49 protein-coding genes and 2 pseudogenes (1 of these 51 running past the window's edge) are annotated in these 44,810 nt (G+C 60.1%); 31 read left to right on the plus strand and 20 right to left on the minus strand.

Annotated elements, in window-relative coordinates; genetic code table 11:
• The 6 genes from HPT29_RS26965 to HPT29_RS26990 form a co-directional block, all read left to right on the plus strand.
• Positions 1-855, plus strand: partial view of an AI-2E family transporter gene (locus tag HPT29_RS26965; RefSeq protein WP_173945825.1) — the 3' portion only. The gene continues 318 nt to the left of window position 1, outside the view; only the last 855 of its 1,173 coding nucleotides appear in the window; its start codon lies beyond the left edge, outside the window; it ends in the stop codon at positions 853-855.
• 288 nt (positions 856-1,143) lie between these two features.
• Positions 1,144-1,293: a hypothetical protein gene (locus HPT29_RS26970; RefSeq protein WP_173945826.1), complete on the plus strand. Its 150-nt coding sequence runs from the start codon at positions 1,144-1,146 to the stop codon at positions 1,291-1,293.
• Between the two features lie 178 nt (positions 1,294-1,471).
• Positions 1,472-1,699, plus strand: coding sequence for a DUF6894 family protein (locus HPT29_RS26975; RefSeq protein WP_173945827.1), 228 nt, complete (start codon positions 1,472-1,474; stop codon positions 1,697-1,699).
• A gap of 608 nt (positions 1,700-2,307) precedes the next feature.
• Positions 2,308-2,526, plus strand: a complete 219-nt coding sequence (locus HPT29_RS26980) for a hypothetical protein (protein WP_173945828.1) — start codon at positions 2,308-2,310, stop codon at positions 2,524-2,526.
• Between the two features lie 62 nt (positions 2,527-2,588).
• Positions 2,589-2,792, plus strand: a complete 204-nt coding sequence (locus tag HPT29_RS26985; RefSeq protein WP_173945829.1) for a DUF2188 domain-containing protein — start codon at positions 2,589-2,591, stop codon at positions 2,790-2,792.
• 46 nt (positions 2,793-2,838) lie between these two features.
• The gene (locus tag HPT29_RS26990) at positions 2,839-3,273 is read left to right on the plus strand and encodes a hypothetical protein (RefSeq protein WP_173945830.1); all 435 of its coding nucleotides are present in this window, start codon (positions 2,839-2,841) and stop codon (positions 3,271-3,273) included.
• 194 nt (positions 3,274-3,467) lie between these two features.
• Here the strand turns inward: HPT29_RS26990 and HPT29_RS26995 are convergent, their stop codons facing one another.
• Both HPT29_RS26995 and HPT29_RS27000 read right to left on the minus strand, forming a co-directional pair.
• Positions 3,468-3,707, minus strand: a complete 240-nt coding sequence (locus HPT29_RS26995; protein WP_173945831.1) for a DUF6489 family protein — start codon at positions 3,705-3,707, stop codon at positions 3,468-3,470.
• A gap of 245 nt (positions 3,708-3,952) precedes the next feature.
• Positions 3,953-5,131, minus strand: coding sequence for a DUF2382 domain-containing protein (locus tag HPT29_RS27000; protein ID WP_173945832.1), 1,179 nt, complete (start codon positions 5,129-5,131; stop codon positions 3,953-3,955).
• 367 nt (positions 5,132-5,498) lie between these two features.
• Here HPT29_RS27000 and HPT29_RS27005 point away from each other — a divergent pair, with 367 nt between their 5' ends.
• From HPT29_RS27005 to HPT29_RS27020, 4 genes and pseudogenes are all read left to right on the plus strand, one after another.
• A complete protein-coding gene (locus HPT29_RS27005) occupies positions 5,499-7,418 on the plus strand; it encodes an AI-2E family transporter (RefSeq protein WP_349774731.1) in 1,920 nt (639 codons plus the stop codon).
• A gap of 378 nt (positions 7,419-7,796) precedes the next feature.
• Positions 7,797-8,342 (plus strand): sigma factor, encoded by a 546-nt coding sequence (locus HPT29_RS27010; RefSeq protein ID WP_173945833.1) that lies wholly within the window; start codon positions 7,797-7,799, stop codon positions 8,340-8,342.
• Positions 8,343-8,544: 202 nt separating this feature from the next.
• Positions 8,545-9,197: pseudogene (locus HPT29_RS27015) on the plus strand (IS110 family RNA-guided transposase); the annotation flags it as partial.
• 68 nt (positions 9,198-9,265) lie between these two features.
• The gene (locus tag HPT29_RS27020; RefSeq protein WP_173945849.1) at positions 9,266-9,889 is read left to right on the plus strand and encodes a tyrosine-type recombinase/integrase; all 624 of its coding nucleotides are present in this window, start codon (positions 9,266-9,268) and stop codon (positions 9,887-9,889) included.
• A 291-nt stretch (positions 9,890-10,180) separates the two neighbouring features.
• Here HPT29_RS27020 and HPT29_RS27025 read toward each other — a convergent pair whose 3' ends face one another.
• Positions 10,181-11,242 carry a sensor histidine kinase gene (locus HPT29_RS27025; protein ID WP_173945834.1) on the minus strand — a complete coding sequence of 354 codons (1,062 nt, stop codon included), beginning with the start codon at positions 11,240-11,242 and terminating at the stop codon, positions 10,181-10,183.
• A 621-nt stretch (positions 11,243-11,863) separates the two neighbouring features.
• On the opposite strand from HPT29_RS27025, the gene HPT29_RS27030 reads away from it, so the two are divergent.
• The gene (locus HPT29_RS27030; RefSeq protein WP_259060927.1) at positions 11,864-12,112 is read left to right on the plus strand and encodes a hypothetical protein; all 249 of its coding nucleotides are present in this window, start codon (positions 11,864-11,866) and stop codon (positions 12,110-12,112) included.
• Positions 12,113-12,168: 56 nt separating this feature from the next.
• On the opposite strand, the gene HPT29_RS27035 is transcribed toward HPT29_RS27030, so the two are convergent.
• Positions 12,169-12,423, minus strand: coding sequence for a DUF2934 domain-containing protein (locus tag HPT29_RS27035; protein WP_349774732.1), 255 nt, complete (start codon positions 12,421-12,423; stop codon positions 12,169-12,171).
• Between the two features lie 283 nt (positions 12,424-12,706).
• On the opposite strand from HPT29_RS27035, the gene HPT29_RS27040 reads away from it, so the two are divergent.
• Entirely contained in the window at positions 12,707-13,441 is a 735-nt protein-coding gene (locus HPT29_RS27040) for a PRC-barrel domain-containing protein (RefSeq protein WP_173945837.1), read from the plus strand.
• A 57-nt stretch (positions 13,442-13,498) separates the two neighbouring features.
• Here HPT29_RS27040 and HPT29_RS27045 read toward each other — a convergent pair whose 3' ends face one another.
• The 7 genes from HPT29_RS27045 to HPT29_RS27075 all read right to left on the minus strand — a co-directional run bounded on the left by HPT29_RS27045 (position 13,499) and on the right by HPT29_RS27075 (position 18,390).
• Positions 13,499-13,906 carry a response regulator gene (locus HPT29_RS27045; protein ID WP_259060929.1) on the minus strand — a complete coding sequence of 136 codons (408 nt, stop codon included), beginning with the start codon at positions 13,904-13,906 and terminating at the stop codon, positions 13,499-13,501.
• 106 nt (positions 13,907-14,012) lie between these two features.
• The gene (locus HPT29_RS27050; protein WP_173945838.1) at positions 14,013-15,158 is read right to left on the minus strand and encodes a sensor histidine kinase; all 1,146 of its coding nucleotides are present in this window, start codon (positions 15,156-15,158) and stop codon (positions 14,013-14,015) included.
• Between the two features lie 67 nt (positions 15,159-15,225).
• Positions 15,226-15,600: a DUF6481 family protein gene (locus tag HPT29_RS27055; RefSeq protein WP_173945839.1), complete on the minus strand. Its 375-nt coding sequence runs from the start codon at positions 15,598-15,600 to the stop codon at positions 15,226-15,228.
• Positions 15,601-15,786 (minus strand): hypothetical protein, encoded by a 186-nt coding sequence (locus HPT29_RS27060; protein WP_173945840.1) that lies wholly within the window; start codon positions 15,784-15,786, stop codon positions 15,601-15,603.
• A 116-nt stretch (positions 15,787-15,902) separates the two neighbouring features.
• The gene (locus HPT29_RS27065) at positions 15,903-16,112 is read right to left on the minus strand and encodes a cold-shock protein (protein ID WP_173945841.1); all 210 of its coding nucleotides are present in this window, start codon (positions 16,110-16,112) and stop codon (positions 15,903-15,905) included.
• 481 nt (positions 16,113-16,593) lie between these two features.
• Entirely contained in the window at positions 16,594-17,862 is a 1,269-nt protein-coding gene (locus tag HPT29_RS27070) for an extracellular catalytic domain type 1 short-chain-length polyhydroxyalkanoate depolymerase (RefSeq protein WP_173945842.1), read from the minus strand.
• Positions 17,863-17,970: 108 nt separating this feature from the next.
• On the minus strand, positions 17,971-18,390 hold the full coding sequence (locus HPT29_RS27075) for a CopG family transcriptional regulator (RefSeq protein ID WP_173945843.1): 420 nt from the start codon (positions 18,388-18,390) through the stop codon (positions 17,971-17,973).
• Between the two features lie 176 nt (positions 18,391-18,566).
• Here HPT29_RS27075 and HPT29_RS27080 point away from each other — a divergent pair, with 176 nt between their 5' ends.
• Positions 18,567-19,166, plus strand: coding sequence for an ATP-dependent Clp protease proteolytic subunit (locus HPT29_RS27080; protein WP_173945844.1), 600 nt, complete (start codon positions 18,567-18,569; stop codon positions 19,164-19,166).
• A 139-nt stretch (positions 19,167-19,305) separates the two neighbouring features.
• Here the strand turns inward: HPT29_RS27080 and HPT29_RS27085 are convergent, their stop codons facing one another.
• Positions 19,306-21,084 carry an SLC13 family permease gene (locus HPT29_RS27085; RefSeq protein ID WP_259060934.1) on the minus strand — a complete coding sequence of 593 codons (1,779 nt, stop codon included), beginning with the start codon at positions 21,082-21,084 and terminating at the stop codon, positions 19,306-19,308.
• A 199-nt stretch (positions 21,085-21,283) separates the two neighbouring features.
• Between HPT29_RS27085 and HPT29_RS27090 the strand changes: the two genes are divergently transcribed.
• Positions 21,284-22,393 (plus strand): calcium:cation antiporter, encoded by a 1,110-nt coding sequence (locus tag HPT29_RS27090; protein WP_259060936.1) that lies wholly within the window; start codon positions 21,284-21,286, stop codon positions 22,391-22,393.
• A gap of 242 nt (positions 22,394-22,635) precedes the next feature.
• On the opposite strand, the gene HPT29_RS27095 is transcribed toward HPT29_RS27090, so the two are convergent.
• Positions 22,636-23,163: a DUF6894 family protein gene (locus HPT29_RS27095; RefSeq protein ID WP_173944976.1), complete on the minus strand. Its 528-nt coding sequence runs from the start codon at positions 23,161-23,163 to the stop codon at positions 22,636-22,638.
• A 431-nt stretch (positions 23,164-23,594) separates the two neighbouring features.
• On the opposite strand from HPT29_RS27095, the gene HPT29_RS27100 reads away from it, so the two are divergent.
• A complete protein-coding gene (locus HPT29_RS27100; RefSeq protein WP_173945189.1) occupies positions 23,595-24,083 on the plus strand; it encodes a PRC-barrel domain-containing protein in 489 nt (162 codons plus the stop codon).
• A gap of 126 nt (positions 24,084-24,209) precedes the next feature.
• Here the strand turns inward: HPT29_RS27100 and HPT29_RS27105 are convergent, their stop codons facing one another.
• Positions 24,210-24,458 carry a hypothetical protein gene (locus HPT29_RS27105; RefSeq protein ID WP_173945188.1) on the minus strand — a complete coding sequence of 83 codons (249 nt, stop codon included), beginning with the start codon at positions 24,456-24,458 and terminating at the stop codon, positions 24,210-24,212.
• 408 nt (positions 24,459-24,866) lie between these two features.
• Here HPT29_RS27105 and HPT29_RS27110 point away from each other — a divergent pair, with 408 nt between their 5' ends.
• Both HPT29_RS27110 and HPT29_RS27115 read left to right on the plus strand, forming a co-directional pair.
• Positions 24,867-25,550: a chemotaxis protein CheB gene (locus HPT29_RS27110; protein WP_259060940.1), complete on the plus strand. Its 684-nt coding sequence runs from the start codon at positions 24,867-24,869 to the stop codon at positions 25,548-25,550.
• Positions 25,483-25,656 carry a cold-shock protein gene (locus HPT29_RS27115; protein WP_173945187.1) on the plus strand — a complete coding sequence of 58 codons (174 nt, stop codon included), beginning with the start codon at positions 25,483-25,485 and terminating at the stop codon, positions 25,654-25,656. The genes HPT29_RS27110 and HPT29_RS27115 overlap by 68 nt, the downstream gene beginning before the upstream one ends.
• A gap of 172 nt (positions 25,657-25,828) precedes the next feature.
• Here HPT29_RS27115 and HPT29_RS27120 read toward each other — a convergent pair whose 3' ends face one another.
• On the minus strand, positions 25,829-26,125 hold the full coding sequence (locus tag HPT29_RS27120; RefSeq protein ID WP_173945186.1) for a hypothetical protein: 297 nt from the start codon (positions 26,123-26,125) through the stop codon (positions 25,829-25,831).
• Between the two features lie 218 nt (positions 26,126-26,343).
• Here HPT29_RS27120 and groES point away from each other — a divergent pair, with 218 nt between their 5' ends.
• From groES to HPT29_RS27135, 3 genes are all read left to right on the plus strand, one after another.
• On the plus strand, positions 26,344-26,658 hold the full coding sequence (gene groES, locus HPT29_RS27125) for a co-chaperone GroES (protein ID WP_173945185.1): 315 nt from the start codon (positions 26,344-26,346) through the stop codon (positions 26,656-26,658).
• A 43-nt stretch (positions 26,659-26,701) separates the two neighbouring features.
• The gene (gene groL / locus HPT29_RS27130; RefSeq protein WP_173945184.1) at positions 26,702-28,339 is read left to right on the plus strand and encodes a chaperonin GroEL; all 1,638 of its coding nucleotides are present in this window, start codon (positions 26,702-26,704) and stop codon (positions 28,337-28,339) included.
• Between the two features lie 534 nt (positions 28,340-28,873).
• Positions 28,874-29,113 carry a DUF6489 family protein gene (locus tag HPT29_RS27135; protein WP_173945183.1) on the plus strand — a complete coding sequence of 80 codons (240 nt, stop codon included), beginning with the start codon at positions 28,874-28,876 and terminating at the stop codon, positions 29,111-29,113.
• An 844-nt stretch (positions 29,114-29,957) separates the two neighbouring features.
• Here HPT29_RS27135 and HPT29_RS27140 read toward each other — a convergent pair.
• The gene (locus tag HPT29_RS27140) at positions 29,958-30,083 is read right to left on the minus strand and encodes a hypothetical protein (RefSeq protein WP_259060943.1); all 126 of its coding nucleotides are present in this window, start codon (positions 30,081-30,083) and stop codon (positions 29,958-29,960) included.
• A gap of 1,518 nt (positions 30,084-31,601) precedes the next feature.
• Between HPT29_RS27140 and HPT29_RS27150 the strand changes: the two genes are divergently transcribed.
• A complete protein-coding gene (locus HPT29_RS27150) occupies positions 31,602-32,111 on the plus strand; it encodes a phasin family protein (RefSeq protein ID WP_173945182.1) in 510 nt (169 codons plus the stop codon).
• 730 nt (positions 32,112-32,841) lie between these two features.
• Here HPT29_RS27150 and HPT29_RS27155 read toward each other — a convergent pair.
• Both HPT29_RS27155 and HPT29_RS27160 read right to left on the minus strand, forming a co-directional pair.
• Positions 32,842-32,991, minus strand: a complete 150-nt coding sequence (locus HPT29_RS27155) for a hypothetical protein (protein ID WP_173945181.1) — start codon at positions 32,989-32,991, stop codon at positions 32,842-32,844.
• 106 nt (positions 32,992-33,097) lie between these two features.
• Positions 33,098-33,673, minus strand: coding sequence for a hypothetical protein (locus HPT29_RS27160; RefSeq protein WP_173945180.1), 576 nt, complete (start codon positions 33,671-33,673; stop codon positions 33,098-33,100).
• Between the two features lie 215 nt (positions 33,674-33,888).
• Between HPT29_RS27160 and HPT29_RS27165 the strand changes: the two genes are divergently transcribed.
• From HPT29_RS27165 to HPT29_RS27185, 5 genes are all read left to right on the plus strand, one after another.
• Positions 33,889-34,233, plus strand: a complete 345-nt coding sequence (locus tag HPT29_RS27165) for a hypothetical protein (RefSeq protein WP_173945179.1) — start codon at positions 33,889-33,891, stop codon at positions 34,231-34,233.
• Between the two features lie 9 nt (positions 34,234-34,242).
• Positions 34,243-34,482 (plus strand): hypothetical protein, encoded by a 240-nt coding sequence (locus HPT29_RS27170; RefSeq protein ID WP_173945178.1) that lies wholly within the window; start codon positions 34,243-34,245, stop codon positions 34,480-34,482.
• A gap of 176 nt (positions 34,483-34,658) precedes the next feature.
• Positions 34,659-34,877 carry a hypothetical protein gene (locus HPT29_RS27175; protein WP_173945177.1) on the plus strand — a complete coding sequence of 73 codons (219 nt, stop codon included), beginning with the start codon at positions 34,659-34,661 and terminating at the stop codon, positions 34,875-34,877.
• A 70-nt stretch (positions 34,878-34,947) separates the two neighbouring features.
• Positions 34,948-35,163 carry a hypothetical protein gene (locus HPT29_RS27180; RefSeq protein ID WP_173945176.1) on the plus strand — a complete coding sequence of 72 codons (216 nt, stop codon included), beginning with the start codon at positions 34,948-34,950 and terminating at the stop codon, positions 35,161-35,163.
• A gap of 461 nt (positions 35,164-35,624) precedes the next feature.
• On the plus strand, positions 35,625-36,638 hold the full coding sequence (locus tag HPT29_RS27185; RefSeq protein ID WP_173945175.1) for an IS110 family RNA-guided transposase: 1,014 nt from the start codon (positions 35,625-35,627) through the stop codon (positions 36,636-36,638).
• A 431-nt stretch (positions 36,639-37,069) separates the two neighbouring features.
• Here the strand turns inward: HPT29_RS27185 and HPT29_RS27190 are convergent, their stop codons facing one another.
• A complete protein-coding gene (locus tag HPT29_RS27190) occupies positions 37,070-37,636 on the minus strand; it encodes a DUF1003 domain-containing protein (RefSeq protein WP_259060950.1) in 567 nt (188 codons plus the stop codon).
• A 733-nt stretch (positions 37,637-38,369) separates the two neighbouring features.
• Between HPT29_RS27190 and HPT29_RS27195 the strand changes: the two genes are divergently transcribed.
• Together HPT29_RS27195 and HPT29_RS27200 are read left to right on the plus strand one after the other, a co-directional pair.
• Positions 38,370-39,371 (plus strand): adenylate/guanylate cyclase domain-containing protein, encoded by a 1,002-nt coding sequence (locus tag HPT29_RS27195; protein ID WP_173945001.1) that lies wholly within the window; start codon positions 38,370-38,372, stop codon positions 39,369-39,371.
• A 104-nt stretch (positions 39,372-39,475) separates the two neighbouring features.
• Positions 39,476-39,793, plus strand: coding sequence for a DUF1330 domain-containing protein (locus HPT29_RS27200; protein ID WP_173945002.1), 318 nt, complete (start codon positions 39,476-39,478; stop codon positions 39,791-39,793).
• Between the two features lie 2,501 nt (positions 39,794-42,294).
• Here HPT29_RS27200 and HPT29_RS27205 read toward each other — a convergent pair.
• On the minus strand, positions 42,295-42,585 hold the full coding sequence (locus HPT29_RS27205; RefSeq protein WP_173946575.1) for a hypothetical protein: 291 nt from the start codon (positions 42,583-42,585) through the stop codon (positions 42,295-42,297).
• 205 nt (positions 42,586-42,790) lie between these two features.
• Here HPT29_RS27205 and HPT29_RS27210 point away from each other — a divergent pair, with 205 nt between their 5' ends.
• From HPT29_RS27210 to HPT29_RS27220, 3 genes and pseudogenes are all read left to right on the plus strand, one after another.
• A complete protein-coding gene (locus HPT29_RS27210) occupies positions 42,791-43,114 on the plus strand; it encodes a hypothetical protein (RefSeq protein ID WP_173946576.1) in 324 nt (107 codons plus the stop codon).
• Between the two features lie 177 nt (positions 43,115-43,291).
• Positions 43,292-43,552, plus strand: coding sequence for a DUF6894 family protein (locus tag HPT29_RS27215; protein WP_162820760.1), 261 nt, complete (start codon positions 43,292-43,294; stop codon positions 43,550-43,552).
• Between the two features lie 394 nt (positions 43,553-43,946).
• Positions 43,947-44,390: pseudogene (locus HPT29_RS27220) on the plus strand (PAS domain-containing protein); the annotation flags it as partial.
• Between the last annotated feature and the right edge of the window lie 420 nt (positions 44,391-44,810).

A 44,810-nucleotide genomic window follows, 5' to 3' on the forward strand; every position in this document is an offset into this window, starting at 1 on the left:
ACGCTTGTGGGTGCCGTAGCGGCTCTGTCAATCCCCGCCGCGACTTGGGCGGAAAGGTTGCCGCAGGGCATCCCGCGCCTCGAAGCCCACCTGGTGGTTCTCAGGGCGCCGATTCAAGCGTTGCAAAAGGTCATTGATCAGGCCGAGCAGGCCGCCGATGCTTCCGGGCCAAAGGGGGCTACCATTGCGGTTCGCCGTGATCTTGGCCTGACAAGTGCTCTGTTTGCGGGAACGCGGTCTGTCCTCGACGGCCTGTTTACGACCGTTCTGGTGCTCTACTTTCTGTTGGTGTCGGGCGATCTCTTCCTTCGACGCATCGTCGAAATCCTGCCGAAATTCAGCGACAAGCGGCAAGCCGTCGACATCTCCCAGCAGATCGAGGAGGACATATCCGCCTATCTCGTGACGATCACGGCCATGAATGCGGCGGTGGGGATCGCGACCGCGGCCGCGATGTATCTTTGCGGGCTCGGAGATCCTCTCTTGTGGGGGGCCACAGCCTTCCTGCTCAACTACATTCCGATCTTGGGACCGATGTTTGGGATCGGCATCTTTCTTCTCGCCGGAATGCTGAGTTTCGACAGCTTATGGTGGGCGCTGCTGCCGCCGGCCCTCTATCTCGGCATTCACCTTATCGAGGGCGAAACTCTGACACCCATGCTGCTGGCGCGGCGTTTCACGTTGAACCCCGTGCTGGTGATCTTGTCGCTGGTGTTCTGGTTCTGGATGTGGGGCGTGCCCGGCGCGATCTTGGCCGTTCCGATGCTGGCGATTCTGAAGATCGTTTGTGATCGGGTGCGCCCGCTGAAGGTCCTGGGACACTTCCTCGAGGGATCCGAGACTTCGGCACGTTAGAATGACCATCATGGTACTGGCGTAATCCGAATACGTTGATCGGATGAGACGTTTGCCGCGGCGCGCTCTCCTGCCATCCGGGATTGGGGACCAGTCTCTAAGCAGGGAGACGCGTCTGTACATGGGGGTCGGTGGAACAAGCGCATCATCTCGCGACTGGCATGGGGCTCACAAGCCGTTTCGTGCAATACCCCTCGATGGCTTACCGCGGCACTATTAGGCAGGCCGTTTGTGGAAGCCACATATGCTGAGGCGATCCTCACGCATCTGCGTGAACGGGACCCAGCCATGCCGAAGGCTTTCGATGCTGATTATCGCACGAACTGGCTCCCGGCCGGCCTGGAAGCGGAGCACTTTTCGGCCCTTAATCCTTATCTTGACCTCGTCGAACTGGAGCACGGTCAGGTGCTCTATGAACCCGGCGGTCCTATCCGCTAGGCCTACTTTCCGCACGCGGTCGTCGTGTCGCTGGAGGGATCATCATCGCGAGGCCTTGCAGGATGGCTCAGGTGATCGGCGCCCCGGAAACATAGGCAGCCTGAGGAGTAAGCCCTTATGGAACAGGGAGGGAGCCCCCCGGCGTTGACAGTTATTGTCCGCAAGCGCTGAAGCGTCCATGCCCCGTTTCTTCTTTCATTTACATGACCAGAACGGCTTCAAACAGGACGAGGAGGGGCAGGACCTGCCCGATGTGCAAGCAGCCCACGCGGAAGCTCTGAAAACGGCAATCGAGGCCGCGATTACAACGATGACGAGCGTCAGGTTCAGTGGATCATTGATCCAGGGGAGGCGAGATTTATCGAACATCTTGTCCTCCTTTGCCGCAGGGTCTGGGAATGCTTGACCGTTCTTTCTCGAGTGCACGCTTCGCAGAGGAGGAGGCACCCAGCGATGAGAAGAACCGAGACGACCTCTGGCCTAACACTTTTTCCGTTCCTTGGCTGCATCATGCCGAATATATTAAGTAAAAAATCCTAATATCGGCTTCGTTTACAATTTAACAGCATACTAGTTTGTCTAGGTTCGAGATATATAATCGTATTTACTTGATATTTATTTTGTTGGCTGCCTGTAATTGCAGCTCACGCCCACCATCTTAATTTAAGATGAACTTTGGGCCTACTTCGCGGTGGCCAAGGTTCATATGTGAGAGGTGGAGTTTCCCCATGTGCCCGAACAGCCGCTCCATATTCGATCTTCAGCACTATCGAACGCACGACGGCCCCGGACTGGCGCTTCACGCCTTGCCGATGATACGAGCCAAGTGGGATCGATTGACGGCACGAGAGGTGTTGGGGATCCGAACCCCGTCGGAACTCATCGGAAAAGTCGAGGAGAGCTACAGTCTCTCCCACGAGCAGGCGACCAGAGATGTCGAGTTCTGGGCCTTGGATAAGCAGCTTTGAGCCGGTCGCTGTACGACGAGACCAGCCGCAATTCATGGAGGCTACAATGTTTGGCTATCAGGGCGGCGAAAGCGATGAGACGGTCACCCGCAAGATTGGGTATCGCAGCGATGCAAAACGTCGGTGGAGTTGCCTGACCACCTTGGACCTGTCGCAGATCAAGAATGAGGAGCAACTGATCACACTGGTCAAGGTCCGCTACAGCCTGCCCTACGAGACCGCCAAGGCTGATGTCGAAAGCTGGATGGCAGGCAAGCAGTTCTGATCAATTCCTCGAACCTGGAGCGGGCTCAAGCCCTCCAGGCTCACAGGTGTGGAGATCCGTTGATGTCGACCGAATTTTACGTCGTGAAGCACCATGGGGCTTGGCGCATTCGCGTGAATGGCAAACATCATGGCGAGTACGACTCCCGCGTTGCCGCCATCAACGCCGCAGCGGCGCAAGCCCACGCCATTGGTCCGGGAGCAAAAGTCTTCAGCACTGGGATTGTGAGCCAGTATAGCCGTGAATGGCAGGCAAGAGAGAGTTAGGCCAAGCCTGCTGTCCCGTCACAATTGATCCCGAAAGGAGCCTCGCATGAGCGAGAGGATAAGCCGTCTTTGCGATGAGCTTCGCATCAAGCTCCACGGCCTGGACCGCCGGCTTGAATCCTTAAAGTCAAACGGCGCCGCAAGCTTCAATCACTCACAAGATGTTCTTGAGAGCCAACTCGACCGTGTCGAGCAACGCATCTACGACCATCGCGCTGCAGTTGAGGCAGCCAATGCCAGGGCAAAGACGTGGGTGGCGGAAAAGAAGTCCGGATTGCATGCTCTTCTCGTTCCAAAGAATGAACATGACAAGGCTTATCTGCTCGATGCTCAGGCTGATGAGGCAGAGACCTACGCAGAAGCTGCCTTTGAGCTGGCGGCGGCTGCGGCGGATGAAGCCATATTGGCGGTCTTGCAAGCCCTTCTCGCGCGCAACAAAGCTGATCAGGCTGCTTTCCCAGAGATGGATGCACCCCGCTGAAAATCACTCCTCTGTAATAGATCCGGCAATTTGGTGAGCATTCCCTATCATTTTGTGTCGTGTCATCTGCGGCCTGTCACGGCCCACCTCCTTGGGAGGGTTGGCGAGGTGGGGAAGGCGGGCACATGAAACCTTCTCGGTGATCCTTGATCCCGTTCAGATCCCTGGAACGACAGTGACCGCCACGCGGAAATCTATTTAGTCCTTGCCGAGCTCATCTGGGATGCAAACATATCCTGCCATTGTTCGAAGCCTTTGACGGCGGTCGGCAACCAGGTCTTGATCATCGTCTCTGGATCCATTGCTTTCAGGTTCGCGGACAGGCGCTCCTGCATCTCTCTCATCAAGTGCTCCTGCATGGGCTGCACATCCGGCAAACCGAAGAAGGCGCGTGCTTCTTCTGGTGTGCAATCAATGTTCATCGTGACCTTCATTTGAAGTCTCCTGTCGGAGGTCAGCCATTTGGCCGACGTGGATCTCCACGACATCGGCGATCAACAGGGCTGGTTCGGAGTGGCCACCCATGATCCGGTTCGAAGCATGGGTGGCTGTCACGGAACCTGATCTGATGATTTGGTGAAGTGTCCCTGACGCTTGCATTCCTGTTCCGGTTACGGACACACAGGTCGCGGTCGAGGACCACGACCTGTGCAAGGTGGGGCGCGTTGCTCTCGTGATCTTACTTGCGGCTGGAGGCGATTGCCGGCTGCGTCTTACCGGAACGATGGTTCTCGTCGGAGTGCATGACCTCGATCTCGTCCCGACGGACAGTGTCCCGCACGGTCTCGATCCGTTGGGTGCGCTCTCGGCGCACGACGACCTCTTCCCGCACTTTTACGCTCTTGCCGACCACGGGCGTCTCGGACGTCTCGATCATCTCGATCGTGAGCTCGGTCAGGATCTCTCCCGTGACGGCATCGGTGACTGGCTTGCGTCGTTCCACGATGACCTTCTCATCAAAAAGCGACACCTGCTGCTGAACCGGCGTTTCCACGACAACGCGGCGCACGGTGGTCGTGCCGCTGGTTACGGTGTGCTTGCCCACGACCAGGGTCTCTTCGGCGAGCGGGATGACCTCCTCCGCCTGCGTTGACAGTTGCCCAGCGGTGGGTCGCGCCATGGCACGGCCCAGCGGAGCCGTCCAGAGGTTGAACATCGAATCCCAGAGAACCGAGCCAGTGCTCATGGGAGCAGTTGCGACCCGCTGCGCGACCTCTGCCGTCGTCCGGACCATCTGCGTGGCACTCTCAGCGGCGGCCTCGCCTGTCCGTGCGAAGGCGTCCGCGGTCTGCCGGACGGCCGTGCGGGCCTCCTGCTCGCGCTCGGCCTCGTCCTCCTGGTCAACAAGACGCCTGGCTTCCTGCGCACGCTCGAGCCTTGCCTCGATCCGGCGCTGTTCAGCCTCCGCCAACTGGGCCTCCTTGATCTCGGTCTTTTCGGCCTCGATGCGATCGACGATAGCCTGCGCCTCCTCGTCGCTCAGCGCCTCCAGCACGGCTGGCAGCAGCTCGTTCTTCCCGTCGCGCACGCTCTGTTGATGGATCTTGCGCAGCTCGGCCACCTTGGTGACAAACTCCTCGCTGTCCTTGGGGGTGGACTCAAGCTCGTCGAGAAGGATTCTGGTTTGCCTGTTGTCAGCGAGCGCCTCGGACACGAGTCCCTTAATCGCCTTGTGTTTCCTGAGCACCGGGAACAGGTGCTCCTCTTCGAGCCTCGCGAGTAGCTCCAATTCCCCCCTGAGATCCGCGAACAGCCTCTCGCGCGTCTTGACCGCGCCGTCCGAGGTATCCACGAGCTTGGCGAAGAGCTCGTTGGCCTTGGCCGGGCCAGTCTGAAGCAATTGTCTGATGGTCGTCATGTCGTCCTCATGAAAAATTGAAGCCAGACGCAATACTGAGTGGAATCTGTTGCCCGATCCGCTTGTTACGAACTGAGATGGAAGAGCGAAGCAATGGCTCCCCGAGGCGAGCGGAGTTTGGGATTGGTTAACCTTTGGAGAGCGGCGGCGCAGATACTAGGAAGACAATCTCGCAACAGCGAAGGGGTTTGCTGCATCGCAACATGACAACGGCTTTAGGACCCCACAGTTCCTGATCAACGGGCGGTTTCCTTTGGCATGCCGGACAGCGCTAAGCCGGGCAACGGAGCGAAACGGCTGTATCGGCGTTGTCGCACTGGGCCGGGCCGCTGCCACCGAGCTGACGGCGGCCCGGGAACTCACAACAATGTCAGACCTGAAGCCCAAGCTCGCTGAGCGGGACATTCTCACCCCAAGCCCCGCATCCGCTGGCCTCGGCGTCGTCGGCATGATCGCTCTCGTCATCGCGGCTCTGTATGTCGGACGCGAGGTCTTCGTTCCGGTCGCGCTCGCCATACTCTTGAGCTTTGTACTGGCTCCGCTCATCCGGCTGTTGCAGAAGGCTCACGTGCCGCGGGCGCTGGCGGTGGTCGGTGTCGTCCTGGTTGCCTTTGCCGGTATCACGGTGCTTGCCACCGTCGTGGCGACGCAGGTCACCCAGCTCGCCGGGGACCTGCCGCGCTACCAGGCCACCATGCGCGAGAAGGTGCAGTCCCTGCGCGGGTCCGCCGCCGGCAGCGGCGCCCTCGAGCGGGCCGCGGATGTGTTGCAGGACCTGGGCAAGGAACTCGACAGGCCGCAGGCCGGGACATCCTTGCCGGCCAATCCGCTGACGCCCAGCACCGTGCCTGCCACCGAGACGAAGCCCATCCCGGTGGAAGTGCGCCAGCCCGATCCGGGCGCCCTGCAAACCCTTGGTGCCTTCATCACCCCGCTGATCCACCCGGCCGCGACCACAGGCATCGTGATCATCTTCGTGATCTTCATCCTGCTGCAACGGGAGGACCTGCGAAACCGCCTGATCCGCTTGGCCGGCTCGCACGACCTCCAGAAGACCACCGCCGCCCTCGACGATGCCGCCGGCCGCCTGAGCAGGCTGTTCGTGACGCAACTGGCCCTGAATGCCGCCTTCGGCGTGGTGATCGGCATCGGCCTCTACTTCATCGGCGTGCCAAGTCCGGTGCTCTGGGGCATCCTCGCGGCGATCCTGCGCTTCGTCCCCTACATCGGCGCATTCATCTCCGCTGCCTTCCCGTTGGCCCTGGCGGCGGCCGTTGATCCCGGCTGGTCGATGCTGCTGATGACCGCGGCCCTGTTCATCGTCATGGAGCCGCTCGCCGGCCACGTGGTCGAGCCCCTCGTCTACGGCCATAGCACGGGTCTGTCTCCCGTGGCGGTCGTTGTCGCCGCAACTTTCTGGACCTGGCTCTGGGGGCCGATCGGGCTGGTGCTGGCAACGCCGCTGACGGTGTGCCTGGTCGTGCTCGGCCGGCACGTGGAGCGGCTCGAGTTCCTCGACGTCATGCTTGGAGACCGCCCGGCCCTCTCGCCACCGGAGATCTTCTACCAGCGCATGCTGGCCGGTGATCCCGCGGAGGCCGCCGACGTCGCGGAGGAATTCCTGAAGGAGCGTTCGCTCTCGGTCTACTATGACGAAGTGGCGTTGGCCGGTCTGAGGCTCGCCCGCGCCGACGCCCTGCGTGGCGTCCTCGACGAGGCCCGCTTGGAGCGGATGAGGGCAACGGTCGAGGAATTGGTGGACGATCTCTCCGACCATCCAGACCAGGAGCCGATATCCGGCCGCACCGACGATCCGGAGGCGGTCGCCGCCGTTGAGGCCAGCGAGGACGAGGGCGACAGGACCGACCTTCCGACCCTGGGGCTGGAGGAGCTCAATCCGCGCTTCCGGGGTGAGACACCGATCCTGTGCATTGCCGGCCAGAGCTCGGTCGACGAGGCGGCCGCCCTGATGCTGGCGCAGCTCCTGACGAAGCATGGGCTCCACGCCCGGGTGGAAAGCGCAGCCTCGCTGTCGATCCAAGCCGTTGCGAGGATCGATGATGCCGGCGTCGCCATGGTGTGCCTGTCCTATCTCGATGCCGGGAGCCCGGCACACATGCGCTACGCGGTGCGTCGCCTGCGCCGCAAGATGCCGCAGGCGCAAATCCTGCTGGGGTGCTGGGTCGAGGGAATGGCCGCCGCGGCGGCCGCGGCCCTGCGGGAGGCGGTCCGGGCAGATCTCGTTGCTACAGCCTGCGGGAGGCGATGGCCGTGTGCCTGGAGGTAGCCAAGACAGAGGCGACCGAGGTCCGGAACGGATCCATCGCGGTCAGCGCCGCTTGACCCGGTCCCGGCCGGATACCATGTCGAACGGGAGCAACTGCACGGCCACGCGTCCGGCTTCAGATGGCCCTTGTCATGAGCGACCTTTGACTTCGGCACCAACGAGCTCCGCTTCCGCGTCCTTCCACGGTTGAAAGCACCCCAGCCTGATGCATCTGATGGACGATGACCCAGTGCATCCCGAACGAACGCTTCCACCTCGCTGCGTCCCCTTTCCCGCACCGACGCCATCCAGACCCATCTCGGGCGCGAGCTGCGCGCTCTTGACGGCGATCCCGACGCAGGGAAGATGCCCCGGAGCTTGGCCCAGGTTGTCACTCGCGTGGCTCAGGTCATCCGGGCTCACACGGAGGCGGTGGATCACGCCTTCGTAGCCAATCTCATCGGCAGCCTGAAGTCGCTGCGGGCCCACGCGATCTCCCTCACCCAGGATATGCATCAAGCTGAGGATCTCGTGCAAAAGACTGTTCTGAAGGCGATCAACAAGCAAGAGGAGTTCGAGGCTGGCACGAATCTCCAGGCTTGGCGCTTCACCACCCTGCGCAACCTGTTCTTCTCCGGCCGCCGTACGAAGCAGCGCGAGGTGGAGGACACGGATGGAACTCATGCGGCAACGATGATCACCATCCCAGACCAGGAGGACCGGCTCACGGTCCAGGATCTGCATACGGCGCTTGCCAAGCTGCCCCGCGGGCAGCGCGAGGCCCTGCTGCTCATCGTTGGGGAGGGCCAAGGAAAGGGTCGAATCCGTTGGGACCAAGGTCGGGACGATCAAGAGCCGGTCAACCGGGCGAGGACCCGCCTGGCCGAACTGATGGGGCTCGTCCGCGACGATAGCATTACCTGGTCGCACGGCGCACCGGCGTAGGCTTACCAGATGGCGGATGCGGAAACACAAGCCCGATCCTTGGGACGTGCGAACCTGACATGTCCCCGCTGTCGGCGGCACAGGATGCCGATGTCCTCGATATGTCCTTCAGCGCAGGCTCGGAATATCCGCTAATGGGATGGACCGGCCGTGCTTACCGGCGCACCCTTCATCAGGGGCGCCCAGCACGAGGATCTGAGCCATGTCTACAGCTCCGCTTCATCAGGTTGCCACCCTTGGCATCGACATCGGCAAGACCAGCTTCCACCTCATCGGTCTGGATGCCCGTGGCGCCATCGTCCTGCGCCAGAAGCTCTCGCGCGGACAGGTCGAGCAGCGCCTCGCCAATATGCCCTCCTGCCTGATCGGGATGGAAGCGTGTGTGGGTGCCACCATCTCAGCCGCCAGTTGCTGGCGCTGGGCCACGGTGTGAAGCTGATCCCAGTCCAGTTCGTAATCACCTTCCGCAAAAGCCACAAGAACGACTTCCGCGATGCAGAAGCCATTGCCTAGGCCGTCCAGCGGCCGACCATGCGGTTTGTCCCTACCAAGACGGTCGAGCAACTCGACCTGCAAGCGCTTCATCGTGTTCGCTCGCGGCTGGTGAGTCAGCGAACAGCCGTGATCAACCAGATCCGTGCTTTCCTGCTCGAGCGCGGAATTGCGGTGCGCCAGAGGCTGCGCTCGCTGCGTCAGGCTCTGCCGGATATTCTCGCTCAGCGAACGGACGTGCTCACGCCGCGGATGACGCACATGATCGAAGGCCTGATGCAGGACTGGCGTCATCTCGACGAGCGCATCGAAGCGGTCACTGAGGAAATCCAAGCCTCTCGGAGGAATGCACTGTCTCGGCTTCGTCGGAAGAACGGCCAAGATTCATTGCGGGGGCTTCATTTCAGGAGCACTGCACTGCAATGCAAGACATGATCTCCACCCAATGCTGCCGAACGACAGCGCCTTGGAACCAGGGCAAGCTGATCGGACCCAAGCCGCCTCTCAAAGCGAAGGAGATCTGGTCCATTCGGGTCAGACTCCAGGTTGCGCATCGCATTCGGGACTTGGCTCTGTTCAATCTGGCGCTCGACAGCAAGCTGCGCGCCTGCGACCTGGTTGCGCTCCGGGTCGACGATGTAGCCCTCAATGGGCGGGTGCGGTCCCGAGCTACGGTCATGCAGCGGAAGACGGGCCGACCTGTTCAGTTCGAGATCACCGAGCAGACCCGCGAGGCTGTGGGATGCTGGCTTGAGAAGAAGAACCTGCACAAGGGCGAGCCGCTGTTTCCAAGCCGGATCAATCGAGCGAAGCCAATGACGACGCGCCAGTACGCCCGTCTGCTGGGATTGTGGCTTCGCGCGATCGGCCTTGATCCCCTCGCCTACGGCACCCATTCCCTGCGGCGGACCAAATCGTCGATGATCTATCGAAGAACAGGCAATCTCCGAGCCGTCCAGCTTCTGCTCGGCCACACCAAGATCGAGAGCACTGTGGGATACCTCGGCATTGACGTCGACGACGCCCTTCTAATTGCGGAACAGGTTGAGATCTAAACGCAGAGGCGGCTCCCCGACGAGCCGCCTCAGAGCTCACCGAGGATCACGGATCCAATGTCCGGACTTGGGGCTTAAGCAGCCACGGGACAAACGACTGGGGCGTGCCACTTCCGGACTTAATTGCTCCGCCATGGTAGTCGGGCCCTTGCCAGCGCTGGCCCTTCAAGTCAGATAGGCAGCTCGCGAGCCAGATACAGCTGATCTGACTTCCAATCATCAAACTCACCATTCTTGATCATGATTTTCATCAGGAACGGCATGGCTGGAGATATCGACCATAAGGCCGTGTCAGGTGTTTGCAGATGCGACTGTGGGTAGAAGGGACTTGAAGGTGGCGTGGGTGATGCACACCGTTGTGCCTTTTGGACTCGTTGCAATCTCAACCTTGGCGTCGATTTGTTGAGCCAATGCGTTTATCAGGCTCGTGCCGAGCCCAGATTTCCTGCTGCCCGGTGTCTGCAACGGCATTCCGGTACCATTGTCCGAAACTGACAGCTTCCAGTCATCTTCATGGGCCTCATACCCGACGATCACGCGACCGGATTCATGATCGTCGCGGAAGGCATACTTCAGGGAGTTGATCAGAAGCTCGGTCACGATCAGCCCCAAGCTCACCGCCTGACTTGACGACGCCATACCGGTACCGGCCACAACGTTTACTATGATACGCCGATTGTCCCCAATGATGGACGCCGCCAGCGCCTCGCAGAGCTTGGACAGGTAACTACCGACCTCAACCCGCTCGGCCTGTCCCACCGCTTGCAGGTGTTGTTGCACTGACGCGACGGACATGACGCGGCGATGGGCATCTTCGAGATGTTGCCGGGTTTCGTCTGACTTCACGCTTCGCGCCTTCATGAGAAGGATGCTGGCGATGATCTGGAGGGAATTAGCAATGCGGTGGCTCATCTCTGCGAGCAGTATATCTTTCTGCTCCAGGAGGCCTTTCAAAGTCCGTTCGGCGGTGCGGCGTTCAGTGACGTCCTCAAAGGCGAGGAGGATCATAGGAGCGCCCTGGGTCTCATCGAACACTTTGCGGGCGTTGAGCAGCATCGTACGCCATCCGATGCGGGGAAACTCCTGCTCGACTTCGAAATCCTCCATCACTTCGGACGCCGGCACGATCCGGTCGAGGAGCAGTCGGAGGGCTGCGATATTCCATTCCCCATCATCCAGGTCATAGAGCATCTGCCCTTGCGTCTTTTCCGGTCCAATTTGGAAGTTCGCGTAAAAGGATCGGCTTGCGGCGATGATCCGCAGGTTTTGGTCAAGCACAAGGAAGGGTTCGCGCACGGTATCCACGACGGCGCGTGCGAGCGTTGTGCTGATGTCAAGCTCATTTTGACGCATAGTGGGACTATGCGCTCACCCCAGTGGATTAGCAAACGCGGGCGGCTGTAGCGTTTCACGGCCTGAAACACCGCGATATCTTTCACTCAATCTTGGCCACAGGATCCGCCAGCAATCATGAAGCTCGCCCCAACCGGCGGACGAGGAGCCTATCTATGACTTGTCCTTCCTAGCCTAGCGCCGCGTTGCTACCGTGAATTTCCTACCCCTCCGTTACGGGGTCCTGGGTCCTTCCAGGCGATCTCGGTCGCGCCGGAAGCTTTTGAGGCCGCACAGGTGCAGGATACGTCCGGACCTCACGATGACTAATTGGATGACCAGCCTCATAGGATGACCTTTGCATCATCAAGGTTTGATGAAGACATTTGGTTGGCTCTGCGGCGTACGTGCAGCGCGTGCCATCCGATGGCCCGATCTTGTAACAGCAAAGACAACCCTTGTTCGAGGAGTGGCCATTCGATGGAACAGAGCGGCGGTGGGGGATGCAGCCAATCCGCGCCCTAGGTCAGCAGGCTGCAAAAGCGCGGGAACGCGCTGCGTTCGCGAGATTTAGGTATGAGACTGACGGCCCATATAGATCCAGGCGCAGTGCGGGAACGGGAGGTAAGCTTGGATGTGATCGTGACACCAACCGACGACAGCAGGGCATGGAACCTGACGGACCTGCTTGGCCGCCCCATGGGCCGGATCACCGAAGCGCCGGCCCAGCAGTTCACAATCCGCCCGGCCGGCCACGCTCTGGAGACCATGGCCGGCATCGAGCATGGCCCCTTCGCATCCCTTGATGCCGCCTTGGCGGCAATCGAGAAACACACGCGGGGCGTCTGCCGGCACCATCCAGGCGAGCATCAACCAGGACCGAAAATCTAGGCGTGAATATCACGAAGGATGCTCCGGACCGCTCCGCCGGGCGTGATGGTAGCTGCTTAGCCTGGACCGTCGGACCCTGAACCGCTCCTAGCTGACGCTGCATTCGCACTGACGCCTTTACTGATGTCACTACTGCTCCATTCACTCTTCAATTCTCGCTCGGCCTGCAGCCAAAACTCCACCTTATGACCCTCGGACCGGCCGTGTTGCTCCCAAAGCTCGTAGGCGCGCTGTCTTACCTGATTTTCAGTACCATTAGTGCTCGGCTCCATCTCGGCATCCTTCCACTGCTTGTCGCCTGGAGCATACATGACAGACCGCGGCTTATTGAAGGCCTCGGAAATTATAAATGTAAGAATTACCCAAAATACCGCTGTTTTAAGTAAGTTTATCCGTGTACTGTATATATCCAATAACTATAGTCGTTCATTGAGTGACTGACATATTACTGCTTTTGATTAAACGCTTAAGCGGCTTCAACTCACATATTTTCGCTATTTCTGCGATGTTATCCACAGATTATTAAGAATGAACGCGTATGTTGGCAGGCCGCCTGAGGTTGGCCAGTTCGCCTTCCCATAGATCGGACCACCTATGAAGCCCCCAGCAATTCTCCTCGCAATCGCTCTCCTCAGCGTGCTCGGGGTCACGCCAGCGATGGCCGACTGCCAGATTGCAGACGCCAAACTCGAAGAGGCCATTCTGCAAAAGCCCGAGCTTCGCGGGAAGGCCAATCGCCAGACGGTTCGTGACCTGCGCAACTTGCGCGACGCCGCGGTCACGCTCTGGTCTTACGGGCGTCACGACGATTGCGAGCGCCTCTTGGGCAACATCCGTGAACTTCTCGCCGGCCCTCCAATGAACTCCCTGGGCGGCAACGATGAGGAGGATGCCGAGAAGCAGATGGACGCTCGCGAGCCAAAGGTCCAACGGGGCGCAGTCCAAGGTCGCCGTGCTGACAAGGATGCTAAGCCACTGATCCACATTGAGGAGCTTGCTCCCGGCCTGAGGGCGGACCAGATCATCGGCGCCGAGGTGCGTAGTGCCGATGATAAGATCGTGGGCGAGGTCAGGAACGTCGTGTTCGGCACGAAAGACCGCCGCGACTATGCAATTGTGGCATCAGGAGGGTTCTTCACACCTGGCAAGGACAGCATCGTCGTCCCGATCCGCTCCCTCAAGGTCTCGCAGGAGCGCGACAGCTTCTTCCTCCCCATGCCGGAGGCGCAGGTGAAGACTATCCCGCACATGCCCGATCAGGATTACAAGTGGCTGTCGGATAACGCATGGCGCACCCGGAACGACGCGCTCTTTGAAGGCCGCCCATAAGAAAGGGGCAGACTCGCGCTTACGCTTCAGTGCCACGAACGCTCTCTCGTGGCGCTCTCAGTCACGAAGAAGCAGTGCTCGGATCAGCTCAAGCAGCCTTTCAGGGCGAACCGGCTTTCCGACGAAATGGGCCCCCGGCGGCAAATCCCCGGGTACGGGGGCAACGCGTCCTGATGCGATCACAACACCAATATCCTGTCGATCCTCGCGCACTCTGCGGGCTAACTCAAAGCCGTTGATGCTCCCGCGTGGCATTTCCAAGTCCGTGACGACAACCTGGACGTCGGGAATAGCCGCGAGAATATGAAGCGCCTCATCCGCGTGAGCCGCCTCCATGACCTTAAAGCCAGCATCGTCCAGCACGTCCGCCAGCATCATGCGGACAAGCGCTTCGTCCTCGACAACGAGAATGAGCGCGCGAATGTCGGGTTTCTTCTCAAGCGGGTCGATCGGAATGGCGTTCAATCCTCTTCGTTCCTAAGGCCACGATAATACTCGGCGGGTGCGGGTCCCCATGGCTTCAGTCGGTTTCAAGACCTGTTGCCATTTCTCGGGTGTGTTCTGGCGTCTATTAGGACGCCTCCGGGAACGAGATCGTGACCGTCAATCCCGCATCGCTGCGCACGTCGATCTCACCCCGGATCTGCTGGACGAGAGACCGGACGAGGCCATACCCGAGTGATCCTTCCCGCAGGCTCGACATCCCGATCCCATCATCCCGGACGACCAGTTCGATCCATCCCGGGTGGCTGCGGCGCGCCTGGACGAGGATCGTCCCTGACCGTGGTGTGGGGAACGCGTACTTGACGGCGTTGGTAACGAGTTCCGTCAGCACAATGCCCAGCGGAACCGCCGTATCGGCCTCCACCAGGATCCCATCTTCCATCTTTGCCTCGAGGCGGATGTGGTCATCGTTCTCTGTGATTGGCCTCAGGGCCTCGCACAGATCTGCCACGTACACGGAAACGTCGACGCGCTGAGCCTTCTCCGACTTGCTGAGGAGGTCGTGCACCCGCGCCATGGCGTTGAGCCGGTCCTGGGCCTCCTCAAACAGAGCCCTGACGGCCGGGTCCGGCTGCCGTCGTCCCTGAATGGCGAGGAGAGATGCAGCAATCGCAAGGCTGTTCTTGGCCCGGTGGTTGACCTCGACCAGCAGCATCTCCCTCTCGGCAACCAGCGCCGACAGTCTGCCGTTGGCTGCTTCCAGTTCCTGGGTTCTGGCCGCCACTCGGGCCTCCAGTTCCGAGGTCAGCGCGCGAAGGTCCTCTTCAGCGTCGTAGCGTCGGGTGATGTTGAGGTAGGAGAGAAAGTGGTTGGTGACGGTGCCCTGGCCGTCATCCACGGGACTGGCGAACAGCATGGCCCGAAACGGGCTGCCGTCCTTGCGGTACTGAAGGATCTCCAGGGTTTCGTCCCGCCCGTCGGTGATCGCGGCCTCATAACGCCGTATGGCCTCAGGGTCGGTGCCTGCGCCGTTCATGAAGTGCGGATCTTGCCCGAGCAACTCGTCCATGCTGTAGCCGGACAACTCGACGAACGCGTGGTTGGCAAAGATAATGGGATTGTCGGGCAGGGTGGCGTCGGTCACGAGCATCGGCATGCGAGTCCGGCGAACGGCCTCGACGAACAGGCCACCCTGCTGCCGTACGGCTTCGATGTGGCGCTCGGACACAGTCCGTTCAGGGGTGTCCGCCTTGTTCTCCTCGAACTCGTTCATGGCCGATCCAGTGTGATGGGGCTGCGGTGACAGGCTGTCAGGTGTTTGGCAGATGCCCTAAATTAGCTTACTTGCGCGCCTTTCGGGCGGCATAGCGGGCATCCCGGGCTGCCTTTTGCTCGGCTTTCAGAGCAATCTGACGCTCGGCTCTTTCTGCTCTCTCTACAACCTCGCTTGCTTCCTGAGCGAGGCGCTGCTCCTGTTCGGCCGCTTGCTGCGCCTCCCGCTCTGCGGCCGCGCGGGCCTGCTCGACAATCTTCGCGCTCTCGCGCTCGGCCAGCTGCGCCTCACGGGCGGTGCTGACAGCCTGCCGTGCTGCTTTGCGCTCGGCCACAGCCGGATCGTCCGCACCCGGCTTGGCCCGGACGCGCTCCAGCATGGCCTTGCGGGCGTTCTGGGCTGTGCTCAGCCGATCGCTAAACCCCTTGTCCTGTGAAACCACTCATGCTCTGATCTCGCTCTCCCGGACAGCCGGCTCCGTCACACCGGATCTGATCCGGTACGAGACTTCGCCGGTCTCGTCGGCTGGCATGAGCCGTAAGACCTTGTAGATGCCGCTGGTACGGCTGTCGGAAATCGGCGCCCGTATGAGGCGCACCATCTGTCGGATCTTGTATTGATGAAACATACTGGCTCTCCACCGTGGGACTGCCAAAGGCAGCACCACGCGTGCAAACAAAAAGCCGCCCCGTGGGAGCGGCCTCGATGATCAGTGCGGATATGCTTGCACCAAAGAGACTGGCTTTATGCCATCTCGATGTTGTTGACGGCGATCTTGCCGGAGCGGCGGTCTTCGGCCGTGTCGAAGGCAACCTTCTGGCCTTCAACGAGGCCGCGCATGCCGGCGCGCTCGAGAGCGGTGGCATGGACGAACACGTCCTTGCTGCCGTCATTCGGCTGGATGAAGCCGAAACCCTTCATGTCGATGTAGAATTTTACGGTGCCCGTGTTCATGGGAGTATCCTTAGGCTATGCGTGAGTGCACGTGAGCTCAAGGACATGCGAAAGCACAACCTCGTACTCGGGTTCGTCGATGTTTGGGATGAGTGTCTGAACGTGCGCCTGGCATACCGAGGCGAAACGGCCCGATTGTTCGGCCAAAAGTCGATACATTGAATATGGGGCTCCCATACCGGATTGCAAGGTGGGATAGGAGTGTTGCCCTCCAGAGGAGCCGCCGCGAGGCTAGATTCCTCACTCCGCCAGCGATAAAAGCACGGGCCTTCTCGACCGCTGCCGCCGTCTCGCAGGCTGCCGCCAGCGGCCCCTTCAGCCCTTGTCCCGTCACAATGAAGAACATGCACTCTCCGCTTGGTTGATCTTGTCGGCATGAGGGATGTGATTCCTGATCCGATGGCCAACCTTTTCTGATGAGGCGGCGGATACCAAATCAGAGCCCGCCAAACCACGGCGATGGTTGGCGGGCTCTTTGTGCTTACGCGGGGGATGCGGCTGCCGGTTTCGGATGTTCAAGGAAGAAGCGCATCATCTCACGGCTTGCATTAGGGCCCTTGGGTTCAGTGTACGAACCTGCCGAACTTCCGCCGGACCAAGCATGACCCGCTCCGTGCAGAACCCAATGCTCGAGCATCGGATGTCCACTGTCATCACACTCGACCGTGCGGGTGTAGCGGATCCCGCCTGGAGTCTGTCCGCGGCTGACGGTCGTTCGGAGATCCGAGCCCGCCCTCGATTGGGCAACAACCTGGTCGCCATTAACGGGGTTGACGGTCGTGTCGCGATCACCATGGAACACGATGGTCGGCACAGGCTGCTTGGCCTCGTTGCGATGAGGCGCCCCACCTTGGCGCATGGCAGCAAATGCCGAGGGCATGTCACGCGCCGCTCCGCACGCCAGACCCGAGTGGACCCCTACGGCGGCATAGAGATCCGGGTAGGCCGAGCCCATGATCGCCGCTGCCGCCCCACCGGCCGAGAGCCCGGCGACGTAGACGCGTCCAGGTTCCACAGAGAGGTCGCGCATGATCTGCCGGGTGATGCCGGCGATCAGCGAGGGCTCACCTTGATCCCGCTGCTGATCGGCTGCGTTGAACCAGTTCCAGCACTTGGAGACATTGGCCGACTGCGCCTGCGCCGGATAGGCAACCAGAAACGTCTGCTCTTCGGCCAGCTCGTTCATCCGCGTTCCGGCGGCAAAGTCGTCCGGCGATTGCGTGCAGCCGTGCAGCATCACCACGAGTGGCACAGGCTGACCCGTGTAGCCGCTGGGGATGTAGAGCTTGTACGTCCTGCTGCCCGCTTCATTGGCAAAGGTCCGCTCTTCAAAGCGGGCGCCCTCAGGCAGCGGGGCCGGTGCACGGGCTGAACCCCGTCCAGCCAAGCCATCCAGGCCGAGCGCGGAACCGGGTTGGCCCATGCGGTCGAGGAAGCCACGCAGCGCTTCCGGCACCTGAGGCTGGCCCGAGCCTCCGGCGAAACCACCAAGTGGACTAGAGGCCTTGGGCGGGAGGTCGAATTTCGGCGGCGTCCAGGCCCCTCCCCCGGCAGATGGCGGCACCATGTCGATGATGCGACGGAAATGCCCTGCTGCGCGGGTGCTCTCATCTCCTCCAGCGCTGCTCGCGGTCGTTGCTGAATGAGCACCCGCAAGCCCTCCCTGAAGGAGTGCCATGGCTTCTGCAAGCCGGCCTTCGCGAGTGAGGCGGGTGGCCTCAAGCATGTCGATGTTGGGTTGTGCATTCATGGGTTCGATCCTGTTGTGGGGTGAAGTAAGGCAAAGCGGCGCCTGCCCCTTCCGCGCGGGAAGGGTTAGGCAGGCTCGAAAGTCAGTGAGGCGGGTGCTACCCGGTGGTCAGCGCATGCGGTCCTTCAGCGCCTCCTTGACAGCGGGACTAGCGTGCAAGGCGCCAAGGACATGAAGGGAGGCGATCGTCTGCTGGGCGAGCTCGGGCGTGACATCACCAGCGATGCTGGCCAGACCGAGCACCTGAATGTGCAGCACTTCTCCGGCCGCTTGCACGGCCTCGAGATCCTGGCGGCTGTAGTGGCGCAGGCCCAGGTCGAGTTGGTGGCGCTCGACGGATTTCCTGACCACCTCGTTGTGCCGGTCGAGCTGATTGCGAATGGCCGTGCGGATGAAGTCAGTCCGGTTGGAGTAGAAACCCTCCTGGACGAGGAGATCAATATGGCCGAGGTCGACATAGCCGAGGTTGATCGTGATCTTCTCGCTGTCTGCCGCCTTAGGCCGAAGTTCGTGTACATTGCCGGCCATGTCTACCCTCCGCACGCCATCTGTCTGGATGGTAAATGGATGGTGCCGTTAGTGAGTTCAAGACCTCCATGCCGATCTTTCGCTGAACCCAACCCGCTGCTTCGCGTCTATGTCAAAGGGCAGGCATCCTGGTCGGGAGCGTAGTCCTTGGGGTGAGATCTGATCAGGAGACCGCAATGCCCATCGTCCAGCATGTCTATTGCAGCGCCATCATCAGCAAGAAGATGTGCGATGCCCTGACGAGCTATGTCTTCTCGATCAGTGCCGCCAAAGGTGGCATCGACGAATTCGTGGTCTACCTCGTGACGGGTGGCGGCAACCCGAGTTCCGGAATGGAGCTCTACAACTTCTTCAAGGCCAGACCCGAGCGCACCACCATCTACAACATGTCGAGCGTTGACTCGGCGGGCGTGCTGTTCTTCCTTGGCTTTCAGACGCGCTTTGGTCTTCCGGCCTCCAGCTTCATGGTGCATCAGACGAAGTTCTCAAAAGCCTCCCTGCCCGACTGGTACAGCTACTCCGACCTGAAGAAATCTGAGCTGGAGCTGCTTGCGGTCGACCAGAAGACCCATCGCGTGATTGCCGCTGAGACGGCCCAGAAGGCTGAGGTACCTCTCTCGGTGGAGGATGTGGAGGCCGCGGCCAGCCGCACGACCATCTACTTCGCCGAGGATGCTTTGCGGCATGGCTTCATCGAGGACATCGTCACTCCGACCATGCCGATCCAGGATATCTTCTATCTAACAGATCAGTATCTCGCCGGACTACCGGATTGAGAGACAGCGCGGCTTTAATGCTTGAGGGCCCATGCCGGATGAGAAGCGAAAGCTGATTGAAACCGATAATTCTATCCAACGGAAGTGCCCGAAAGCAGACGTAACACAGTTATAAATTGTGCAGGGAACGGCCCCCAGGCTAGGAGAGCGGCCACATGAGCAGGATGAGTGGCACGCCCAACAGCACGACGATGACGGACAGCGGCAGCCCCAACTTCCAATAGTCGCCAAACCGGTATCCGCCCGGCCCCATTACGAGCGTGTTGCATTGGTGCCCGATCGGCGTAAGAAAATCGCAGGCTGCACCAACCGCGACCGCCATGAGAAAGGCATCGGGGTTGTAGCCAAGCCGCCCAGCAAAGGTTGCCGCGATGGGAGCCATCACCAGCACCGTCGCTGCATTGTTCAGGAACGGTGTCACGGCCATGGCAGCCACCATGATCAGCGCCAGGGCGCCGTAGGATGGGAGCGTGCTGGCCAGCTGCGACAGCCATCCGGCCAGGAGATCGGCGCCTCCCGTCGTGCGGATCGCCTCACTGACCGGGATGAGAGCCCCCAGCATCACGAGAATGGGCCAGTCGACAGCTTCGTAAGCCTCGCGCAGCGAGAGCGCCCCGAGCAGGACGATCAGGACGGCGGCGGTGAAGAAGGCGGTCGCGACGGGCAGCACTCCGACAGCCGTGAGCACCATGGCGCAGCCCAGGATCACCACGGGAACGAGGCCCTGCCGCACGTTGCCCAGCCGGATCTCCCGCTCGGCCAGCGGCAGGCAACCGAGTTCCTTCAGCTTGTCCGGGAGCCGCGTGAGATCGCCCTTCAGCACCAGGACGTCGCCGGTCTGCAAGGTGATGTCGCGCAGGCGCTCGGTGAACCGCACGCCGCTGCGGCTGACCGCCAGCAGATTGATGTTGAAGCGCTCGTGCAACGCCAGGCGCCTGGCACTCTGTCCGATCAGCATTGAGGTCGGCCCGATGACGGCCTCGACCCCACCTGTCTCCTCGTCCACGTCCTGGCCTTCGGTGGGACGCCTCGCGCCCTCAAGTTCCAGATAGGCGCGGGCGACACCTCGCTCGAGCGCCTCAGGGTCACCCTCCAGGAGGACAATGTCGCCCTCGCGAAGGACGGCATCCGGCAGGGGCATCATGTGCTCGGTTTGATTTCGGACGATGCCCGTCACCAGAACCTCATTGTCACACAGTCTGGCCAGATCACCGACGGTGTGCCCGATGACCGGCGAGGTCGCAGTCACCCGTGCCTCTGTCATGTAGTCGGTGAGATCGATAGCCTCGTCCATGCTTGCAGCAGCTTTGCGACCACCGGGCAGAAGCCGGTAGCCAAAGGCCAGGAACGCCACGCCGGCTGCCGCGAGGCCAAGGCCCACGGGAGTGAAATCGAACATGCTGAAAGGCTGTCCCGTTAATTCCTCGCGCACACGGGAGACGATGATGTTTGGGGAGGTGCCGACGAGGGTGATCAGGCCACCGAGCAGCGAGCCGAAGGCCATCGGCATGAGAAACCAAGAGGGTGAGGCATTGGAGCGACGCGCCAACTGGAAGGCGACCGGGATCATCATGGCCAGTGCGCCGATGTTCTTGACGAAGGCGGACAGGACCGTGACCACTGTCACAAGGATCACGATCTGGCCCTGCACGGACGTGATGTATGGCGAGACGCGATGGAGGGCCGCCTCCAGCACGCCGGAGCGCTCGACCGCCGCACTGACGATCAGCGCACTCGCGACGATGATGACGATGTCGTCCCCGAAGCCGGAGAAGGCCACCTTATGCGGCACGATGCCGGCGAACACAGTGGCCAGGAGGGCCAGGACGGCGACGAGATCGTATCGCAGGCGTCCCCAGACGAACAGGCCCATCATTCCAGCCAAGATGGTAAAGGCGAGGGTCTGGTCCTGCGTCATCGGTTCCGCCTTGGCCGGGGAAGTGTGGTGATAACGCGGAACTTCCCGGTCGGATTGATCATGGTGCTCTGTTTACCTGGCTAGAGGGAGCAACTCCCGTCGAAGCCCGTACCTGCAATGGAGCCGTGTCCTCACCTCACCTGTTGTTCGTGTCGAAATCTTCAAATCTCAGACAGTTTCAGAACCGGGAAACAAAGGTATGTTCAAGCTCAGCAGGTTAAGGCTCCATTCAGTCTGGGTGCTCCCTGCGGCCGCGCTGTTGTTCTTTGCGCTCGCCTCCATTTACGGCTTGAGCGGTGACACCATCTCCTCGCCGATTGGGATGCTTTTTGCCTCCGCACTGATCCCTCTCCTGATCGGCACCGTGTTCGCGGCGGTCCACCATGCCGAGGTCATCGCGCGCCGCACAGGAGAGCCCTACGGCACCCTGGTCCTCACCGTTGCCGTCACCGTGATCGAGGTTGCACTCATCGCCTCCATCATGCTGAGCAGCGACAGCAGCCCGGTGCTTGCTCGTGACACAGTGTTTTCGGTGATCATGATCGTTAGCAATGGACTCGTCGGCCTATGCATCCTGCTCGGCGGGCTGCGTTATCGCGAACAAGGCTTTCGGGTGACGGGCGCAAGTGCCTACCTCGTCGTTCTGATCGTGCTCGCAACTCTCACCCTCGTTCTGCCGAACTACACGCAGGCACGCCTCGGGCCGTTCTATTCGCCCAGCCAACTCATCTTCGTGACCCTGATCACCCTGGCACTCTATGGCGTGTTCCTCTACATCCAGACTGTGCGCGACAGGGATTATTTCCTTGTGCTCGACACCGAGGGTCTGGGTGCGAGCTCGGAGATGCCTCGAAATCGCTCAGTTCTGGTGAGCGCGGCTCTGCTCGTCCTCTCGCTCAGCGCGGTTATCCTGCTCTCGAAGATGTTCGCTGCTGTCGTGCAGGCGGGTACGGCACTCGTCGGCGCTCCTGAAGCTGTCATAGGGGTCGTTGTGGCCCTGCTGGTTCTGCTGCCGGAGAGCGTCGCGGCGGTTCGGGCGGCACAGGCAAATCAGCTGCAGAAGAGCCTCAATCTGGCTCTCGGCTCGTCACTGGCCACCATCAGCCTGACAATTCCCACGGTTGTGGCGGTCAACCTCACGCTCCAGAAGGACCTCGTGTTGGGGCTCGATGGCGAGGACACCGTGCTGCTCATGCTCACGGCTGTCGCGAGCCTTCTCACCTTCGGTACCGGGCGGACCAACATTCTCTACGGCTTCGTCCATCTCGTGATCTTTGCGACGTTCCTGTTTCTCGTGTTCGTCCCTTAGAGGAAGACGTCGCTCAGGATTAGTGCTCGTCCACCTTCTTGTCAGGGACGGGATATCCCCGTCTCCATAGCCCCGCCGGCCGTTAAGCTTAACCTTCGAAGCCAGAGCGGGTTGCCCTTCCAGGCGCCTCACTGCTTTCCGGATGGCGCTGACAACATCCTGAGCGGTTTCGAGGAAACCTTTGTGCATACCGGCCTCACTTTCTGCGCCCCAGCTACCCTGAGGCGGTTGATCCGCTCAGTCTAACCACCCGGCCTGGGATCCAGCGCTTCCGAGAACATCATAGTCAGGACGGGCTGATTGGCTCTGTCCATGATCTCGATCTGCCAGCTTCGCCGATCCTCGCCCTTTTGATCCCCTACTGCGATCATGTCGCGTACCTTGTCGGTGGCAGCAACTCGCATAGCCTGAAGGTCAGAATACACCTCCCCTTCGGGATCCTCGATCACACCGCCCTCGGTCCGGACGTTGAAGTAGTAGAGAGCTGGTTCTCCCTTGGATGGAGGGTGCGGCTTTCGCGAGCGGTGAGATCGGGGCGCCCCGCCCTCATCATCCCACCGTTTGAGATCCTGACGCTGGCTTGGCTTCTTAGGATCTTGGCTCATGATCACAATATATAGGGCAGAAAGCTGGCTTTTTGATATCCACCCCAAGCATGAGGCGATCGATAGACGATAACGCGTCCTCTCCACCGCCGGCCGGCCAAAGGCGACCATTATCTGCAACGACGTGCCTATCGTCCGGAGCCGAGGACCCTCCAGATACTTCACGCGTGCCTCAGCAGCCTGTGCAGATGCCCTTCGTGAGAATCTTCATCTTGCGATCCCAAATTCGTTCCTGCGCCTCGGCCTTGGTTCGGGCCGCTCTCGCCATCGTGGCGGATTCATCCGCCGTGTACGACTTCGCCGCTGACACCGCTGGGATTACTGCCTCCGGTGCAGCTCTGCCCTTGGCCGGGACAGAATGAGGCGCCATGAACAGAGCAAGCACGGCTGTCGCTATCATGATCCGCATGGGCGCTCCTTGAGGAGCGCATTGAGCGGCTCCAAGCTTATATATGGTGAGCCCAAGCCAGTTCCCCAACAGAAAGGCTCGCTACCCTAACCTGATGCCTGGATCGCTTCACGTTTCCGCCGTTGTTTGTCACGGCACCTCTTGCAAGTAGAGGGGGCAGACGCCCTGCCCTCGCGCCAGACTGAAGATGTCCAGTTACACGGCATCGGCAATGCTCCTCAATCCGCCACTATCCTGGGCAAGGTTGTCTCTAAGCTTCAATCAGGAACAGGCTTCCATGCGCTTATCTGCGATTATCCTTCTCCTCACTCTGGGTTGGTCAGGTGTTGCTCAGGCTCAGAGCACCCCACCAGCGTCAAGTGCACCCAAGTTCATTACGATTAGCAACAATGCCCTTCTGAGTTCACGGCTGATCGGCCTGAACGTCCAAAGCGCCGGCGGGAAAGAGATGGGTAAGATTGAGGACGTTGTCTTCGAGGGCGGCCAGATCATCGGAGTTGTGCTATCCGTCGGAGAGGTCCTGGGCAGCAGCCCGCGCTATGTGGCTGTGGACCCATCCGCGATCTCGATCCGGTACACAGAAGGTGAGAACAAATGGCAGGCGACCATGAACGCGGATCTTGAGCAGCTGAAATCGGCCCCGGAGTTCCGCTATGAAGGCAAGTGGAAGCGCTGACCTCCTCGCCGACATGGCAGCTCCGTCGCCCAACCCATGCGGATTGCAGATGATCCGGAGGATCAATCCACACGCGATGATCTCGCGTGCGGTGCAACCTTCAGGACTCTGACTTTGCAGAGTTCCCTATGACGTCGGAGATCGGATGACATGGCCGTTGAGCCGCATCGTCCCCACGCCGGGATCTTCCTGCAACTGGGATTCCCAGACAACCCGGTCATAGCTCTGGTCGGCGCTCCGGATCTGATACTGGGGCTCCCGGTTTCCGCCAGAGACCAAGTCGACGATCTTGTAGCCGCTCCTCCAAACATCGTTGGGTGCACAATCCTCAGCATAGCTGACGGGCAGACCTACAGCATAGCGGTGTGGTCTCATGGTGAGCTCCTCTTTGGGAGACTTTCGAAAACAATCGCTGGCATCGTTTGCCACCAAGACCAGCCGTGCACGATGACGAGGTGCACGGCGATGGAGTCTCCGACGAGAGTGGTGTTCAATGCGAGGACCAGCAGAAGCATTGCTCCAGAGCACATGAGACCAGAGCACATGAGATTTGTTGAGCATCTCCTCCATCACCTCAGAGAATGGGGCGTTTTCCCGGCCCCTTCCAAATTCCCATCTTGTACACAACGAGGCAGCCGGCGATCAGCAACACGGAAAAAAGTTTCTGGCTTAACATTGCGGCGTTCGTCCGATAGATCATGCAGACTGCTAGTGGATGGAATCTAACACTTGGTTCCGCAGGAAGCTGAACGTTACCCCGTCGTGGGACGTTGGTGTGGTGCCATGAACCCCATTGTCGTGATTGCCGCCTCTGCTGGTGGTCTTGGGCCGCTCAAGCAAATCGTGGCGGCCCTGCCAGACCCTTGCGCGGCATCCGTCTTCATTGTTTTGCACATCGGCCCTCGTCCCAGTCTGCTCCCGCAGATCCTGAGCTGGGTCGGCAGGCTTCCCGTCTCGCATCCTGACGACGGCACCCTGATCCAGACCGGCCATGTCTATGTCGCGCCGCCTGACCATCACATGACCCTGGGGTTGGGCCGTATCCTTTTGGATCAGGGACCGAAGGTCAATCATGTCCGCCCCGCCGCCGACCCTTTGTTCCTCTCGGCGGCTGAAATCTACCGCGAGCATGTCATGGGGATTGTTCTCAGTGGCGGAGGCGGGGATGGAGCGGCGGGACTAGGCGCAATCAAAGGGCATGGCGGCATAGCTTTTGTCCAGAAGCCAGAGGAAGCTGAGAATCCCAGCATGCCATATGCAGCGATAATGGTGGCCATCCTGATGCCTGCCTGTCAGTCGCGGGGATTGCCGAGCGCATCGCTGCACTCTGCCCCGATAGTTTGCCGCCCGGACGACCATCAGACGAGCCCAGATGACGGACTGGACTCAAATATGAGATTTGCACTTCGACTTCATCCAGCCGAACGACGGCAGCAAGGACGTGTTCGTCCATGCCACCGCCCTTGAGTGGGCCGGCATGCGTGGCCTCGCCGAAGGCCAGGAGGTCTCCTTCGACACGACCGAGGATCGCCGCTCCGGTAAGATCGCCGTCAACAACATCGAAACAGCGTAATTGCTGATGATCGGTTCAGGATATAGGCCTGTGCCGCTCGGTCTTGAAGCCGCTCCCTTGTGGGGCGGCTTTTTTGTTTGCGCCCGCAATCACCGGCAGCGATTATCCGCCCGGCCTGCCCGAGGCCCCAGCGATCTTAGCTCGGCAGGCTGCAGGAGCCTGAGCGAAGGGCTCAGCTGCTAGCTCGGATGGTAGCCTTGATCTGGTCCAGCCCCTCTGAGGTCAGCGGGTCGACCCTCAGGATCGGGTGCCCTCCGGAGGAGTGACGCTGGGAGAAGGCAAGGCGGATAGAGCCGCCGTCGCAGAGAGGCAGGAAAAAGATCCCGTCAGCCTCTTCCTTCAGAAAGCAGCGCAGGCCGATATAGAAGCTTTCTTCGTAGCCCCTCACGGCGCGCCGGATGGCCGGATGAATGACAAGGGTGATGCTCTTGCTCTCGCAGACCTCTTCGACGGCCTCGAAACTCAACACGGCTGATCCCCATCTCTGAGCGGCCAAGCGACCTGTATGGGGTCAACGCTGCTCAAAAGTGACCGTTCGCTCAGATCTTTTGTATCCTCAAGGATAAGCTTGCCTCGGCCCGAACATCGGTCTATCAACTCGTCTTAGCACTCCGATGCGTCGAGTGCTAATCGTGCCGCTCGGCGCAGACGAGTGCCTCCAATTCCAAAGTACGAGGAGGCTTGCCTATGAAGTTCCGTCCGCTGCACGACCGCGTCGTCGTCCGCCGCATCGAAGCCGAAGAGAAGACCAAGGGCGGCATCATCATCCCGGACACCGCCAAGGAAAAGCCGCAAGAGGGCGAAGTGATCGCCGTCGGACCGGGCACCCGCGATGAGAACGGCAAGGTTGCTGCCCTCAACGTGAAGGCCGGCGACCGCGTCCTGTTCGGCAAGTGGTCCGGCACCGAGGTGCGGATCGACGGTCAGGATCTCCTGATCATGAAGGAATCCGACATCATGGGCGTGATCGAACAGTCCGCCGCGGCTCAGAAGGCGGCTTAAACAGCCCGGCCCGACCAGATAACAAATAACAGGAGTTCAGCTCATGGCTGCCAAAGACGTAAAATTCTCCTCTGATGCTCGTGCTCGCATGCTGCGTGGCGTCGACATTCTGGCCAACGCTGTAAAGGTCACGCTTGGTCCCAAGGGCCGCAACGTGGTGCTCGAGAAGAGCTTCGGCGCTCCCCGGATCACCAAGGACGGCGTCACCGTCGCCAAAGAGATCGAGCTCTCCGACAAGTTCGAGAACATGGGCGCCCAGATGGTCCGCGAGGTCGCCTCGAAGGCGAGCGATGTGGCTGGCGACGGCACCACCACCGCGACGGTTCTGGCCCAGGCCATCGTGCGCGAGGGCGCCAAGGCGGTGGCCGCCGGCATGAACCCGATGGACCTCAAGCGCGGCATCGATCTGGCTGTGGCAGAGGCCGTGAAGGACATCCAGGCTCGCGCCAAGAAGGTCGCCTCGTCCGAGGAGATCGCCCAGGTCGGCACCATCTCGGCCAATGGTGATGCTTCCATCGGTGAGATGATCGCTCAGGCGATGCAGAAGGTCGGCAACGAGGGCGTGATCACGGTCGAGGAAGCCAAGACCGCCGAGACCGAGCTCGACGTGGTCGAGGGCATGCAGTTCGACCGCGGTTACCTGTCTCCCTACTTCATCACCAACGCCGAGAAGATGATCGCGGAGCTCGAGGATGCCTACATCCTCATCCACGAGAAGAAGCTCTCCTCCTTGCAGTCGCTGCTGCCGATCCTCGAGGCCGTGGTGCAGACCAGCAAGCCGCTGCTGATTGTGGCGGAGGACATCGAGGGTGAGGCGCTCGCCACCCTCGTGGTCAACAAGCTGCGTGGCGGCCTGAAGATCGCTGCCGTCAAGGCTCCTGGCTTCGGCGACCGCCGCAAGGCCATGCTCGAGGACATCGCGATCCTCACCGCCGGCCAGACGATCTCTGAAGATCTCGGCATCAAGCTCGAGAACGTCACCCTTGACATGCTTGGCCGCGCCAAGCGGATACGCATCGAGAAGGAGAACACCACGATCATCGACGGCGCCGGCCAGAAGGCCGACATCGAGGCTCGTGTGGCTCAGATCAAGGCGCAGATCGAGGAGACCACCTCGGATTACGACCGCGAGAAGCTCCAGGAGCGCCTGGCCAAGCTCGCCGGCGGCGTCGCGGTGATCCGCGTCGGCGGCTCGACCGAGATCGAGGTGAAGGAGAAGAAGGACCGGGTGGATGACGCCATGCACGCCACTCGCGCTGCGGTGGAAGAGGGCATCGTCCCCGGCGGCGGCACGGCTCTGCTGCGTGCCAAGGGTGCGGTCGCAAAGCTCCAAAGCGACAACCCGGACGTGAAGTCTGGGATCAATATCGTGCTGCGCGCCCTTGAGGCTCCGATCCGTCAGATCGCCGAGAACGCCGGCGTCGAAGGATCAACAGTGGTTGGCAAGATCAACGACAACACGGGTTCCGACACCTTCGGCTTCAACGCTCAGACAGAGGAGTTCGTGGATCTTCTTCAGGCCGGTATCGTCGATCCGGCCAAGGTGGTCCGCACCGCTCTGCAGAATGCAGCGTCGGTCGCCGGCTTGCTGGTCACCACCGAGGCCATGGTTGCCGAGGCTCCGAAGGAGGAATCCGCTCCGGCCATGCCGGGTGGTGGCATGGGCGGCATGGACTTCTAAGTCCTCGCACAACGCGACAAAGAAGAAGCCCTGGAGCGATCCAGGGCTTTTTGTTTGCGTTTCACTACAAGGTGCCAAATTAGGGAATTATTGCGGTAAACACTTGTAAACAGCTTCAAGCAGACCATGTGCCTGCGTTTTATTTCATGTTTGTAGCTAAGCGTCGAATTCGGACCCTTGAGCTGACTGCCGTTATGCAGATGCGATTGCCAGCGAGTTCGTAGCATCGGCGGGGTCATCACCGGCGCCGATCGTGAGCCCACCGAGTTCCTATTTTATGTCGCTAAACCCAGACGTCGCGGCTTCCTGAGGAGGGGTCAAAGCTTCAGTGCCAATCCACACCCGTGTCGCCGAGACTGTGGCCCGGACCGCCACATCTGAGACCGACCGGAGCGCTCATCGCGCCGCGTAGTCCTCCCTGATTGGCCTCGCAGCGAACGCCCCTGGTTCAGAGCCAGGGGCGTTCGCATATTCAGGCCTGGTACGACACTAAAGATCGACAGCCTATCGCTTGATGCTGGAGCAAGATGTCAGATGAAGATCACCATGGACGTAGAGTGCACGCCTGAAGAGGCGCGGTCCTTTCTAGGGCTACCGGATGTGAAGCCGATGCAAGAGCAACTCATGCGAGAGGTGCAGGACCGCATAACCGCAAACATCCGGGCGATGGAGCCTGAAGCCATGCTGAGAACCTGGCTGCCGGCCACCCTCAAAGGGTTTGAGCAGATCCAGGAGATATTTATGTCCCAAATGACCGGGACGAAACGAGAGTAGGTGAAGCGAGTGTTCGGCTACTCTGTAGAATCTTGGACTTGATTTGACGGACAGTGTCAAAGCGAGTCGCCTTCTGGCAGCCCCAAGCCGAGAGCGATCATGCCAGAATGGCGGGTTCTGGAGTCGGCTTTCTCATGCGGAACACGACCTCTCTGACACTGTCCGACAGATCAAATTCTGACTTTCACAGCTACTCACAGTCCGTGTCTTCATTTGTTGAGCATCCTAAGACAAGGTGCGCCGACGGGCGGGACGCCGATATGCTCGGTCACCGCCTTCGGCCTGCTCGTGGCGAACGGTCAAGGCACTGCACCTCAGTTCGTGAGCAATCCGCTCGATGCCCAGCCCAGGCCCTTCAACGGCAGCATCGCCGCCATGTCATCCGGTGTGAGCATCTTCTCTCCCCGCGTGACCTCAGCCGGGGGAGAACTCTGGCGCTCCTGTGACCTCATCTCGTCCTCTCAGAAGGTTGAGCGAGGGGTCCAGTTCTTCATGTCGTCAGGGCTGGAGATTAACTGCATGCCTTATCCTCCTGTGCGTCCATGAACTCGTCAGCCATTCCTGCGACAAGGCCGAACGTAGCTCCGAGCACACTCAGGCTCCGCGGAACAAGGCCCATCAGCACCTCCGGCGGAAGCCTGGATCACGCAATCGCGCATGTTGGTTGACAGCCCCAATGATGCCTAAGGCCCGTGCGCTGGTCGCACAGGTTCAAGCCCATCCGAGAACACCGAGGCTGCAATCTGACCTAAACGCAGGCTGTGACGAATTCCAACTTCGGACGCAAAGCGTGGCAAGTGGCTGCCGAGGCTGTAAGGTTAGCCAGATCGGCTTCAGCGAGTTGCTACTTCTTGGATCCGATGTTTGAGCCCACTGTCCCCTTTGTCGAAGGCGCAGCGGCAATCGTCTTTGTCTTTTCCTTCTTGGGCTTCTTCGCTTCGCGGTTGCCGCGCTGTTCACCCTTGGCCATGTCTGCTTCTCCTGATGTTAACCCAGAGTGTAACACCTTCCGAAGCCTCGCGGGAAATTAAAGCGCCATAGAAAATCCGATCACTCTGTGGGTCTAAGAGTGACAACCTTCTGGCGTCAAAACCCGTCCGGCTGTCCAAGGCACAATTATGTGGCCTCAGCCGTCTATGCAGAGCCCCTGCAAGGTGGCGATCACCCGAGCTTGATATAGAGTCAGAATTTGCTGCCGCGTCGGCTTGGCAGCGGTTAGATCAGGATATGCGGGGCCACTCACGCTTTGGGCGATTGCTGAGCAGGGCTCGTGCGGTCTCGGCTTTCTGTCTGCACCTCACGCCACCCAAGGATGCTGGCCTGGACGGCCTCCCCGGTTGTCCCGTTCCGCCACTCCCCGTTTATGTGCTGACACGGGAATGGAAGGATGTAGGTCCCGACATGGTCTTCGGCTAAAACCTGCACTGGCAGCCCAGAGCCTGGATATCCTTCAGTCCTGAAGTCCTGCAAACGGGCCGTTCGTGTCACCATCCACTTGCTCCGATTTACTCTGACGCGTCAATAGATCCATGGGACAACGCTACCGAAGAAGCCCGATGGTACCGAGAACGCCGGGAGCTTAAGGTGCGAGTCACGGTGAGCGTACCATTTCCTGAGCGTCCCCTGCATCTCATTGAGGGCCTCCTTCATGGACGCCTGTGTCTTGCGCCACCCAAGCCAGGCCCCGGATGACCGTGATCTGGTCGGAGATTCGCCGTTTGAGGTCGGCAATATCGTGGGTAAGCCTTCTCAGTTCTTCGTGCTGATTAGAAACAGTGCCATTCGCCTTGAGGGTGGTCAAACCCAGAGCCGCCATGAGCGGCATTACAAAGACTTGAGGTCCTCGATGTCCATGGGAAGCCTCCCTAGCAACCCACTGAGATAACGCTGGGGAACGTTCCTGAGTGCCTTGGTTCTGCGCATTCAGCCTTGAGCCATCCGGTCATTTTCCTGGCAAGGCTTACCACCACGGTTCGGGCCATTCCGGTTGCGCGATCAACCGCACACTGCGGTTTCGTTCAGGCGACTGAGGCAAGCGCCGGGACCTCGGCAGAGGCGCAGGCGCGGATCATCGAGGGCCTGATCACGGATCGGCTTCATTGGCGGCGGAGCTGCTGTGGGTCTTGACAGCTACGACATTGCCATCGTCATGACTCTGTTCACGATCTTCACGTTCCGCGTCTTGTCTCCGGTCGAACAGCAAGAGACCCCAGGGGACGATATCGCTCCACCGTCAGGCTCTCAATGAAACAGGGATGCTGAGAAGCACTGGGTGGAAGACCACCCTGGGTGTACAGGATCGTTCGAATAAAATAGAGGTAGGATGGTCCACACACAGTGAAAGCTTCTGATGGCCGCATTATAAACGTAAAGTGCTGCGATTGTGCTCAAGAGGAAATGAATAACAATTAAATACAAGCTGTTTCCGGATTGGCTCACAAGGCTGGAATTATGCGTACTTGTATTTATCAATATCGGGACAACCCATATGTCTGTCGCTCACAATACAACCAACAAGGCGAACGACCGCGCTGAAGGTCGGGGTGAATACATTCACGCCAAGGTGGAGGAGACACAGGACGCCATGCGGTCTGGTCTGAACTCTGTCTCTGAGCACACCCGGCGCTTCACCGATCAAGTCACGCAGGCTTATGGCATCACGGGCGAAGGCCGCGAGGAGCTCACCCGTCAGGGAGCCCAGAGCCTTGAGATGATGACGCAGGCCAGCACCATGCTGACGCGCGGGGTGCAGGACCTCTCGCGCGAGTGGTTCAGCCTCACGCAGGAGCGTTTGCAGAAGAACCTTGATGATTTCGGCGTGCTGGCACGCTGCCAGTCCCTTCCGGACGTCGTGGCGGCTCAGAGCACCATTATGCGGCACAATCTCGAGCAGACCATTGAGGGCACCCGCCGGATCGCCGAGGTCGCCACACGGGTGGCGAACGAGGCCGGCCAGACACTCAAGGCTGAGACGAAGAAGGCCAGCCGCGTCGCCTGATGCATTTCAGCACTGGATGCGAGGAAACTAGAAGAGGGCCGAGGCACCGCCTCGGCCCTCTTCCTATATTCGACCAAGCTTTTGCGAACCTCTTTGGCATGGCTCGGACGTAGCGCTAGCCTCAGCTGTGCGGGGCCTCATGGTTACAGCGGACGCCGTGCTCGTTCATTGAGGCTGTGGTTCCTGGAACACCATGGACTTTCCGGCACACAGCCCCACATCTTGACAGGGAGGATCGATGATCAAAATGGCAATCATTGTTGGGTTGCTGGTCCTCGCCACCCTGGCAACGGCACGGGAGACCCCTCCATTAACGCGGCGTGATCCGGATACCCAGTGCATGTATCTCAAGGTGCGAGATGCTCTGAGCCTTCGTTACCATCGTGACGGCACACCGGATGGCGCGAGCGTTCAGCAGGATAGCACGACGTATCGATCACGCGCGGTGACTTGCGGGAGCTGACCCAGCAGATCACGCGCTCGATCGAGGACTTGCGCTGGGATATCGGCGCAGTCCGGCGGGAGATGGAGCATACTCGCAATGAGCTCGAAAACATCCGCCGCGAAACGAGGCCGCCCCGAGCGCAGTAGGATGGCCTGCGCCGCTTAGAGCTGGCCTGTAACAGGACAGGGACGCCTGTGACCGACACGTTCCTCCTCTTGCCGCTTTCGCCCAGCGGCGAGAGGCGTTGATGAGCAGCCCCAATCCGAGCGACTGCGCCCTCAGAGCTCAGCCGGGCAGTTTGATGCTGTCGTCTCCGTAACCCCGCCTTCCGTTGAGCTGCGGTCGTGGTTGCACGGCGGGAGCTGGGGCAGAAGTCAATGCGCCCAAAATCTTGCGCATGATCGCTTTCGCCGAACTGAGGATGTTCTGGGCCATGTCTCGCTCGCTTTCCTTCGTGCAGCCAACGGCTCCGTTTTGCCGTGCACCCTCGGCAGCGTGGTGCAGGTACTTGACTACCCCGGATACAAGCCGGAGGTGGGGCTCAACGGCCGCGGGCACGGGCGCCCAGGTCCTCGCGGAGTTCGTGCTCATGGACGATCCGGTCATACGACTGATCAGCACTTCTAATCGCGTATTGGGGCTCGTCGCGGGGATCATCAAGCCTGACGATCTCATAGCCGCCCTTCCAGGTCTCGGGCTGACCGTCCTCCGCGTAGGAAACGGCCTGTCCCACAGCGAAGAGGTGCTTCCCTGAGGGGGGCGTTGATCGGCTCTCTTGTGAGTGCTTTGCCACTCTTGGCGGAGTGCGGTGGGGGATGTCGCTACTTGGCTTTGCCGGCGCAGAGGCAGGTGCGTAGATGACCGGCTCCGCGGCCGCTACCGGCGCCGTCCAGTCGAGCAGCGTGCGGCCACCATCGTCCATCACACGCAGAGCATCGGTTCGGGGTGGCCAACGTCTCATTCCGGCAAGGCTCCGGGCAAATGCCAAGGCTGCGGCAGCGTCGGCAGCGGTGATGGGCAGGGTTCCGATGACCTCTGGAACACCGCGTCGAAACCTCTTGAACTGGACCAGGAATCTCATGGCAGCCTCTTTCATACGGAGCTTCTCGAGGGACACCTCAGGCTCCGGTCAAACCAAGCTGTGCTGACTGGGCAGCAATGGCCCGATCCCGTAGGTGCGAAATTAGCATCGATCTGTTGTAAGATATGGGGACGAGCCATCTAAATAAATAGAGACCGAGATAAATATAAAGCTGAGATAAAAACTTACGCTGTGTTATATTGATGTTTAAGAGAACAATAAGTTTCTTTCGCAATCCTAAGGAAAACATCATGCAAAACCCTGAATGGCTGAAGCCTGGCCTCTACGGCGCCGCCTGTGGCGCTGTCGCGCTCGCCGTCATCGGGTTTTCCTGGGGCGGTTGGGTCACCGGCGGCACGGCTCGCACGATGGCCGCCGATCAATCGAAAGCCGAGGTGGTCACGGCTTTATCCCTGATCTGCGTCGATCAATCCAAGCGCGATCCGCAGCTTGCCGAGCGGGTTGCTGCCATCAAGACTGCCTCGTCCTGGAACAGGGGCGACCTCGTCCTGAAGAATGGATGGGCGACCATGCCCGGCACCTCGGAAGGCAACAGCCAGGTCGCCAAGGATTGCGCCGACAAGATCGCCGCCTAGGAGTAGCTCATGCGCACGACCCGAGAGAGCATCACCTTCGATCACCCCTTCTCTCTGATGGCCGTGGACAAGCTGCAGCCTGCCGGCACATACGCGGTCGATATCGACGAGGAACTGATTGAGGGGCTGTCGTTTCTCGCCTACCGGCGGGTTGCGACCACCATCTACCTGCCCCTCCAACCAGGGAACCAGGGTTCGGTCCAGGCGGTCAGGGTCGATCCTCAAGAGTTGACGACAGCCCGCCAGTAGGCGCCGTCTGCCTGAGGACGGCGATCTAGCGACTTTGCCGACAACCGCATTGTCAGCTGAACTCTCTCAGGAATGGGGATGAGCACCAGCACATCCACTGGTTTGTGCTGGTGCTCATGCACATGGCTTAAGCCAGTCACGGCGCGACGAGACCTGTCCCAACAATGGAGGCTATGATGTTTGGCTTTAGAGGCGGTGAAAGCGATGAGACTGTCACTCGCAAGACCGGGTACCGCATAGACGCGAAGCGGCAGTGGAGCTGTCTCACCACCTTGGATCTGTCAGAGATCAAGAATGAGGAGCAGTTGATCACGCTGGTGAAGGTGCGTTACGGCCTGCCCTATGAAAAGGCCAGGGCCGACGTTCAAGGCTGGATGGCAGGCAAGCAGTTCTAAACTCGTCGGCCAGTTTGAATCGGTTGGCGAGGCCTTTTGACCCGAGCAGTCGGCCAGTGGAGATCAGTCAATGACAACCGAGTTTTACGTTGTCCGACATCAGGGTGCCTGGCGCATCCGGGTCAATGGCAAACACCATGGGGACTATGAATCCCGCCTTTTGGCCATCAACGCCGCAGTGACGGAAGCCCAGGCCGCCGGGCCAGGGGCCAAGGTCTTCAGCACGGGGATTGTCAGCCAATACAGCGACGAGTGGCCGTCGAAGTACAGCACCAAGTCGCCCTAGCCATGATCATCACGACAGGATCTTTCGGGAGATGCGCAAGAGTGAGCGGATGGGCCGTCTATGCGACGAGCTACGGATCAAACTTCACGGGATGGATCGCCGCCTTGAGACACTGAAATCGAACGGCGCAGCGACCTTCGACCAATCTCAGGACGTCCTTGAAAGCCAGCTCGACCGGGTCGAGCAGCGCATCTACGACAACCGCGTGACCGTTGAAGCCGCCAATGTAAGGGTCAAGGCGTGGCTCGCAGAGAAAAGGGCTGGGTCTGGTGCAGGCGTGGATCTTTGGACAGAACGCAATAAGGCACTATCCCTAGCGTCATCATACCCGATCAGGCCCAGCATCCTGTATGCCGACTACGCAAAGAATGGCACTCGCGGACTTTTTCAACATTGGGTAATGGGGCGGCTCTTCCTGGATGCCGATAACATCGGCGGGCCACGTGCACAGGAGAGCAGCCATGAACTACGATGCTGGTTTAGACGTCTCGATGAACGAGACCCACATCTGTGTGGTCGAGCGGGATGGAGGTGTCGTTCTGGAGGCGAAGGCCTCTAGCACCCCAGAAGCGATCGCCGCCGTGCTGGAGACGGCACCCGCCTGCGAGAAGATCGTGCTTGAGACCGGCCGCATGGCGCCCATGCTCTTCCATGGCCTTGCCGCCCTCGGGCTGCCGGTGATCTGCATCGAGAGCCGGCAGGCCTACCAGGCGCTCAAGTCGCTGGCCACTCACAAGTCGGACCGCAACGATGCCCGCGGCCTGGCCCATCTCGCCCGAACCGGCTTCTACAAGCCTGTCCACGTCAAATCGCTGCCAGCTCATGCGGTGCGCGCCCTGATTATCGCCCGCAAGAAGCTGGTTGGGCAGCGCGTCACGCTGGAGAACCAGATCCGCGGCCTGGCCTTAGTATTCGGGGTCCGGTTGCCGCGCGGATTGAGCCCCCGCTTTACCGAGCAGGTCATCCAAGCCAGCCAGGGGATTGCAGGTCTGTCGGGTGCCATGCAGGGCCTGCTTGCGGCCCGCAAAGCCGTTCTGGAAGCGGTTGCGGCAATTGATCGTGACATGCGGCTACTGGCGCGCTCGTCTCAAGCATGTCAGCGGCTGATGACCATTCCTGGTGTCGGCCAGCTCACGGCGCTTGCCTTTGTCGCCACCATCGACGCGCCGGAACGCTTCCGCCGATCGCGGGATGTGGGAGCCTATCTCGGCTTGGTACCGCGGCGGTTCCAGTCGGGCGAGATCGACTATGTCGGCAGCATCTCCAAGTGCGGCGACCGGCGGGTGCGGACCCTGTTGTATGAGGCCGCCAACGTAATGCTGACGCGCTACCGCGGCGCTCTGGCCCTCAAGGAGTGGGCGTTGGGGATTGCCCGGCGCTCGACGATGAGGAAGGCCCGTGTGGCGCTCGCCCGCCGGTTGGCGATCATCATGCATGCCATGCTCCGGCACGGCACCCCGTTCCACGCCGCCTAGGAGGAGCAGCAGAAGCAGGTCGAGACGAGCTCCCGAGCGGAGCGTTGCCCGAGGGAGGGTGTGGAAGACGACGCCGATTTTGTCGCATGCGGCCTGTGACGAGGGCTGACTGCGGTTTCAACCACGTCGCTCCACTCCATCTGACCCCATCAAGTGCCCTGGAGCACGTAGAGAACGCAGACACCCCTTGGGATCGCAAATCGCTCAGGATCGGAGGGCTGCCCCTTGACCCATTAGAGAACAGTATCGGCCATCACCAGACCTTCCGCCAAGGCGTGTGACGAGCTCAGTGCAGCATCTCAGCCGAAAAGGGCTTGCGCGAGCTGACATAGGTCGATTGGCTTGTCGCAGCAGAGCACGTCGGCGCAGGTTTGTGGCAGCCCCAGCGCTCATGAACGATCCAGGGCGGTAAAAGCCAAATTCGGTGCAGGTCAGCTTGAGAGTGGCTTAGCGAGGGTTGCCCGCACCAGCTTGTCTAACTCCTCAACCCGCCGCGTCTGATCCTGAAGCAAGCCTTCGAGATGCTCGACGCGAATGCGGTCCAGCTTGTCGTGTAGGGCCATGATCTCAACCTCCGCCTTCAAGTTGACCTCGTAATCCAGGCCTGCGGCCAACCGATCCCTAGCGGCTTGTCGGTTCTGAGACATCAGGATCACAGGGGCTTGGAGCGCGGCAACCATCGACAGGATCAGGTTCAGGAAAATGTAGGGGTATGGATCAAAGCCTCCGCCGACGCGGGCCAAGGCAACGCTGTTCAGGACGATCCAAGCCATGAGCATCCCCGTGAAGATCGTGATGAACGTCCAGGACCCGCCGAATTGAGCGACCCGATCCGCCAAGCGTTCGCCCAATGTCTGCCGTTCTTCGAGAACATTGTTCACATTTCGAGCGACATGCGAACGCTTGGCAATGTGGAGAATTACCCGCTGCTCGCGCTCAGACAGCCTTGTTACGCCGCTATCCAGCAACTGCCGGGCGAGTTGAGCCACCTCGTCCATAAGCGCCCTCCCCCTGTCATTCTGATCAGAGATTGCAGTCTACTCTAGCCTTAGGCACCGGAGGAGGCTTGCCGTTTGCGCCCGTGGCATATCCCAATGTGATCAAGAAAACCTTCTCTCGCACACCGAGACCCGTGCCACTCTTCAAAATCTCTGGCGGCGGCTGCCTCATTGCCATGTCCATCAATCAGACCCCGCTGGTCACATAATCAAGGCGGGCCCCAGACGGATCGACGAAGCATAATGATCCGCTTTCCAAGTTTCTCATCTCTCGGATTGCCTCCGCATATTGCAAGCCCCCTTCCACCTTGTCGAATAATGCATGCTTCGAGACAATCATATACTCAGGAATGATAAGCGCGTATACTTCAATAAATTGAGGAGGACATCATGGTTCAGAGAATTAGGTCCTACATTTCTTACGAAAACGAAGCGCTCTTTGCTGCGGCTCTAGCCTTCCTGTTCTGTGGAGCCGTAATCCTGGGATTCATGTGATGCTGTCCCAAGTGTTGATTTCGCTTCTCCTGATGGCTGGCATTCTCGCCGTTTGCACGCTGACGATCCGCTACCACGGGTGAGTGAATCCGGATCTGGATGGCCGGTTGTTGCAATTTCGCTGGTGCCGCCGGTCTGTCAGGAACGACCCTCAGTCCTGGCCAATTATCCTGTCGACCGAGAGGCTCTACCGATGCGACATGGGTCTAGGTTGGCCCATGAAGGGCGGTGTCCGACAATGAACAAGCGCGCCTCAGTCATGCACCGTCGCCTCGCAGCGATCTTCTACGCTGACGTGGCAGGCTACGTGCGCCTCATGAATGCGGATGAGACCGGAACTCTGGCCTTGCTCGATTCCCGCCGCGAGATCATGGATCGGCACATCACCCAATATGGAGGTCGCACCGCCAACACCGCAGGCGACAGCATTCTCGCCGAATTCCCGAGCGTCGTTGATGCGGTCCAATGTGCGGTTGGCATTCAGGAAAGGATTACTGCGGCAAACGAGGAAACCCCAGAGGAACGCCGGGTGACCTTCCGGATCGGCATCCACGTTGGGGAGGTCATGGTCCGCAACGGTGATATCTTTGGCGATGGGGTGAACATTGCCGCCCGCATGGAGAAGCTGGCACAGCCTGGATTGGTCTGCCTCTCAGGAGCGGCCTATGATTACGTGTCCAGGGTGCTGCCGCTGGCCTTTGACGACCTCGGGACGCAACTCGTGAAAAACCTCGATGCGCCCATGCGGGCTTATTTGGCCCATCCGTCTGATCATCCGCTGTCCCAGGCGCTGCCACCGGTTCACCGCCGCAGTGAGTTCAATCTGGGGCGACGCTTCCACACCATCCTGAACCGCGCGCTGGTGGACGTGACCAAGCCAGAGGGCCTGACACTGGTCGAGCCTGCGGTTTTGGCTTCCCTCCACGATGCGCCGAACATCGACGAGCGGCGACTGGCCGAGCGGATCGGCATTGACCTTCCGAGTGCCCAGCGGATGGTCAAGCACCTTGAGCTTCTCGGGTTCGTCAGCCGGACACCGGGGAAACACGGACGCGACCTGCGCCTTCTCAGCCTCTCACAAGAAGGGCTCGCACTCTATGCACGGTTATACCCGACGATCCTTGCGGTGCGGGATCGCGTGATGGCAGCCCTGTCGGAGCGGGAGCGGGAAACTCTGCAAGACCTCTTAGCGCGCGTGATCAACGCCAATGAACTCACGAGCAATCGTCGCTCCGACTGATCCTGGCGAGACCACGCGGCTGAACCGGCGGGCGCATCCTTCTGAGCGCTATGAGGGATTGCTCCCCTGTGCTGTGGTAGCGCAAGCCTTCAGGGAGGGATCCCATGGCCTATGTCATGTTTCAGTATGACCGCCCGACCGAGCCCCATCGCTGGAACGACTACAACCAGCATGTCCGGGATTGGATCGCGCAGCTTCTGCAAATCCCGGGTGCGGTGTCCTTTATGGCTTATCGTACGACTGATGGCGCCAGCCCGGACACGATCACCATGCTGGAGTTCCATACTGTGGAGGATGCCCGCAAGGCGCAAGGATCTGAGCAGATGCAAAGAATTCTCGATGGGCTCCGGTCAGTCGGCGTGGCCGCCAAGGTTTTGCTGGTTGAGCGCTCGCCATTTACGCCAGAGCCACTTCAAGCGTGAGACCAGACGCGCGTCACGCAGCGACGAATGCTAAGTACGCGAGGGCGTAATGCCTCCTCATGACTCACCTCCTGTCAAAGCGCGACTGACCCCCAAGTATACTCCGACTGTCCTGCCGCAAGCGCCAAAGACGCCTGGAAGAACGCTACGGGAGCCAGCTCACACCATGGATGGCAGGCTCTCTCGGCCTGAGGCGCCTGCTAATGCTGGCCCTGTACCTCGCCACCATGCCTCTGTGAATGGGAACCGCTTGAGCAAGGTTGACCAATGCCTGACCGGCGATCGTCAATGCGGCGCCTATGCCTCGCAAACGTCGCAGCCCTCGCCGCCGCGGGCTCACGCCCGGCTTAGCAGCCTGTGCAGATGCCCTTCGTGATAATCTTCATCTTGCGATCCCAAACCCGTTCCTGCGCCTCGGCCTTGGTTCGGGCCGCTCTCGCCATCGTGGCGGATTCATCCGCCGTGTACGACTTCGCCGCTGACACCGCTGGGATTACTGCCTCCGGTGCAGCTCTGCCCTTGGCCGGGACAGAATGAGGCGCCATGAACAGAGCAAGCACGGCTGTCGCTATCATGATCCGCATGGGCGCTCCTTGAGGAGCGCATTGAGCGGCTCCAAGCTTATATATGGTGAACCCAAGCCAGTTCCCCAACAGAAAGTCTCACTACAGCTACCTGATGCCTGGATCGTTTCACGTTTCTTCCATTGTTTGTCACGGCACCTCTCGCCAGCAGAGGGGGCAGACGCCCTGTCTTCGCGCCAGACTGAAGATGTCCAGATACACGGCCGCGGACAGCGCTCCTCAATCGGCCACTATCCTGGGCAATGTTGGCTGCAAGCTTCAATTCCGGCACAGGCCTCCATGCGCTTATCCGCGATTATCCTTCTGGTCACTCTCGGTTGGTCTTATTATGGCTCTCGCTCATGATACGATTACACGCGCCTGCCCCACGACGTTGTGATAGTCTTGTTGTTTCAACGGGAAAAAACCCATGATTGCGTGCAAAGGCGAGACCGTCACCTGCGAGAACGGTCATGAAATCTGCGACGTCGCCGAGGATATCCATCGGTACTCGGGTGCTAAGGCTGAGCTGTTCACAGATTGGCGCATGGATGCCCCATCGGGGGATGGTCAACCAATGCGGTGCCGCTGTGTTGTCTGTGGGGCTGAGTTTATCCGTCCGATGTCCTTGGAGCCCTCGCCTCCGCAACGAACCGGCTTACAATGTCTGCGACCATGGCTGACTGAAGCCGAATTCGCCTACATGAGCCGTGGTCTTCAGCTTCACGTTGGGGCGACGTGGCGGCGCTAGGCAATGCTGGCAGTTCTGGAATCAGCGGCCGGTGATGCTTGCCAAGGCGGCACCCCTGATCGTACTGCAATATGGTGGTGGTTGCCGATGAGGCGCTCATCAGCAGGCCAAACACGCAATTCCCGGGGAACGCCGCGATGCTGTTCGGTTGGGCTGCACCACTGGGGAGAACACGCCCTCCGACAGATGTGCAGAAGCTGCCTCAAGTGGCAGCTAGTGGAAGGTTCTGCGGCTGTCCTGCGTGGGCCATTAAATCGGCCCTATGCTCGATCACGATGGAGGCCTCTGGAGGCCTTTCAATGACCAAAGCGGAGAGGCATGATCTCGCCTCAAAACGCGCTGAAGAGTAAGCGCCTGCGCCCATCAATACGGCGTTAGCATCGGGCGTTGTTGGCGCCACCATAGTAGGGCTTGCTTCGATTGCGCTCGGGTCATTTTACTCCATCGACGTTGAAGCACATTGGATCTTGTTGTCAGCCTTTGTTGCCATCGGATTTACCATCCCATTTCTAAGCTCCGCTTACCGCCGTAGAAAACATCTTCGAGCGACATCCGCAGAGTTGAAAAGCATCGACGAGCAAGCTCAACTGTTCAGAGATCCCCCTCCGTAGATACCGCAGCACCTATAGAGGACTTGGTCAAGATGCGGCCCGCAGATGCGCTCCTCTGACGGGAAGCACTCGCCACGGCTGAGGATTTCGACTGATTTCCTTCATCGGGGCGCGTTCACGCCAGCGCATTCAATTCATCAGCTACGTCGGTGCGGGACACTACCACGCCCCTACTGGGCTGACTGCCTTCTTCGGGTCATAGGCATAGCCTGATCACAGATGCCTGACATCGACAGCTGGCAGCGTGCCCCCGAAGCACGGCTGTACTGTTCCCTGGGCACCTCACCTGTACCGGGAGCGGCGGAGAGGGGCATTCAGCACTGTCTTTACTCCTTCATGCCATACTCTCTGCAGGCCCTGTATCGGCATGGCTCCCTCCAGAGAACGAACCCGAGTGCGGACAATTGCCTTCACGTCCGGCTCCGGGTGGATGGCTAGATCAAGTCCTCGGGGCACCAGGGCTCTACAATGAGCGTACGGCCTGCAACATAAGCCTGCGTGAGCCCTAATCCCAAATACTTAAGCTCGCTGCTAATCCCGTCGGAGATGCTGACGGGAGAGCTGAAGTTCGCCCGTTCAAGGTGTCACGGTGGCTAGAACCTCGCCCATGGTGATCTCAGGTTCACCATCGATGACATCCGTCAGGCTCGCCCGGATCCAGGCCAATGCCTTTTCGTTGGCTGCGACGGCAGCCTCCCGGTTCTCAAACAAACTGATCGATCCACCCATTCCATCGCCTGCATCGAAGACGCAGTAGCCCTGAAACCCTGGCGTTTGCTTGAGCATCTGGCCAAGGCCGCTCTCCGCGCGACGGGCAGCCTCAGCAACCGATCTCATGCGGTTGAACTTGCGGATAACGACGTACATGGCGACCTCCAGGCCTTCAAGGATTGGCAACTCTAACTCTCATACATGGTCTTCGTATGGTGGCCGTGCATGTGAGGACATCCTCGCATTGCTATGCCAAAAGGCCAGAGGCCGCGTCAGGACGGAGTGCGATAAACAAAGATCCGTTTCTCCTCCCCGAGGTGTAGAATGAGCCAGTCGATTTTCTTCGGAGCGGGAGGCGGCGATGGCTGGCTTTACCGCCAGGGCACTTGGGCTGTCCGTCTGGCTGCTGGCTTTCCTTAGCATCATCCCGGTTTATGCGGATCCATTCTCCGTGAAAGTCTACGGGAGGACCTACAAGGTCGACCCCCGCTATCCGCCCAACGACCTCAAGGGCCGAACGCCTCAGGAGGCCATGGAGGCCCTGTCCGCCGACATCGCACAAGGTCCAAGCTTCGGACCATCGCACGAGCAGGTTCTTGCCGAGGTCGAGGAACGGGTCTGGATCGTGCGCAATCAACTCGTTGGCCAACTGGAAAAGACGGACGCGTGGCCGGCGCGCCTATGATCCGCCTGGACTGAGCTCTCCTTAGTCCCTCCTCGACCCCGATTCTAGTGTCGGGCCGGTGAGTTTTTGAAAAACTACTTGCAAAATTGCCCGCGATTAGACGACTTCATGATTTATGGAACGACGAACAAATCGCCCCTTCCTAAGTTTGTAGGCCTCCTTTCAGAGGGGATCGCGATGCCACGCTTCTACTTCGACATGCGGGACGACGGCAGCTTCACGCCTGATGACGAGGGCCTTGAGTTCGACAGCCTGGATGCCGCCGAACGCGCGGCGGCTGAGGCAGCGGCGAAGATCGGGCGGGAGCGGCTGCCGAGAAACGCCACCCATAAGGTCACGGTCGAGGTGCGGGACGAACATCGCCAGCTGGTGGGAACCGTGATGGTGTTGATGGAGGTTCACCGGATCAATTCTGCATCGCAGCTCCTAAGCACGTAAGAAACGCCGTATGAGCCGCACTTACAGGCCGTAGATATGACTGCACCCGGCCATTTGCACTCACGTTCAACAGAATCCTTGCCGGCAGGGAACGTCCAGATATGACAAAGCCGCATGAGTCCACTCGGAAGGACGTCTTGAGGCAGTGTTCGGGCTCTCCCGGAGACCGCCGATCCTTGCTTCAGAGCCCTACGCGTACCATGTAAGTATTGCTTTCTCCATTGATCTGAGCTGCTTACCGGAACGGGTGCCTACGATGGCCGAACAACCGCGAGCCGAGATCATCGGCTCTGACTTCGAGCGGCTGGTAACAGAGTACAACAAAGCCCTCGCCAACGGCGAGGCTCGCCCAGTTAGCGGGATCCAGTGTGATGGGGTTGAACCAAGCGCGTACGAGCAAACATTCCGGGAGTTACTCGATGCGTTCCCCGCCCCTGTCTACACCACAGACGCTGCGGGCCGGATCACCTTCTACAATGAAGCAGCCGTAAGGTTTTCAGGCCGCCAGGCCCAGCTGGGCATCGAGCAATGGTGCGTGACGTGGCGCTTGTATTGGCCAGATGGGACGCCCCTGCCGCACGACGAGTGCCCCATGGCGATTGCGCTCAAGGAAGACCGAGCCGTCCGGGGAACCCAGGCTGTTGCCGAACGGCTGGATGGTACGCGTGTCCCGTTCATCCCTCATCCGACACCACTGCGTGATGCTTCCGGCGCTCTCGTCGGAGCCGTCAACATGCTGCTTGAAATCGATGAGGTTGAGCAGGTAGCGCTAGACGGTATGCAGGTGCTGATCGTTTCAGATGACATCTTCGTGGCTGCTGAACTTGATCTGTTGATCGACGAAGCCGGAGGCGTTGCTGTGGCCATCGCAGCAACTGGCGGCGAGGCGCTCGCACTGCTCGACGAGCGTAAGATAGACGCCACGCTGGTGAGTCTGCCGCTTCGGGATGGGCATGGACCGCTCATCAACGCACTTGTGAGGCAAAGCATTCCGTTTGTATTGCACGAGGGTAACGAGGAGCATGTTGTTCAGATGCTGGGCGATGCCCTCAGGCTCCGCGGCGGGAGTCACTGAGAGGTGATCCTATCGGACAGCAGACTCTATGCACGCGCCAAGGCCTCTCGGTGTTCCTGAACCATGTGTCCGGTGCCCTTTGCATGGGAAGAGCTGATATGTGGGACCTCGGCCTGACCAGAGACAGATCTCTGCAAGAGGAGTAGCGTTCGGCCGCGCTTCAAGGCGGCCATAGCCTGCCGT

It is taken from the genome of Microvirga terrae, from assembly GCF_013307435.2.
Taxonomy (GTDB): Bacteria; Pseudomonadota; Alphaproteobacteria; order Rhizobiales; family Beijerinckiaceae; genus Microvirga; species Microvirga terrae.

Excerpts from the sequence above, each read along its gene's own strand:
- HPT29_RS27170 (WP_173945178.1), top strand. The coding sequence starts at position 34,243 with ATGCGCACGACCCGAGAGAGCATCACCTTCGATCACCCCTTCTCTCTG.
- HPT29_RS27140 (WP_259060943.1), bottom strand. The coding sequence starts at position 30,083 with ATGGCCAAGGGTGAACAGCGCGGCAACCGCGAAGCGAAGAAGCCCAAG.
- HPT29_RS27165 (WP_173945179.1), top strand. The coding sequence starts at position 33,889 with ATGCAAAACCCTGAATGGCTGAAGCCTGGCCTCTACGGCGCCGCCTGT.
- HPT29_RS27210 (WP_173946576.1), top strand. The coding sequence starts at position 42,791 with ATGGCTGGCTTTACCGCCAGGGCACTTGGGCTGTCCGTCTGGCTGCTG.
- HPT29_RS27205 (WP_173946575.1), bottom strand. The coding sequence starts at position 42,585 with ATGTACGTCGTTATCCGCAAGTTCAACCGCATGAGATCGGTTGCTGAG.
- HPT29_RS27090 (WP_259060936.1), top strand. The coding sequence starts at position 21,284 with ATGTTCAAGCTCAGCAGGTTAAGGCTCCATTCAGTCTGGGTGCTCCCT.
- HPT29_RS27050 (WP_173945838.1), bottom strand. The coding sequence starts at position 15,158 with ATGAACGAGTTCGAGGAGAACAAGGCGGACACCCCTGAACGGACTGTG.
- HPT29_RS27075 (WP_173945843.1), bottom strand. The coding sequence starts at position 18,390 with ATGGCCGGCAATGTACACGAACTTCGGCCTAAGGCGGCAGACAGCGAG.
- HPT29_RS26970 (WP_173945826.1), top strand. The coding sequence starts at position 1,144 with ATGCCGAAGGCTTTCGATGCTGATTATCGCACGAACTGGCTCCCGGCC.
- HPT29_RS27150 (WP_173945182.1), top strand. The coding sequence starts at position 31,602 with ATGTCTGTCGCTCACAATACAACCAACAAGGCGAACGACCGCGCTGAA.
- HPT29_RS27005 (WP_349774731.1), top strand. The coding sequence starts at position 5,499 with ATGTCAGACCTGAAGCCCAAGCTCGCTGAGCGGGACATTCTCACCCCA.
- HPT29_RS27110 (WP_259060940.1), top strand. The coding sequence starts at position 24,867 with ATGAACCCCATTGTCGTGATTGCCGCCTCTGCTGGTGGTCTTGGGCCG.
- HPT29_RS27035 (WP_349774732.1), bottom strand. The coding sequence starts at position 12,423 with ATGTATGCTCCAGGCGACAAGCAGTGGAAGGATGCCGAGATGGAGCCG.
- HPT29_RS27060 (WP_173945840.1), bottom strand. The coding sequence starts at position 15,786 with ATGTTTCATCAATACAAGATCCGACAGATGGTGCGCCTCATACGGGCG.
- HPT29_RS27135 (WP_173945183.1), top strand. The coding sequence starts at position 28,874 with ATGAAGATCACCATGGACGTAGAGTGCACGCCTGAAGAGGCGCGGTCC.
- HPT29_RS26985 (WP_173945829.1), top strand. The coding sequence starts at position 2,589 with ATGTCGACCGAATTTTACGTCGTGAAGCACCATGGGGCTTGGCGCATT.
- HPT29_RS27080 (WP_173945844.1), top strand. The coding sequence starts at position 18,567 with ATGCCCATCGTCCAGCATGTCTATTGCAGCGCCATCATCAGCAAGAAG.
- HPT29_RS27040 (WP_173945837.1), top strand. The coding sequence starts at position 12,707 with ATGAAGCCCCCAGCAATTCTCCTCGCAATCGCTCTCCTCAGCGTGCTC.
- HPT29_RS27065 (WP_173945841.1), bottom strand. The coding sequence starts at position 16,112 with ATGAACACGGGCACCGTAAAATTCTACATCGACATGAAGGGTTTCGGC.
- HPT29_RS27000 (WP_173945832.1), bottom strand. The coding sequence starts at position 5,131 with ATGACGACCATCAGACAATTGCTTCAGACTGGCCCGGCCAAGGCCAAC.
- groES (WP_173945185.1), top strand. The coding sequence starts at position 26,344 with ATGAAGTTCCGTCCGCTGCACGACCGCGTCGTCGTCCGCCGCATCGAA.
- HPT29_RS26980 (WP_173945828.1), top strand. The coding sequence starts at position 2,308 with ATGTTTGGCTATCAGGGCGGCGAAAGCGATGAGACGGTCACCCGCAAG.
- HPT29_RS27195 (WP_173945001.1), top strand. The coding sequence starts at position 38,370 with ATGAACAAGCGCGCCTCAGTCATGCACCGTCGCCTCGCAGCGATCTTC.
- HPT29_RS27100 (WP_173945189.1), top strand. The coding sequence starts at position 23,595 with ATGTCCAGTTACACGGCATCGGCAATGCTCCTCAATCCGCCACTATCC.
- HPT29_RS27185 (WP_173945175.1), top strand. The coding sequence starts at position 35,625 with ATGAACTACGATGCTGGTTTAGACGTCTCGATGAACGAGACCCACATC.
- HPT29_RS27070 (WP_173945842.1), bottom strand. The coding sequence starts at position 17,862 with ATGAATGCACAACCCAACATCGACATGCTTGAGGCCACCCGCCTCACT.
- HPT29_RS26990 (WP_173945830.1), top strand. The coding sequence starts at position 2,839 with ATGAGCGAGAGGATAAGCCGTCTTTGCGATGAGCTTCGCATCAAGCTC.
- HPT29_RS27200 (WP_173945002.1), top strand. The coding sequence starts at position 39,476 with ATGGCCTATGTCATGTTTCAGTATGACCGCCCGACCGAGCCCCATCGC.
- HPT29_RS27175 (WP_173945177.1), top strand. The coding sequence starts at position 34,659 with ATGTTTGGCTTTAGAGGCGGTGAAAGCGATGAGACTGTCACTCGCAAG.
- HPT29_RS27020 (WP_173945849.1), top strand. The coding sequence starts at position 9,266 with ATGATCTCCACCCAATGCTGCCGAACGACAGCGCCTTGGAACCAGGGC.
- HPT29_RS27190 (WP_259060950.1), bottom strand. The coding sequence starts at position 37,636 with ATGGACGAGGTGGCTCAACTCGCCCGGCAGTTGCTGGATAGCGGCGTA.
- HPT29_RS26995 (WP_173945831.1), bottom strand. The coding sequence starts at position 3,707 with ATGAAGGTCACGATGAACATTGATTGCACACCAGAAGAAGCACGCGCC.
- HPT29_RS27025 (WP_173945834.1), bottom strand. The coding sequence starts at position 11,242 with ATGCGTCAAAATGAGCTTGACATCAGCACAACGCTCGCACGCGCCGTC.
- HPT29_RS27105 (WP_173945188.1), bottom strand. The coding sequence starts at position 24,458 with ATGAGACCACACCGCTATGCTGTAGGTCTGCCCGTCAGCTATGCTGAG.
- HPT29_RS27085 (WP_259060934.1), bottom strand. The coding sequence starts at position 21,084 with ATGACGCAGGACCAGACCCTCGCCTTTACCATCTTGGCTGGAATGATG.
- groL (WP_173945184.1), top strand. The coding sequence starts at position 26,702 with ATGGCTGCCAAAGACGTAAAATTCTCCTCTGATGCTCGTGCTCGCATG.
- HPT29_RS26975 (WP_173945827.1), top strand. The coding sequence starts at position 1,472 with ATGCCCCGTTTCTTCTTTCATTTACATGACCAGAACGGCTTCAAACAG.
- HPT29_RS27180 (WP_173945176.1), top strand. The coding sequence starts at position 34,948 with ATGACAACCGAGTTTTACGTTGTCCGACATCAGGGTGCCTGGCGCATC.
- HPT29_RS27215 (WP_162820760.1), top strand. The coding sequence starts at position 43,292 with ATGCCACGCTTCTACTTCGACATGCGGGACGACGGCAGCTTCACGCCT.
- HPT29_RS27155 (WP_173945181.1), bottom strand. The coding sequence starts at position 32,991 with ATGGCCCAGAACATCCTCAGTTCGGCGAAAGCGATCATGCGCAAGATT.